This window comes from bacterium (genome assembly GCA_024742285.1).
GTDB lineage: Bacteria > Myxococcota_A > UBA9160 > UBA9160 > UBA4427 > UBA4427.
Map to the genome: position 1 here is coordinate 114,992 of JANSYR010000015.1, position 55,795 is coordinate 170,786.

The 55,795-nt window shown below is 68.8% G+C and carries 50 protein-coding genes (1 of these 50 only partly in view); 26 read left to right on the forward strand and 24 right to left on the reverse strand.

What is annotated here, in order from left to right; all coding sequences use genetic code 11:
* The 3 genes in view from NXI30_23295 to NXI30_23305 are tightly spaced (at most 24 nt apart) and all read left to right on the forward strand, a layout consistent with a single transcriptional unit that may run on beyond the window.
* A protein-coding gene (locus NXI30_23295; protein ID MCR9097159.1) for an amidohydrolase family protein crosses the window boundary here: on the forward strand, positions 1 to 825 show its end. The gene continues 948 nt to the left of window position 1, outside the view; only the last 825 of its 1,773 coding nucleotides appear in the window; the start codon falls outside the window, past its left edge; its stop codon occupies positions 823 to 825.
* A 22-nt stretch (positions 826 to 847) separates the two neighbouring features.
* Complete coding sequence (locus NXI30_23300) at positions 848 to 1,198, forward strand: hypothetical protein (GenBank protein MCR9097160.1); 351 nt, start codon at positions 848 to 850, stop codon at positions 1,196 to 1,198.
* Between the two features lie 24 nt (positions 1,199 to 1,222).
* Entirely contained in the window at positions 1,223 to 1,990 is a 768-nt protein-coding gene (locus tag NXI30_23305) for an enoyl-CoA hydratase/isomerase family protein (GenBank protein MCR9097161.1), read from the forward strand.
* A 30-nt stretch (positions 1,991 to 2,020) separates the two neighbouring features.
* Here NXI30_23305 and NXI30_23310 read toward each other — a convergent pair whose 3' ends face one another.
* Entirely contained in the window at positions 2,021 to 2,788 is a 768-nt protein-coding gene (locus NXI30_23310) for an SDR family oxidoreductase (protein MCR9097162.1), read from the reverse strand.
* Between the two features lie 70 nt (positions 2,789 to 2,858).
* Here NXI30_23310 and NXI30_23315 point away from each other — a divergent pair, with 70 nt between their 5' ends.
* Positions 2,859 to 3,878, forward strand: a complete 1,020-nt coding sequence (locus tag NXI30_23315; GenBank protein ID MCR9097163.1) for a cyclase family protein — start codon at positions 2,859 to 2,861, stop codon at positions 3,876 to 3,878.
* A gap of 26 nt (positions 3,879 to 3,904) precedes the next feature.
* Positions 3,905 to 4,351 (forward strand): nuclear transport factor 2 family protein, encoded by a 447-nt coding sequence (locus NXI30_23320; GenBank protein MCR9097164.1) that lies wholly within the window; start codon positions 3,905 to 3,907, stop codon positions 4,349 to 4,351.
* 85 nt (positions 4,352 to 4,436) lie between these two features.
* On the opposite strand, the gene NXI30_23325 is transcribed toward NXI30_23320, so the two are convergent.
* Positions 4,437 to 5,477, reverse strand: coding sequence for a lipid A deacylase LpxR family protein (locus tag NXI30_23325; protein MCR9097165.1), 1,041 nt, complete (start codon positions 5,475 to 5,477; stop codon positions 4,437 to 4,439).
* 193 nt (positions 5,478 to 5,670) lie between these two features.
* On the opposite strand from NXI30_23325, the gene NXI30_23330 reads away from it, so the two are divergent.
* The 5 genes from NXI30_23330 (at position 5,671) to NXI30_23350 (ending at position 11,890) form a co-directional block, all read left to right on the forward strand.
* Positions 5,671 to 6,684 carry a DUF2889 domain-containing protein gene (locus tag NXI30_23330; GenBank protein MCR9097166.1) on the forward strand — a complete coding sequence of 338 codons (1,014 nt, stop codon included), beginning with the start codon at positions 5,671 to 5,673 and terminating at the stop codon, positions 6,682 to 6,684.
* A 5-nt stretch (positions 6,685 to 6,689) separates the two neighbouring features.
* Positions 6,690 to 7,895, forward strand: a complete 1,206-nt coding sequence (locus NXI30_23335) for an aminotransferase class III-fold pyridoxal phosphate-dependent enzyme (protein ID MCR9097167.1) — start codon at positions 6,690 to 6,692, stop codon at positions 7,893 to 7,895.
* A gap of 76 nt (positions 7,896 to 7,971) precedes the next feature.
* Entirely contained in the window at positions 7,972 to 8,769 is a 798-nt protein-coding gene (locus NXI30_23340) for an enoyl-CoA hydratase-related protein (protein MCR9097168.1), read from the forward strand.
* Positions 8,770 to 8,771: 2 nt separating this feature from the next.
* On the forward strand, positions 8,772 to 9,872 hold the full coding sequence (locus NXI30_23345) for a hypothetical protein (GenBank protein MCR9097169.1): 1,101 nt from the start codon (positions 8,772 to 8,774) through the stop codon (positions 9,870 to 9,872).
* 116 nt (positions 9,873 to 9,988) lie between these two features.
* Complete coding sequence (locus NXI30_23350) at positions 9,989 to 11,890, forward strand: DUF3604 domain-containing protein (protein ID MCR9097170.1); 1,902 nt, start codon at positions 9,989 to 9,991, stop codon at positions 11,888 to 11,890.
* Between the two features lie 25 nt (positions 11,891 to 11,915).
* Here NXI30_23350 and NXI30_23355 read toward each other — a convergent pair whose 3' ends face one another.
* The 5 genes from NXI30_23355 to NXI30_23375 form a co-directional block, all read right to left on the reverse strand.
* Positions 11,916 to 14,903, reverse strand: a complete 2,988-nt coding sequence (locus NXI30_23355) for an alpha/beta fold hydrolase (GenBank protein ID MCR9097171.1) — start codon at positions 14,901 to 14,903, stop codon at positions 11,916 to 11,918.
* A gap of 28 nt (positions 14,904 to 14,931) precedes the next feature.
* Positions 14,932 to 16,716, reverse strand: coding sequence for a long-chain-acyl-CoA synthetase (locus NXI30_23360; GenBank protein ID MCR9097172.1), 1,785 nt, complete (start codon positions 16,714 to 16,716; stop codon positions 14,932 to 14,934).
* A gap of 103 nt (positions 16,717 to 16,819) precedes the next feature.
* Positions 16,820 to 17,629 carry an NAD(P)-dependent oxidoreductase gene (locus NXI30_23365; GenBank protein MCR9097173.1) on the reverse strand — a complete coding sequence of 270 codons (810 nt, stop codon included), beginning with the start codon at positions 17,627 to 17,629 and terminating at the stop codon, positions 16,820 to 16,822.
* Between the two features lie 35 nt (positions 17,630 to 17,664).
* On the reverse strand, positions 17,665 to 18,663 hold the full coding sequence (locus NXI30_23370) for an aldo/keto reductase (GenBank protein MCR9097174.1): 999 nt from the start codon (positions 18,661 to 18,663) through the stop codon (positions 17,665 to 17,667).
* 32 nt (positions 18,664 to 18,695) lie between these two features.
* Positions 18,696 to 19,196 carry an SRPBCC family protein gene (locus tag NXI30_23375; protein MCR9097175.1) on the reverse strand — a complete coding sequence of 167 codons (501 nt, stop codon included), beginning with the start codon at positions 19,194 to 19,196 and terminating at the stop codon, positions 18,696 to 18,698.
* 105 nt (positions 19,197 to 19,301) lie between these two features.
* Between NXI30_23375 and NXI30_23380 the strand changes: the two genes are divergently transcribed.
* Both NXI30_23380 and NXI30_23385 read left to right on the forward strand, forming a co-directional pair.
* Entirely contained in the window at positions 19,302 to 20,003 is a 702-nt protein-coding gene (locus NXI30_23380) for a TetR family transcriptional regulator (GenBank protein ID MCR9097176.1), read from the forward strand.
* Between the two features lie 35 nt (positions 20,004 to 20,038).
* Positions 20,039 to 20,881 (forward strand): TauD/TfdA family dioxygenase, encoded by an 843-nt coding sequence (locus NXI30_23385; protein MCR9097177.1) that lies wholly within the window; start codon positions 20,039 to 20,041, stop codon positions 20,879 to 20,881.
* Here the strand turns inward: NXI30_23385 and NXI30_23390 are convergent.
* The 3 genes from NXI30_23390 to NXI30_23400 form a co-directional block, all read right to left on the reverse strand.
* Positions 20,878 to 21,261: a hypothetical protein gene (locus NXI30_23390; protein ID MCR9097178.1), complete on the reverse strand. Its 384-nt coding sequence runs from the start codon at positions 21,259 to 21,261 to the stop codon at positions 20,878 to 20,880. The two genes, NXI30_23385 and NXI30_23390, sit on opposite strands and share 4 nt — an antisense overlap.
* Positions 21,262 to 21,324: 63 nt before the next feature.
* Positions 21,325 to 21,813 carry a glycine/betaine/sarcosine/D-proline family reductase selenoprotein B gene (locus NXI30_23395; protein MCR9097179.1) on the reverse strand — a complete coding sequence of 163 codons (489 nt, stop codon included), beginning with the start codon at positions 21,811 to 21,813 and terminating at the stop codon, positions 21,325 to 21,327.
* Positions 21,814 to 21,857: 44 nt separating this feature from the next.
* A complete protein-coding gene (locus NXI30_23400) occupies positions 21,858 to 22,616 on the reverse strand; it encodes a DUF2470 domain-containing protein (GenBank protein MCR9097180.1) in 759 nt (252 codons plus the stop codon).
* Positions 22,617 to 22,730: 114 nt separating this feature from the next.
* Between NXI30_23400 and NXI30_23405 the strand changes: the two genes are divergently transcribed.
* Positions 22,731 to 24,173 carry an MFS transporter gene (locus NXI30_23405; protein MCR9097181.1) on the forward strand — a complete coding sequence of 481 codons (1,443 nt, stop codon included), beginning with the start codon at positions 22,731 to 22,733 and terminating at the stop codon, positions 24,171 to 24,173.
* 35 nt (positions 24,174 to 24,208) lie between these two features.
* Here the strand turns inward: NXI30_23405 and NXI30_23410 are convergent, their stop codons facing one another.
* The 3 genes from NXI30_23410 to NXI30_23420 form a co-directional block, all read right to left on the reverse strand.
* Complete coding sequence (locus NXI30_23410) at positions 24,209 to 24,676, reverse strand: hypothetical protein (GenBank protein ID MCR9097182.1); 468 nt, start codon at positions 24,674 to 24,676, stop codon at positions 24,209 to 24,211.
* A 68-nt stretch (positions 24,677 to 24,744) separates the two neighbouring features.
* Positions 24,745 to 25,296 carry a nuclear transport factor 2 family protein gene (locus tag NXI30_23415; GenBank protein ID MCR9097183.1) on the reverse strand — a complete coding sequence of 184 codons (552 nt, stop codon included), beginning with the start codon at positions 25,294 to 25,296 and terminating at the stop codon, positions 24,745 to 24,747.
* Between the two features lie 59 nt (positions 25,297 to 25,355).
* The gene (locus NXI30_23420; GenBank protein MCR9097184.1) at positions 25,356 to 27,239 is read right to left on the reverse strand and encodes an NAD(P)/FAD-dependent oxidoreductase; all 1,884 of its coding nucleotides are present in this window, start codon (positions 27,237 to 27,239) and stop codon (positions 25,356 to 25,358) included.
* A gap of 114 nt (positions 27,240 to 27,353) precedes the next feature.
* On the opposite strand from NXI30_23420, the gene NXI30_23425 reads away from it, so the two are divergent.
* Entirely contained in the window at positions 27,354 to 28,223 is an 870-nt protein-coding gene (locus tag NXI30_23425; GenBank protein ID MCR9097185.1) for a helix-turn-helix domain-containing protein, read from the forward strand.
* A gap of 86 nt (positions 28,224 to 28,309) precedes the next feature.
* On the opposite strand, the gene NXI30_23430 is transcribed toward NXI30_23425, so the two are convergent.
* A complete protein-coding gene (locus tag NXI30_23430) occupies positions 28,310 to 29,344 on the reverse strand; it encodes an alpha/beta hydrolase (protein ID MCR9097186.1) in 1,035 nt (344 codons plus the stop codon).
* On the reverse strand, positions 29,341 to 30,429 hold the full coding sequence (locus NXI30_23435; GenBank protein ID MCR9097187.1) for a Zn-dependent alcohol dehydrogenase: 1,089 nt from the start codon (positions 30,427 to 30,429) through the stop codon (positions 29,341 to 29,343). The genes NXI30_23430 and NXI30_23435 overlap by 4 nt, the downstream gene beginning before the upstream one ends.
* A 75-nt stretch (positions 30,430 to 30,504) precedes the next feature.
* Here NXI30_23435 and NXI30_23440 point away from each other — a divergent pair, with 75 nt between their 5' ends.
* Both NXI30_23440 and NXI30_23445 read left to right on the forward strand, forming a co-directional pair.
* Positions 30,505 to 31,194 (forward strand): TetR/AcrR family transcriptional regulator, encoded by a 690-nt coding sequence (locus NXI30_23440; protein ID MCR9097188.1) that lies wholly within the window; start codon positions 30,505 to 30,507, stop codon positions 31,192 to 31,194.
* Positions 31,191 to 32,999, forward strand: coding sequence for an NAD(P)/FAD-dependent oxidoreductase (locus NXI30_23445; GenBank protein ID MCR9097189.1), 1,809 nt, complete (start codon positions 31,191 to 31,193; stop codon positions 32,997 to 32,999). The genes NXI30_23440 and NXI30_23445 overlap by 4 nt, the downstream gene beginning before the upstream one ends.
* 111 nt (positions 33,000 to 33,110) lie before the next feature.
* On the opposite strand, the gene NXI30_23450 is transcribed toward NXI30_23445, so the two are convergent.
* From NXI30_23450 to NXI30_23470, 5 genes are all read right to left on the reverse strand, one after another.
* Positions 33,111 to 34,607 carry an amidohydrolase gene (locus NXI30_23450; protein MCR9097190.1) on the reverse strand — a complete coding sequence of 499 codons (1,497 nt, stop codon included), beginning with the start codon at positions 34,605 to 34,607 and terminating at the stop codon, positions 33,111 to 33,113.
* A gap of 10 nt (positions 34,608 to 34,617) precedes the next feature.
* Positions 34,618 to 35,013: a nuclear transport factor 2 family protein gene (locus tag NXI30_23455; protein ID MCR9097191.1), complete on the reverse strand. Its 396-nt coding sequence runs from the start codon at positions 35,011 to 35,013 to the stop codon at positions 34,618 to 34,620.
* Complete coding sequence (locus tag NXI30_23460; GenBank protein ID MCR9097192.1) at positions 35,010 to 37,544, reverse strand: CoA transferase; 2,535 nt, start codon at positions 37,542 to 37,544, stop codon at positions 35,010 to 35,012. Before NXI30_23460 ends, NXI30_23455 begins: the two co-directional genes overlap by 4 nt.
* A gap of 1 nt (position 37,545) precedes the next feature.
* Positions 37,546 to 38,340 (reverse strand): glucose 1-dehydrogenase, encoded by a 795-nt coding sequence (locus NXI30_23465; GenBank protein MCR9097193.1) that lies wholly within the window; start codon positions 38,338 to 38,340, stop codon positions 37,546 to 37,548.
* A 156-nt stretch (positions 38,341 to 38,496) separates the two neighbouring features.
* Complete coding sequence (locus tag NXI30_23470; protein ID MCR9097194.1) at positions 38,497 to 39,417, reverse strand: LysR family transcriptional regulator; 921 nt, start codon at positions 39,415 to 39,417, stop codon at positions 38,497 to 38,499.
* A 121-nt stretch (positions 39,418 to 39,538) separates the two neighbouring features.
* Here NXI30_23470 and NXI30_23475 point away from each other — a divergent pair, with 121 nt between their 5' ends.
* The 3 genes from NXI30_23475 (at position 39,539) to NXI30_23485 (ending at position 42,821) form a co-directional block, all read left to right on the forward strand.
* Positions 39,539 to 40,633 carry an alcohol dehydrogenase catalytic domain-containing protein gene (locus tag NXI30_23475; protein MCR9097195.1) on the forward strand — a complete coding sequence of 365 codons (1,095 nt, stop codon included), beginning with the start codon at positions 39,539 to 39,541 and terminating at the stop codon, positions 40,631 to 40,633.
* Between the two features lies 1 nt (position 40,634).
* The gene (locus tag NXI30_23480) at positions 40,635 to 41,489 is read left to right on the forward strand and encodes an amidohydrolase family protein (protein MCR9097196.1); all 855 of its coding nucleotides are present in this window, start codon (positions 40,635 to 40,637) and stop codon (positions 41,487 to 41,489) included.
* Positions 41,490 to 41,573: 84 nt separating this feature from the next.
* Complete coding sequence (locus NXI30_23485) at positions 41,574 to 42,821, forward strand: amidohydrolase (GenBank protein MCR9097197.1); 1,248 nt, start codon at positions 41,574 to 41,576, stop codon at positions 42,819 to 42,821.
* Positions 42,822 to 42,845: 24 nt separating this feature from the next.
* Here the strand turns inward: NXI30_23485 and NXI30_23490 are convergent, their stop codons facing one another.
* Positions 42,846 to 43,703, reverse strand: coding sequence for an alpha/beta hydrolase (locus NXI30_23490; GenBank protein MCR9097198.1), 858 nt, complete (start codon positions 43,701 to 43,703; stop codon positions 42,846 to 42,848).
* Positions 43,704 to 43,895: 192 nt separating this feature from the next.
* On the opposite strand from NXI30_23490, the gene NXI30_23495 reads away from it, so the two are divergent.
* The 3 genes from NXI30_23495 to NXI30_23505 are packed head-to-tail and all read left to right on the forward strand — an operon-like array spanning position 43,896 to position 47,425.
* A complete protein-coding gene (locus NXI30_23495; GenBank protein MCR9097199.1) occupies positions 43,896 to 44,408 on the forward strand; it encodes a MarR family transcriptional regulator in 513 nt (170 codons plus the stop codon).
* Between the two features lie 19 nt (positions 44,409 to 44,427).
* Positions 44,428 to 46,155 carry an amidohydrolase family protein gene (locus tag NXI30_23500; protein MCR9097200.1) on the forward strand — a complete coding sequence of 576 codons (1,728 nt, stop codon included), beginning with the start codon at positions 44,428 to 44,430 and terminating at the stop codon, positions 46,153 to 46,155.
* A gap of 46 nt (positions 46,156 to 46,201) precedes the next feature.
* Positions 46,202 to 47,425 carry an amidohydrolase gene (locus NXI30_23505; GenBank protein MCR9097201.1) on the forward strand — a complete coding sequence of 408 codons (1,224 nt, stop codon included), beginning with the start codon at positions 46,202 to 46,204 and terminating at the stop codon, positions 47,423 to 47,425.
* A 38-nt stretch (positions 47,426 to 47,463) separates the two neighbouring features.
* Here the strand turns inward: NXI30_23505 and NXI30_23510 are convergent, their stop codons facing one another.
* From NXI30_23510 to NXI30_23520, 3 genes are all read right to left on the reverse strand, one after another.
* Complete coding sequence (locus tag NXI30_23510) at positions 47,464 to 47,955, reverse strand: nuclear transport factor 2 family protein (GenBank protein ID MCR9097202.1); 492 nt, start codon at positions 47,953 to 47,955, stop codon at positions 47,464 to 47,466.
* 25 nt (positions 47,956 to 47,980) lie between these two features.
* Complete coding sequence (locus NXI30_23515) at positions 47,981 to 50,182, reverse strand: molybdopterin-dependent oxidoreductase (GenBank protein ID MCR9097203.1); 2,202 nt, start codon at positions 50,180 to 50,182, stop codon at positions 47,981 to 47,983.
* A gap of 152 nt (positions 50,183 to 50,334) precedes the next feature.
* Positions 50,335 to 51,153 carry a TauD/TfdA family dioxygenase gene (locus tag NXI30_23520; GenBank protein MCR9097204.1) on the reverse strand — a complete coding sequence of 273 codons (819 nt, stop codon included), beginning with the start codon at positions 51,151 to 51,153 and terminating at the stop codon, positions 50,335 to 50,337.
* Between the two features lie 131 nt (positions 51,154 to 51,284).
* Between NXI30_23520 and ttcA the strand changes: the two genes are divergently transcribed.
* The 4 genes from ttcA (at position 51,285) to NXI30_23540 (ending at position 55,568) form a co-directional block, all read left to right on the forward strand.
* The gene (gene ttcA / locus NXI30_23525) at positions 51,285 to 52,040 is read left to right on the forward strand and encodes a tRNA 2-thiocytidine(32) synthetase TtcA (GenBank protein MCR9097205.1); all 756 of its coding nucleotides are present in this window, start codon (positions 51,285 to 51,287) and stop codon (positions 52,038 to 52,040) included.
* Between the two features lie 228 nt (positions 52,041 to 52,268).
* Positions 52,269 to 52,736 (forward strand): putative lipoprotein, encoded by a 468-nt coding sequence (locus NXI30_23530; protein ID MCR9097206.1) that lies wholly within the window; start codon positions 52,269 to 52,271, stop codon positions 52,734 to 52,736.
* Positions 52,733 to 54,580 (forward strand): hypothetical protein, encoded by a 1,848-nt coding sequence (locus NXI30_23535; protein MCR9097207.1) that lies wholly within the window; start codon positions 52,733 to 52,735, stop codon positions 54,578 to 54,580. The genes NXI30_23530 and NXI30_23535 overlap by 4 nt, the downstream gene beginning before the upstream one ends.
* Before the next feature lie 106 nt (positions 54,581 to 54,686).
* Positions 54,687 to 55,568: an alpha/beta hydrolase gene (locus NXI30_23540; GenBank protein MCR9097208.1), complete on the forward strand. Its 882-nt coding sequence runs from the start codon at positions 54,687 to 54,689 to the stop codon at positions 55,566 to 55,568.
* Positions 55,569 to 55,795 lie beyond the last annotated feature (227 nt).

Sequence of the window (55,795 nt, forward strand, 5' to 3'; positions counted from 1 at the left end):
ACCGGCCTCCAGACCTACCACATGTTCCAGCGCCGACCGTCCTACGCCGCGATCGCCGACCTGCCGCTCGCGGAGCGCGTCGCCGAGATGAGGAAGCCCGAGGTCAAGCAGGCGATCCTCTCCGAGGAGGACGTGAAGCCCTCGGACGGCCAGGCCGGCTCGATGGCGAACATGACGACGATGCTCGGTCGCGTCGCGGCCGCGCTCTTTCCGGTGACGATGCCGGCGGACTACGAGCCCGACCCGACGACGATCTTCGGGGCGCAGGCGGCGGCCGCGGGGGTCTCGATCGAAGAGTTCGTCTACGACTACCTCCTCGAGGAAGACGGCAAGGCCTTCGCCATCCTGATGGGGGCCAACTACCTGGCCTTCGACCACGAGGCGATCCGTGAGATGCTGACGGACCCGCACACGGTCACCGGCCTGTCCGACGCGGGCGCCCACGTGAACCTGATCTTCGACGGCGTCGCGCCGACGTACCAGCTGATCCACTGGGTCCGCGATCGCAAGCGCGGCGAGAAGCTGCCGATCGAGTGGATCGTCCAGAAGCAGACGAAGACCAACGCCGACCTCTACGGCTTCACGGACCGAGGCTCGCTCGAGATCGGCAAGCGCGCCGACCTCAACCTGATCGACCTCGACCACCTCGCCCTCGGCGAGCTCGAGGTCCACGCGGACCTGCCCGCCGGCGGCCAGCGCATCCTCCAGAAGGCGCACGGCTACCTCGCGACGTTCGTGAACGGCGTGAAGACCCGCGAGAACGACCGGGACACCGGCGCGCGTCCGGGCCGCCTGGTCCGCCCGACCGCGGTCAGCGCCTCGTAGGCCGTCGCCGCGAGCCGTCGCGATGCACGTGACCCGGATCTACACCGGCGACGACGGGGAATCGCACTTCGAGGACGTCGAAGTCCCGCTCCGGGACTTCGGCGACCTCGGGCGGATCTCCGAGATCGTCCCGGTCAGCGGACTCATGTTTCGCGAGGTCGACGCGGACTACGACTTCGACTTCCACACCGCACCGCGACGGCAATACGTCGTGAACCTCGACGCCGCCGTCGACATCGAGGTCGGCGACGGCACCCGCCGCCGGATCGGCGCGGGGGAGATCCTGCTGGCCGAGGACACCACCGGCCGCGGCCACCGCAGCATCGCCGTCGACGGCAAGCCCCGCCGCTGCCTCTTCATCGCCCTCGACTAGCCGCACGCCACAGGATTCCGCCCCATGAGCCAGATCGACCTCGGCACGCCCTTCCTCGAAGGGCGCCTCGACGACCGCATCCTCCACGTGCGGATCGCGCGCCCGGAGCGCCGCAACGCCATGACCCTCGACATGTATCGCGGGGTCCGGGACGCGACGATCCTCGCCGACGGCGATCCGGAGATCGACGCGGTCTGCCTCCGCGGAACCGACGGCTGGTTCTGCGCCGGGGGTGACATGTCGGGCCACCAGGAGGAGAGCGCGGCCCTGACCGAACGGGATCCGACCGTCAACTTCCCCTTCCGCCACATGGAGCTCTGCCGGAAGATCGTCGTGGCCGCGGTGAACGGCGCCTGCCATGCCGGCGGACTCAACCTGCTCATGCACAGCGACGTCTCGCTCGCGATGGAGTCCGCCGTCTTCCGCGGCCCCGAGCTCCTCCGCGGCATCCCCGATCCCTACATGAGCGCGCGCCTCGCCGACTTCGTCGGTCTCGGCAAGGCCAAGTACATGATGTTCACGGCGGCCCTCGTCGAGGCGCGCGAGGCCGAGTCGATGGGCCTCCTCGGAAAGGTCGTCCCCGACGACGACTTCGAGGACGCCCTCGAGGAGATGCTCGAGCAGATCCGCCTCACGGCGCCCCAGGCACGCTCGATGATCAAGGCGGATCTGAACGACCCGCTCCGACGCCACGACCACAACCTGTTCAAGCGGTCCATGATGAACCCGGAGATGGTCGAGGGGATGCGCGCTTTCGTCGAGAAGCGGAAGCCGGACTGGCCGCGGGACTAGACGACCGAACGCCCGGTTTCGGGCCTGCGTCTACGCCCGCTGCCCGCTCGCCGAGACGCATTCGCCCGTGAGATAGCTGGCGCCGTCCGACGCCAGGAAGACGACCACCCCCGCGATCTCACGCGGATCCGCCGGACGGCCCTGGGGTTGGAGCGCCGCCATCGCCTCGAGGTGCTCCGGCGGCGCCGCCTTCTCGAGAAAGGCGTGCATCGCGAGCGTCGGCATCACCGCATTCACGCGCACCCCCCGCTCCGCCGCTTCCAGCGCGGCGCAGCGCGTGAGCGCGTGCACGCCGGCCTTGGCCGCGGCGTAGGCCGATTGCCCGCGCTCGGCGCGGTGGCCCGTCACGCTCCCGACGTTCACGATCGCGCCGCCCGAGGAGAGCCTCGGGAGGACGGCCCGCACGCAGCGGAAGCAGCCGGTGAGAGAGACGTCGATCACACGCAGCCAGTCCTCGTCACGCATCTCGACCAGATCGCTCGTGAATCCGAGCCCCGCGTTGTGGACCGCCACGTCGATCCCGCCCAGCCGGGCCTCGCTCTCCTGATACAGGGCCTCGACCGCCTCGGTGCTCGTCACGTCGCAGGCCACGCCCGCGACGTCCCCGCCCTCGGCGCGCAGCGTCTCGACCGCCTCGCCGAGTCGGCGCTCGTGGCGGTCCGAGATCACGAGGGAAGCCCCCTCCTCGACGAAGCGGCGGGCGATCGCGAAGCCGATCCCGGTCCCCGCCGCGGCGGTGATCACCGCTCGTCGCCCCTCGAGTAGCTGCCGTCCCATCGGCTCAATCATCTCGGGCATGCCACGAATGTCAAGCGCGAGCGCGCCGCACGCGCGATGATCCGCGGTCCCGCGCGAGGAGCCCGAGACGATGAGCAAGATCACGATCGACGACGAGATGTACGACATCGAAGCGGTCGCCGACGGCGCCTGGGTGCCCGGCCCCTACGGCCCGGACGACCAGCTCGGGACCTACAACGAGGTCACGCCGGAGAAGCGCGCCGCCGCCTGGTCGCTCCTCGCCGGCGCCGCGCGCCTCCAGACGATCAACCTCGGGGACGTGCTCTTCAACGGCTACCCCGGCTTCGGCGACCGCGACTACCAGCAGCAGCTCGTGATCGCCGGCTATGCCCCGCCCGAAGGCTACGCCGGGATCGCGAACATCACCGAGCCGATGGGGAGCACCCGCCTCTCCTTCCACGAGGAGCGCGTCCAGACGACGTACAACATCGCGAGCAAGGTGAACGGTCTCCTCCACTGCGGCGTCGGCGATCTCTTCTACAACGGGTTCCGGGGTCGCGATATCGCCCGCGACCACGGCACGAGCGATCTCGACGTCGTGAGCTGGGGCGTCCCGCTCGTGACCCGCGGGTTCCTGATCGACGTCGTGGGACTCAAGGCCGAGCGGGGCGAGGACGTCTTCTCGTCCGAGGGTCGACCGGTCCTCGAGCCCAACTACCGCGTGACCCTCGAGGATCTCGAAGCCGCCGTCCGTCGGCAGGAGCTGCCCGCCTTCGAGGCCGGCGATGCGATCATGCTCCGGACGGGCTGGAACAACCTCGTGCGTCCCGATCCCGAGAAGTTCCTCTCCGGCTCACCGGGGCCCTGGCTGCGGGAGACCCGCTGGCTGGCCAGCCATCGACCGGCCCTGCTCGGCATCGACTCCTGGGTCTGGGGCACCGTCGATCCCGACGCGACGAAAGGCTTCTACAATGCCTGTCACCAGGAGCTGAACATGCGCTTCGGCATCCGGTTCGGCGAGGGCTTCCAGTTCGAGGAGCTCGCCGACGCCGGGGTCGACCGCTTCGTCCTGAGCCACACGCCCCTGCGCGCCGAAGGCGCGACCTCTTCGTCCGTCCCGGCGCTCGCGATCGCGGCGCTCGGCGACTGAACCCGGCCCGAAAGGAATCCCGACCGATGTCCGACCCCGAACTTTCCGCCCGCAACAAGGCCACCGTCCTGAAGATGTGGAAGGCCCTGAGCGACTTCGACTTCGACACGCTCAAGAGCTGTCTCCATCCCGACGTCCACTACGAGGACGTCCCGACCGAGGACGCCGGAGCGAACGGCCCGGAGAACGTCGTCGCCCGACTCTCGGTCGCCTGGGATCACATCGATCGGCAGATCCAGACGACCCACCGGATCGCCGCGGACGGCGACGTCGTCTTCCTCGATCACACCGAAGAGTGGATCTTCAAGACCGGCGAGACCGTCGTCCACCGCTTCGCCACCATGCACGAGCTGAAAGACGGCAAGATCATCCAGTGGAGCGACTTCTGGGACGTGAACAACTTCGTCGGGCAGTTCCCCGCGTCGTTCCTGAAGGTGATGGCCGAGAAGCAGGGCTCGGATTTCACGAGCTAGTCCGTGTCGAGCAGGCCGCGGGGAGAAGGCCGCGAAGGTCCGGTGCGATCGGCGTCCGCAGCCGAACGCTCATGAATCATCCGGGCTAGAGACGGACGCTGGCCGACACGGCGCCGAAGGCCTGTGTCCTGCGCTGGGAGTCGAACTCGCGGCTCCGGACGATCCCCGAGAAGCCGAGCTGATACCGGCCGCAGCGGAGCACGAGACCGCCGTGCGCCTCCGCCACGAGGACCCGCCGGTCGACGCTCTGACTGCTCCGGGTGGTGTTGCCGTCCAGGAAGATGTTGTGTGCCACCACGCGGACGTGTCCGCCGGCGAACAGGTAGCCCCCGAAGCGCCCGGGTGTCGCGCGAAGTCCGGTGCCCGTGCCGCTCGGGTGGATCCGAGGCGGTCCGTAGTCTCCGACGATGTCGGTCCCCAGCCGCGCCGTCGCCCCGACGGCCGCCTGCGTGAGCACGTTGCCCGCGGAGAGCGACACCGAGGGCAGCACGTCGGCGCGGATCCGTCCGCGGGCGACCGGTGCATCGAGACGCCAGATCCGATCCCACGTGAGGATGACCCCGGGCTCGTTCTTCAGCTGATTGTTCCAGCCCCGCGGCTCCGTCGTGTCGACCAGCTCGTGCACCTTCTTCTGGGCCCACTCGCCCTGCGCCGCGGGCCCCACGACGCCGGCGTGGATCGAGACCGAATCCACGTGTCGTTCCTGCTCGGCGATGAGTGACACCCCGCCGTAGAGCCAACCCGCGTACGGGTGCTGATCCGGCAGCGGCGTCGATACGCTGATGTCCTCCGGCGTGAAGAGGCTGTGCCCGAGAAAGAGGCCGAAGCGCGTCTCCGGGGCCGGCTCCTCCGAGGCGAAGAGGCGGAAGAAACGACGGGGGAGCGCGTCCTCCGCCTGGACCGGAGACACGTACGAGAGCATCAGTCCGTTGGTGTAGTTGAGGTCCGTGCCCATGAAGACGTCGTTCTCGAAGACGAACGCGATCGAACCGCGGTCGACGGAGTCGGCGTGCACCCGCTGCGGCGCGAAGAAGACGCCCGCACAGAGCAGGACGAGCGTGACGCCGACGCGCCACCGGGCGCGATTGGCCCCTTCGTGCCTCGGCCGGCAGACGAACGCAGGCATCGGAGAGCTCCGCACGGAACGGCCGCACCGACGGACCTCGGGGGCGTTCGGGGTAGGACGAGCGGGCGGCAGCATACCCGCCACTCCGAATGGATGCCACGCACGACGAGCGAGCGTTTCCGGCCGCGATCGATAGAATCGATTCGTTCCTTCCCCTGGCGAAACGAGGACTCCATTGCTCGGCCCCGGACTGATGATCGACGACGAACAGGCGGTGGACGGCCCCGCCGGCCCCATCCCGCTCCGCCCCGCCCGCTCGATCCGGCGGACCTCGACGATGGACATGCTCTGGCCGGACGGCCCTGGCGGCCCGCTCGAGCTTCGCGGACGCGCGCGCGACGCCGCGACCGACGACCCGGGCGCGCCGCCCCGAACGCTTCGCAGCGCCACCCTGGACGCGATCCTCCGCGAGCGCATGATCGAAGAGATCGACACCACCCCCGACTTCGAGGGCATCCAGAATCTCGTCGGACAGCGTGGCGGCGGGCATCTTCGCGGCGCTCTCGCGACCCTGGTGCCGGAGGTCCGCTCCTCCGGCTCGCCGCTCTACCTGCTCCTCGACGACATCTCCGGGACGAGCCTGATCGGCGGCGTCGCCTTCGTTCGGCAGGCGCCCTACCGCGAGAGGGTCGCCCAGAGCGGGGAGCGGCGCGGACCCCGTCCCGAAGACATGGAAGGCGTCTGCATCGGCTTCGCCCCCGGCTCGAGCGCGCTCACCGAGGTGGTCGACCACGTCGGTCCGCCCCGCATGCGCCCGATCGGGGACCTCGTCCATCCCGAGGACCCCCACGGCTGGCACGACCTTCCGGAGATGCCCGCGATCGGGACGCGCCGCGCGCGCTTCATCGACGTCCGGCTCGAAGACGACCGCATCGAGATCTCCGCCGGCTTCCAGGACTCGACCGGCGATCCGGATCACGGCCGGGTCGGGATCCACGAGTACCGGCTCCACGCGACCGCCGACCTTTCGACCGGGCGCCTCGATGGACTCGAGGCGACGCCGCATATCCTTCCCTTCCGGGAGTGCCCGTCGGCGGTCCAGACGTCGCTCGCGATCCAGGGCGCGCCCCTCGCCGATCTCCGCGACGTCGTGCTCGAACGCCTCGCGAAGACCCGAGGCTGCACCCACCTGAACGATGCGCTGCGATCCCTCGCCGAGGTCCCGGTCCTGATCGAGGCGCTCTCGGAGGGCGCAACGACGGGATGAATCCCATGAAGCGATCCCAGGCCCTTCTCGACCGTGCGCGCCGGGTCGTTCCGAACGGCGTCTACGGCCACTACGGCTACTCGGTCACTCCCGAGTCGCCGGTCTTCTTCGAGACGGCGCATGGCGCGCGCTTCACCGACGTGGACGGGAACGAGTACGTCGACTGGATGTGCGCCTATGGGCCGATGATCCTCGGGTACGACCATCCGGAGATCGAAGCGGCCGCGGCGGCGCAACGCGCGAAGGGCAACACGGTCAGCCTCGCTGCCCCCGTCATGGTCGAGCTCGCCGAGCGGCTCGTCGACCGGATTCGAGGCGTCGACTGGGCGCTCTTCGGGAAGAACGGGGCCGACGCGACCGCCCTCGCCGTCATGATCGCGCGCGAGAAGACGGGGCGACGCTTCGTGATCAAGATCGACGGCGGCTACCACGGCGCCGTCCCCTGGATGCAGGCACCCGGCTCGCCGGGCACGATCGCCGAGGATCAGGCATTCGTGATCAGCGTGCCGTGGAACGATGCGGAGGCCGTCCAGCGCGCGATCGACGCCTATCCGGACGACGTCGCCTGCTTCATCTCTTCGCCCTATCACCACCCGGTGCTCGAGGACAACGTCCTCCCGGCCGAAGGCTACTGGCCTGCGATCGAGCGGATCTGCCGCGCCGCCGGCGTCGCCCTCGTCGTCGACGACGTGCGCGCCGGCTTCCGGATCGACCTCGCCGGCTCCCACGCGGCCTACGGTTTCCAGCCCGACCTCGTGTGCTTCGGCAAGGCGCTCGCGAACGGTCACCCGATCTCCGCGTTGACCGGCACCGACGACTTTCGTGACGCCGCCCAGGCCACGTACTACACGGGGACCCAGTTCTTCAACGCCGCCCCGATGGCCGCCGCCCTCGCGACCCTCGACGCGCTCGACGTGACCGACGCGGCGAACCGGATCACCGCGCTCGGGACCCGACTGGGCGAAGGGCTCCGATCGGTCGCGGACGCCCACGACTACGACCTGGTCGTGAGCGGCATCCCCGGCATGCCCTACTTCTCGAATCGCGGCGAAGGCGGAGGCAAGCGCCATCAGCGCTGGGTCGCCGAGTGCGTGAAGCGCGGCGCCTATCTCCTCAGCTATCACAACAACTTCGTGTCGGCGGCGCACACGGAAGAGGACATCGACCGGACCTGCGAAATCGCCGACGACGCCTTCGCGGCTCTGGACTGAGTCGCCGACCCCGAGTCTCGCTCGTGGAGTTCTGCGTCCCCTACCATGGCTCCGAAACCCAGCCCGGGGAGCGAACATGAGCAGCCAAGCCGAATCCAGGACCGACGTCCTCTACGAAGTCAGCGAGCGCGTCGCCACGATCACCTTCAACTGCCCGGAACGCCAGAACACGATCTCCGGCCCGATGCTCGACGCGCTCGCGGTGCGCCTCGTCGAGGCCGACGAGGATCCCGACGTCCGAGCCGTGATCATCACGGGCAGCGGCCGCTTCTTCTGCGCCGGACTCGACCTCCGAACCGGACTCGTCGGCAGTGGCGACGGAGGGACCGTCACCGACCTCGACCTCCGCAACACGCCGCCGACCGTCCTCCACGCCATGGACACGCCGACCATCGCCGCTCTGAACGGATCCGCCGCCGGCTACGGCATGGACATGGCGCTCGGCTGCGACATCCGCGTGATGGCGCGCTCCGCGAAGCTCGCGGCGGCCTTCACCGCGCGAGGAATCGTCCCCGAATCCGGCGGCACCTGGATCCTGCCCCGCCTGATCGGCTGGGCGAAGGCCAGCGAGCTGATCTTCACGGGCAAGACGCTGACCGCCGAGCAGTGCCTCGAAGAGCAGCTCTGCAACCACGTCGTCGACGACGAGGACTGTCTCAAGACGGCGCGGGAGATCGCCCTGGAGATCGCCAGTCGCGCACCGCTGGCCGTGCAGGCCTCGAAGCGGATGATGCGCATGGGCCTCAACGAGACCTTCCCCGACCACGTCCACCACGTCTTCCTCCAGCTGCTCCCGCTCATGCGCTCGAAGGACTTCAAGGAAGGCATGAAGGCGTTCATGGAGAAACGACCCGCGGAGTTCCAGGGAAAGTAGCCGTGCGCCTCCCCCGGAAGACCGCGTCGCCGACGCGCGTCCTCGTCTCAGCGATCGTCGCGCTCGGGGTCGGGGTCGCCGCCTGTACCCCGAACGAGCCGCATCGCGCGGCGCCGCCCGACCCTCTCTTTCGCGTCGAACGTCTCGGGCCGATCCTCACCCCCGAGTCGCATCCCGAGGCGGGGAAGAACATCCAGGGCCCGTCCCTGGTGCGCCTCCCCGACTGGGTCGACGACGCGCTCGGTCGCTACTACCTCTACTTCGCCGACCACAAGGGCGACTCGATCCGCCTCGCCTACGCGGACGCATTGACGGGTCCCTGGCAGATCCATGCGCCCGGCGCCCTCGAGATCGAGGACTCCCACTTCGCCGTCGAGCCGCCGGAGGTCGGCTGGCTCACGCTGCAAGGGGCGCGCTTCATCGCCTGGGCCCGGGGCATCGAGGTCACCTACTCGATGGAGCGCGAGCTGGCGATGCCCCACATCGCTTCGCCCGACGTTCACGTCGATCACGCGAACCGACGCTTCGTGATGTACTTCCACGGCCTCGACGACTTCGCCTCCCAATCGACGCGCGCCGCAGTCTCGACGAATGGAGTCGACTTCGAGGCCCGTCCCGAGATCCTCGGCAGGACGTACCTCCGCGCCTTCGAGCACGACGACACGACCTACGCCCTCGCGATGCCGGGACAGCTCTACCGCGCGGCCGACCCCCTCTCGGGGTTCGAAGAGGGCCCGCGGCTCTTCGAGCCCGACATGCGACATGCCGCCCTGCTCAGGCGCGACGATCGACTGCACGTGTTCTGGAGTCGGGTCGGCGACGCGCCGGAGGTGATCCTCCGATCGACGATCGACCTCGCCGACTCCTGGGAGACGTGGGAGAACACCGGAGAATTCGAGGTCCTTCGCCCCGCGTTCGACTGGGAAGGCGCCGACGCCCCGATCGAGCCGTCGATCCGGAGCGTCGCCGACGGGCACGTGAACCAGCTCCGCGACCCGGCGATCTTCGAGGAGGACGGACGCGTCTGGCTCCTGTACGCGATCGCCGGCGAGAGCGGGATCGCCCTCGCCGAGCTGCATCTACGGGAAGCAGAAGGCGACTAGCAGGTCGCCCCCGTGCCTCGCGGCGACGGGATCGACCGCCGACCGGGTCATCCGCCCCCCGGCGACGAAGCCGCGGCCAGCGATTACGCTGGAGGGGATCTCAAGGAGGCCTTCCGATGCAACGCCCGCTCCCGATCGCCCTCGTCGCTCTCCCCTTCGTCTTCGCGGCCTTCGTCTTCGCCTCGCCCGCGCTCGCGGCGGCGGGCGAGACGCAGTGCCGCGATCACGACTCCCAGAGGAACGTGTACTGGGGAGATCTGCACGTCCATACCGCCATCTCGATGGACGCGAACGTCTTCGGCACGCGTCTACGTCCGGCGGACGCCTATCGATTCGCCCGAGGCGAGGAAGTCGCCCTCGGACTGAACGCCGACCGGCCCGTCCGGATCGAGCGTCCCCTCGACTTCGCCGCGATCACCGACCATGCCTCGAACATGGGCGGCGTCTCCCTCTGCCAGACCCCGGGCTCGCCCGCCTACGACTCGCCGAACTGCGTCGACTACCGCGAGCCGATCGCGATCGCCGGCAGCGCGATCGCGGACGTCGTGAAGCGCATGCGAGCGAAGGTCTCGCGCGGACTCGACACCCCGGCGGTCTGCGGCGAGGACGGCGCGCTCTGCCTGCAGGGCGCGCGCACGGCCTGGCAGGAGACCCGGCAGGCCGCTGCCGACGCCAACGACACCTCGCCCGCCTGCGAGTTCACGAGCTTCGTCGCCTACGAGTACACCGCCACCCCCGACATGACGAAGATCCACCGCAACGTGATCTTCCGAAACGCGACGGTCCCGGAGCTGCCGATCAGCTTCGACGCCCAGCCGAGCGCGATCGGTCTGTGGCGCGACCTCGAGGCGCAGTGCACGAAGGCGGGCACCGGTTGCGACGTCCTCGCGATTCCGCACAACCCGAACCTCTCGAACGGGCACATGTTCGGCCTCGAGTACGAAGGTCTCTCGGATCCCGAGGAACAGGCGGAGGTCGCGCGCCTGCGAGCGGCCATGGAGCCGATCGTCGAGATGAGCCAGATGAAGGGCGACTCCGAGTGCCGAAACGGAATGTGGAACGTGCTCGGCGCGACCGACGAGCTCTGTGACTTCGAGAAGATGCGGCCGCCGTCGACGCCGGACTGCGAGGACGGGACCGGCAAGGGAGCCCTGGCCGGCCAGGGCTGCGTCTCGCGGCGCGACTTCGTCCGATACGCGCTGGTCGAAGGGCTCCAGGAGGAGGAGCGACTCGGCGTGAACCCCTTCAAGTTCGGCTTCATCGCGGCGACCGACGGACACGATGCCGTGCCGGGCCCCGTCGAGGAGTGGCGCCAGGACCTGATCCTGGGAGCCGTCAGCCCGCAGGCCGGCCGGAGCCTGGGCGGGCTCGCCGCGGTCTGGGCGGAGGAGAACAGCCGGGAAGCCCTCTTCGAAGCCATGCGCCGCCGCGAGACCTACGGCACGAGCGGGCCGCGGATGAGCGTGCGCTTCTTCGGGGGCTTCGACCTCGAGGAAGATCTCTGCGGCGATTCGGAGCTCGTCGCGAAGGGCTACGCGACCGGCGTTCCGATGGGCGGCGAGCTCGGCAGCGCGCCTCGGAAGTGGTTCAGCCGCAAGAGCGAATCGCCGCGCTTCGTCGTAAGCGCCCTCGCGGATACGGGGACCGAGGCCCATCCCGGCGGCCTCCTCCAGCGCGTCCAGATCATCAAGGGCTGGGCGGACGACGAGGGCCGCGTCCACCAGAGGGTCGTGGACGTCGCCGGGGGCGACAACGACGCGGGGGTCGATCTCGCGAGCTGTACGCCGCGCGGCGCGGGCGCGCGGGCCCTCTGCGGAGAATGGACCGACCCCGACTTCGATCCGGATCGCGCGGCGGTCTACTACGCGCGGGTCGTCGAGAACCCGAGCTGCCGCCAGGCGGGCTGGGCGTGCGTCGAGGGACCGGACCGGCCGGCCTGGTGCGATGCACCGACGACGGCCAGGGTCACTCAGGAGCGAGCCTGGACGTCGCCGATCTGGGTGGACGGAAGGCGTTAGGCGCAGGCGGCGCGCCGCGAGCGGCTCACCCGCTCAGCTCGTCGAGCGATCTCAGCTCTACGAAGGGTGAGTCCGCGGACGGCCGCCACCAGGTCGTCTCGCCAGGACGGTCGAGTCCCAGGCCCTGCTCTCGGAGCGTCTGTTTCCGAATGCGATGTCCCGCGGTCATCGGCAGCGACTGGACGAAGCGGAGGAAACGGGGCATCTGCGCCGTCCGGAAGACGCGATCGATGACCTCCCCGACCGCGGCGGGCTCGAGCTTCTCGCTCGGGCGGAGCTCGATCGAAACGACGATCTCCTCGCCGTCCCCCTCTGCGTTCGGAACCCCGTAGGCCGCCGCAAGGTCGATCTCGGGCAGGCGTTCACAGAGCAGGTCCTCGATCTCCCGCGTCGCCACGCGACCACCGCGGGTCTTCACGACGTCCGCGCGACGATCAACGAGCCAGTGGTCGCCGTCGCGGTCGACCCGCACGAGATCCCGGGAGTCGAGCCAGGCATCGTTCGCCTCGAAGACACTGCGAATCGGGCGCAGGTCGAGCTCACCGCGCTCGGGCTCGACACGCTCGAGCAGGATCCCCACGCGCCCGCTCCGGCACTCCGTCGCCAGACCCGACGCGTCGACCTCGATCCGGTCGAGCTCGGCGTCCCAGGGCGCGACCGCGACCTCTCCCGCACCCGGCAGCGGCCGACCGATCGAACCGATCTTCTTTCCGGTCAGATTCACGAGGACGGCGTTGCCTTCGGAAGGCGCGAAGAACTCGACCACCCCGATCGAGGGGAATCGTTCGTTCACCCGCTGCCAGACCGACTTCGGCATGCCGCTTCCGGCGACCAGACGGATCGCGTGGTTCCGCTCGTAGGCATCCTCCGGCGCATTCACGACCGACCGGAGCATCGCCCCCGTGTAGAACACGACGTTCACGCCGTAGCGCCGCACGTCGCGCCAGAAGTCTCCGGGCGCGATCACCGGACCGAACTCGCTCGCCATCGCGAGCCTCGCGCCGCTCGTGAGCGCCCCGCCCAGGCAGACGAGGATCCCCGTCGGGTGGTGCATCGGCGTCCGGCAATAGACCGTGTCCTGGGGCGTGAGCGCGCACGCGGAGGACGTGCCGTAGGCCGAAGTCGCCCAGCGGCGATTGGTGACCCGCGTCGCGCACAGGCGACCGCCCTCGCCGGAGATCAGGATCGCCGCGAGCTCGCCGGCGAGGCCGGGGTTCGGTTCGTACCAGTCGGGCAGCGACACCCTCTCCGGATCGATCGCTTCCATGTCGACGAGGCCGTCGGCGAGGGTCCGGGCCTCGCCGCCGCCGCCCAGCACGAACACGTCGCGTCCGAAGGACGCGCGGGCCCCCTCGGCGGTCTCGGGGTCCGAAAGGAGATGGTCGACGCGCGCCACGCCGAGCTGATCGGCGAGGGGCAGGTCCGGACGCAGCAATACGGCGATCGCCCCCATGCGGGAGAGCGCCACCACGGACGCGACCGCGCTCGGTCGCGTCTGCATGAGTACGCCCACGTGATCCCCGTGCCGGACGCCGAGCGACGCGAATCCGCGGACGACGTTGTCGATCCGCTCGTTCGCCGCGGCGTAGGAGTAGGCCCGACCGTCGAAGAGGAAGAACGTGTCGTCGGGGGCGCTCTTCGCGCGCTCTTCGAGGGCGCGGCCGGGGCTCACCCGCGAACCGGAGCGGATCTGCGCGAGCTCGTTGAGGCGGCCCGCCTGGGGACGCACGATGTTGGCCAGGCGTTCGAGCTGCCCCAGGCGAAGACCGAAGCCGCGGGCCGCGCCGGTCAGCACCCCCGCCCCGAGCTCGAAGGAGAGCGCCCCTGCATCTCGCAACCGCTCGAGGGAGCTGCGATTCCGCGATGCCTCGACCCGCTCTTCGATCCGCTCCGCCGTGTCGGGCAGCGGTCCTTCGTCGCGGCGCCAGGCGAGCCACTCCTCGACCGCGGGCCACACGACCGTCGACGAGGTCGACCCCACGACCAGGCCGAAGTGCCCCGCGTCGACCCCGACCTCGTAGCAGTCGGCCCGGGGAGCGGCAGCGTGGATCGCGCGGACGGTGTCCGGAGGCGCAATCGCGTCGGTCGCGCCGGTGAACGCCAGGATCGGACAGGTGATGTCCGCGAGCGTCACCGTCCGATCGTCGATCACGAGCCCGCCCTGGAGCATCCGGTTCTGGGCGACGAGCTGCCGGAGCAGATCCGCGAGCGCGGGTCCCGGGAACGCGGTCCACCCCTCCGTCTCCATGAAACGTCGAACGCCCTCCCGCTCCTCGAGGGCTTCCCGATCAGACAGCGTGGCCAGGAACTGGATGCGCTGGCGAAGGGTCTTGACCGGGTCCATCAGCTGAAAGCCGAGCCGCGTCGCCCAGCTCGGTACGCCATCCGGCATCACGGCGTCCTGGATTTCGCTCAGCTGCTCGAGGACCTTGATCACGAGCTCGGTCGGAAGATTGGACGGCAGGCCCCCGTGGAGATCCACACCACTCCCGAAGGTCACGATCGACCCGAGGTCGGCCGACTGGCGATAGGCCGCGGCCTGATAGGCGAACATGCCGCCCTGGGAGTAGCCCATCAGATGAACCGGACGCGCCGTCTGTCGATGGACCTCGTCGACCGCCGCGGACACGGCGACGACGTGATCCGTCAGCGTGCGCTCGAGCCCGCCCTCTTCCTCTTCCGGCGAACCGAAGTCGACGACGAAGGGATCGGCGCCCATCCGCGCGAGGGTCGTGACGGAGCTCGCGTCGGGGGCGATGTCCCAGAGATCGGCGCTCAGCATGAGCGGCGGGATCAAGAGGGCCGGATCGCCCTGGCTCGGGGCCGCCCTGTCGGCCGGGCGGTAGTGGCGCAGCCGATGGTGCGGCCCGCGATCGACGACCTCGTAGGGCGTCTCCCGGCGCTCCGAGAACCGGCCCTTGCGCGCGAGCTCGACGCCGTTGCGCAGGGCCTCGGCGATCCCGCCCCGCCCGGTCGAGGGGCGTCCCGAATTGCGTTCGCTGTTCGCCGCCATGGACGCGGTCTCCTCGAGAGGGACGGATCTAGAGACGCACGTCCCCTGTGAGAATACGATCGTGGAGGGCGGCGTCGAGCGGAACGTAGCCCCCTGACGTCGCGTCCAGGAAGTAGAGCGCATCGGCGACCCGGGAAGGATCGAAGCCCTCCGCCACCGAGTCGACCTTGCGGTGCTTGAAGGTCCCGGTGATCTCGATCTCGGGGAGCATGCGCAGGAAGAGCGGGCGCGCGTAGGCGGGCAGCGCGCGCGCCGTTTCGGCATGGAAGTCGTCGAGGTCGAAATCGTCGTCGACGACGAGCGAGGCCATCCCGGCCCGCCCGTCGGTCCCCGCGACGTCGACGCCGTAGACGTTCGCCTCCTTCACCCCCCGGACGCCGGAGATCACCTCGGCGACCTCGCCGGTCGACACGTTCTCGCCCTTCCACCGGAACGTGTCGCCGATCCGGTCGACGAAGTAGAAGTAGTCCTCGGCATCCCGCCTCAGGAGATCGCCGGTCCGGAAGTAGGCGTCTCCCTTCTCGAACACGTCGCGCAGGATCTTCTTCTCGCTGGCGGCCGCGTCGGAGTAGCCCTCGAAGCGGACGGTCTCGGTGATCCGCCCGATGGCTTCACCGGGCTCCCCGACCCCGCAGTCGAGACAGAAGCCGTCGGGGCCACGAACGACGTCCTCCTTCTCGACGTCGAAGCGCACGAGATGGACGCCTGCCGCGCGCTGCATCCAGCCGGGCATGCGGCCGATCGAGCCGACCTTGCCGTCGAGATTCACGAAGCTGACGTTCCCCTCGGTCGCGCCGTAGAACTCGTAGACCTGCGGGATCGCGAAGCGCCGCTGGAACTCCGGCCAGACCTCGGGACGGAGGCCGTTGCCGATGCAGTAACGAAGCCGGTGCTTCCGCTCGTCCGGATGCCGGGGACTGTTCACCAGGTATCGACAGAGCTCCCCGATGTACTGGAAGGCGGTCACCCGGTATCGGACCGCGTCGGCCCAGAACCGGGTCGCCGAGAATTTCCGCGCGAGGACGGCGGTCGCGCCGACGAGGAGCGTCGCCCCCATCGCCATGCCACCGCCGGCGGAGTGATAGAGCGGCAGGACGATGTACATGCGATCCGAGGCCGCAAGCCCTGGGAAGACCGCCCCGCCCGCGGCCATCAGCAGAAAGCGGCCATGGCTGAAGTTCGCGGCCTTGGGCAGCCCCGTCGTGCCGCTCGTGTAGATGTAGAAGAGGTTGTCCTGGGTCCGAACGGTGGGCCGCGACTCCGGCGGAAGCGCGTCGCCGGCGCGACGTGCCAGGTCGTCGTCGAGGTCACGCGCCGTCGTCTCGTGCGCCCCGCTCGTCCAGACTTCGAGCGGCGCCTCGAGCTCGTCCGAGGCCCCTTCGAACTGGCGAGCCAGCGCGCCATCCAGGATCAGATGCTCCGCGCGGGAGATCGCGAGCGAGTGGGCCAGCGGGCGGCCGGTCAGGTTCGTGTTGATCAGCGCCGTCACGACCCCGAGCTTCGCCAGACCGAGCCAGCAGGCGACGAACTCCGGCCGGTTCTCCATCAGCAGCGCGACCACGTCTCCCTGCCCGAGTCCCTGTTCGAGGGCCCAGCGTGCGACCCGGTTCGCCTCGGCGTCGAGGTCGCGATACGAAAGCGTCCGGTCCTCGAAGACGAGGGCGGCGTGGGAGGGGCGCCGGCGCGCGTGGTCCTCGACCGCGTCCACGATCGTCGAGCCGCCCCGCGCCCGCGCCCGTGCGACGAGCGGGAGGAAGCGGGCGAAGGTCTTCGCGAGGGTCAGGTCACTCTTGATCGTGGTACGTAGGCGCATGGTCGATCCTCGTTCGAGGCCGGTGAGAACCAGCACCACAAGATCGGGCCCCTCGAGGTCGAAGTCGAGTCCCTGGGGGCGAACCGCGCGTCGGATCGCGCGGTCAGCCCTCCGGCTCGAGCAGCGTCTCCTCGAAGCACGTCGTCAGTATCGGCATTCGCGCCTCGGTCGACTCGCCCGCCGCGAGCGCGATCCCCAGGTCCTTCCGCGGCATCGCCATCCGGACCGTCGACGTCTTCGGAAGCGGCATCGATTCGGAGACGAAGCTGCGCCCCGTCGACTGGTTCAGGATCTGCTTGAAGACCTCGAAGTCCATCCCGTTGGCGGTCACCATCTCGCGTACCTCGAGCAGGATCCCGAGCGTCCCGATCACCATCGCGTTGTTCCCGACCTTCACGATCTGCCCCATCCCCACGTCGCCGCAGTGCAGGACCGTCCCCATCGTCTCGAGCGCCTCGCGGGAGTACTCGATCGCCTCGGCGGCGCCCCCGATCATGAGTGAGAGCGTCCCTGCCTCTGCGCCGGACGGAAGACCGCTCACGGGGCAGTCAAGCACGCGGATCCCACGCTCCGCCGCCTCGTCCCGGAGCGCACGGCAATAGCCGGGCGAGACCGTGCTCATCACGATCACGACCGAGCCGGGCCGCATCGTCGAGAGCGCGCCGGTGTCTCCGCGCAGGACGAAGTCACTCTGGGCCTCGTCGAAGACGATCGATATCAGGATGTCTGCGTCGGCGCCGACGGCGGCCGGGCTCTCCCGCTCATCGAGTCCTTCCGCGCCGAGTCGTTCGAACGCGTCTCGGCTCCGGTTCGCACAGCTCGCCACGGCGAATCCCCCGCGCAGGAGATGCCGTGCCATCGGCTCGCCCATGGCGCCGAGGCCGATGAATCCGACCTGTCTTGCCTTCTCCATCTTCTCCTCCCTGGCGGCGAGCCGCGACGATCCGCTCACGTTCTGTTCACGTAGAAATCGGACGATCTGAGCCAGCCCATCCGGTCCCCGTAGCGATCGCCATGGACGCGGTCGGGCGCGAAGAGCGAGTCGAGTGCGTCTACGACGTCGGTAGAAAGATCGAGGGAATCCGCCGCCACGTTCTCCTCCAGGTACGCGACTCTCTTCGTCCCCGGAATCGGGACGATCGAATCGCCCTTGGCGAGCAGCCACGCGATCGCGACCTGCCCCGGCTTCGCCGAGAGCGAGTCGGCGACCTCCTCGAGGCCTCGGACCAGTTCCAGGTTCCGCTCGAACTCCTCCCCCTGGAACCGGGGCATGACGCCGCGGATGTCGCCCTTCTCGAACGTCGCATCCTCGCCGACGGCGCCGGTCAGGATCGCCCGGCCGATCGGAGAGAAAGGCATGAAGCCCACGCCGAGCGCCTCGCAGGCCGCCAGCACGCCCGCTTCCGGATCGCGTGTCCAGAGCGAGTATTCCGACTGCACCGCCGCGATCGGGTGGACCGCGTGCGCCCGCCGGAGGGTCTCCCCCGAGACCTCGCAGAGGCCGAGGTGGCGAACCTTGCCTGCCTCGACGAGACGCGCCATTCCGCCCACGGTGTCTTCGATCGGAACGTCGGGATCCGGCCGGTGCAAGAAGTAGAGATCGATGTAGTCCGCGCCCAGTCGCTCGAGCGATTCCTCACAGCGATCCGCCACGCGATCCGGATGTCCGTCGAGGACGGGCGCCTTTCCGTCGGCGAAGAGGAAGCCGAACTTGGTCGAGATCGTGACGCGATCACGGATCGGCGCGAAGACGCGCCCCAGCAACCGCTCGTTCGACCCACCGCCGTAGCCGTTCGCCGTATCGAAGAGCGTGACGCCGAGGTCCACGGCTCGAAGCAGGGTCTCCTCGCCGGCCTTCTCGTCGCCGGGGCCGTAGATGCCGGACATCGACATGCACCCGAGTCCGATCGCGCCGACCTGGAGCGCGCCCAGCGTTCGTTTTTCCACGTGCCGTCCTTTCTGGATTCGTCTTCGCGCGTTCAGTCGGAACGCGCGGCCGGATTCGCGACCCGCTCTCGCAAGGCCTCCAGTCCCCGCTCGTAGGCCTGTTGGAAGAAGTCCGAATCGAAGAAGAAAACGCCCACGCCGGCGTAGTCCTCGTGCTGGGTCACCTGCGTTCCGCCCTCGACCGGCTCGAGGATCCAGTGGTGGTCGAAGGTCAGGATCCCGGGGTACCCCCCGTACTGATTGAGCTCGCGCTCCGGATCGAGCTTCACGATCTCGGCGTCGACGGGCGTCGCCGTCCCGTCCGAAGTCATCATCTGGTAGGACATCGTCGCCCCCTCGCGAAACGTCCCCGCGACCTCGACGAGCACCGGGTTCCAGGCGCCGTACTCGTCCCCGGCCATCAACACCGACCACACCTCCGCCGACGAGGCCGGCACGAAGAGCTCCGCGTGCACCGACTTGCAGCCCGAGAGACCGACCGCCGCCAGCGCGAGGCCTGCCCATCTCGTCATCCAGGCGGTCTTGCTCGCCATGCATCCCTCCTCGGCGTCCGTTGCCTGTCGACCAGTAGAAAACTATCGGTCTCTTATTAAGTGACCACTGGTCTCTTGTCAAGCAGACCGCTACGCTTCCGACCAATGGCCCCTGAAACCGCAAAGAGCCGGCCCGACGCCGCCTGGCAGCGCGCCCGCCGCCCCGAGCAGAAGGCCGAGCGACGCCGCGCGATCCTCGACGCGACCGTCGCGCTGCTCGACGAGGCCGGCGTGGAGGGCGCCACCCTCTCCGAGATCGCCCGACGCGCTGGGCTCTCGAAGGCCAACTGCTACCGCTACTTCGAGAGCCGCGAGGCGATTCTCCTCGAGCTGACCCTCGCCGAGAGTCGGGCCTGGATGGACGCGATCGAGGCCGGGCTGGTCCCCCTCGCCGACTCGGGCGATGTCGCCGCGGTCACGGGGGTCTTCGCGGATGCGACTGTGGCGCGCCCCCGCCTCTGCACGCTCTACGGCGCCATCTACTCCGTCATGGAGCGCAACGTCCGTCCGGACGGCGTGGCGGAGTTCAAGCAGCGGTTCCACGAGCGGGTCTTCGGTTCGGGCAACGCGATCGTCCGCGCCCTCCCCGACCTGACGGCCGGTGACGCCGAGCAGTTCGTCCTCTTCCTGGGCTTCTTCATCGCGGGCGCCTGGCCGAGCGCCACGCCGGCCCCCGGCGTCCCCGAGGCCCTTGCGCGACGGGTTCCCGGGTACCGACCCCGAGACTTCGAGACGATGCTCCGCGCGCACACGCGCATCGTGCTTCAGGGCCTGCTCGCCGAGCACGCCGCCCCCACGACGCGATAGCCTCCCGCCGAGCCCACACTCGGAGCGCCCCGCCCATGGAAGTCACTCCCCTCGAAGGCGCCTTCGGCGTCGAGCTCCGCGGCATCGATCTCTCGCGGGCGACGCGCCCCGAGGACGCCGCCCTGCTCCGCAAGCTGCTCCTCGAACACCGCCTCGTCGTCGCGCGCGACCAGGATCTGGACCCGCCCTCGCTCCGCGATCTCGGCGCGTCCCTCGGCCCCCTCGACCGCCATCCCTTCATCGAAGCCGTGCCCGGCCATCCCGAGGTGATCGCCGTCGTGAAGGAGCCGGACGAGAAGCACAACTTCGGCGGCGGGTGGCACTCGGAGGTCAGCTTCTACGAGGAGCCCGCGATGGCGACGATGCTCTACGCGGTCGAGGTCCCGGAGGTCGGCGGCGACACGCTGCTCGCCGATGCAGTCCTCGCCTACGAAGCGCTTCCCGACGTGACGAAGGCGCGGATCCGGGACCTCGAGGCCGAGCACTCCGCCGAACACATCTACGGCCCGGGCGGCTTCTACCAGGGTCGGTCCGAGGGCAAGTCCGAAGGCACGAAGACCAAGGACGTCGCGCAGGCGACCGGTCGCGTCCGCCATCCGATCGTCCGGACGCATCCCGAGACCGGCGAGAAGATCCTCTACGTGAACGGCGGCTTCGTCGTCGGGATCGCCGGCCTCCCGACCGAGGAGTCGATCGCGCTCCGCGCCGAGCTCGTCGAGCACTCGACCCGGGACGAGTTCGTGACGCGCCTGAAGTGGAACCCGGGCACCCTCGCCTTCTGGGACAACCGCTCGACCCAGCACTACGCCCTCAACGACTACGCCGGCCATCGGCGCGAGATGTTGCGCGTCGTCGTCGCAGGGGATCGTCCCGTCTAGGGACGCGCGGACTCGGGAACGAAGCAGGTCGGGCAGTTCGCTTCGACCGCTTCACGGTCCGCCTCGAGCTGGTACTGGGGAACGTCGGTTCGTTCGGCGCGGTCGTCCTCCGCCTGCGCCCCGCCCGATCCGCCCTCCGCCGGCTTCGGGCGCATCACGCCGTCCTTCCAGTCGTCGGTCGCCGCCCAGCGGAGATCGAGAGTGCGCACCTCGCCCGGCGCTTCCGCTTGCGCGAGAAGCTCGATGGCGGCGCGGACGATCGCCTCCTGGGAAGCGGGATCGTTCGGCTTGCCCGCGGTCCGACCGAGGGGGTAGTCGGTGAAGACGGCGCGCGGCGGGAAGACGCTCTCCGTGATCGAGCGCGCACTCGACAGCGACACCGTCGGGATTCCCCGCGCTTCGACCTCCCTCGCGATCAGTCCCACGGACTGATGGCAGACCGGTCAGACGGGGACCATCAATGCGACGTCGACCTCGTCGTTCTCGAGATGGTCGGCGATCGCCGGCGCGAGGACGTCGCGCACCTTGCGCGCGGAGTAGATGCCGCCCATGAAGGTGTACGCATGCGGACCGAGCGATCCGATCTCTCCGGCCTCGACCAGACGGCGAAGCGGCGCCAGGGGCAGGACGACGTTCGGGTCCTCGCGCGCGTCGGTCAGGTCGTAGGCGAAGTGGGTGATCCGAAGCGAATCGCTCGACGTGTCCGTCGCGATCGCGCGAAAGCTCAGGTCGTCCTTGAAGTGGAACGCCGGCTGCCCGACGGCGTAGATCCCGCCCGAAGCGACGAGCCCGACCCGCCACTCGCGCGCAGGCCGATCGGGCTTGACGAACGCCGGCGGCGCGTCGCTCTCGACCCAGGCGTAGGGCGGATAGCCGAGCGCCGCGTACTGCTCGCGCGTGCGCGCGATGTAGTCGATCGGGTCCTGGCGCATACGCACACGATAGCGGGCACCACCTCGGCGCCCGCACACGCCGTTCAGGCCGTGGCGGCGCGCGCCTCCCGGGTCAGGCGGACCATCTCCTTGCGGACGTCGAGGGCGGTCTCGCAGCGCTTCGCATAGGGCACGTAGGCCGTCTCCGCGCCCCACCGCATGTGGAAGCCTTCGGGATCGCTCGCCAGCATCATGGGCTCGCGCTCGTCGTCACGGCCCGTGGGCTCGCCTCCGCGGATCTGCTTCCACATCAGCGCCATCGCGTCGCGGTGGTCCTCGTTCATGTGCTGCACGATTCCGGGCTCCCCCGCCTGCCACTCTGCGGGGGGCAGACAGAACTCGTCGCGCTCGACCCAGTGGATCGCGCCGAAACCGCCGATGTAGCGGACGCGGACGGGGTCGATCGCCCAGTAGTCGAAGTCGTGGACGCCGGAGTGGCCGCGACTCTCCGGGAAGAAGCGCGCGTAGCGCTCGCGGGCGGCCTCGAGCTCCGCCCCTTCGAGCCGACGCGCGTCCCCCAGTACGCTCACGCGACCGAACGCCTGCGGATCTCCGTCGCCCCCGGAAAGGTCGGCCTCCACGACCGTCAGGCTCGCCCGCGAGTCCTTCTCGAAGTTCTTCGTGTGCTGGGCGATCCGGCTGACGTAGACCACGCAGCGGCCCTCGGGCGTCAGCACGAAGGGCACGACCGAGCCGAGCGGATAGCCGTCGACGGCGACCGACCGGGTCGCAAGAACACCGGCGGCCGCGCTCCGCATCAAGACGCGGCAGGCGACGGCCGCCGCGGCAGAATCCGAGCTCAATGGAGATCTCCTTGTCCGGGCCTCCCGACCATCGCACAGCCCTCGCCACCGATCGACCGATTCCCGTCCGGCACCTTCCCACCCGCGACCGCGCCCGGTAGGGTGGCTCGGACCATGGTTCTCCCGCCGCCCTCCGACAAGCAGATCCCCACCCGTGTGAAGACCGCCTGGGGCGTCGGCGCGATCGCCGACGGCTGCAAGAACGCCGGCTTCGACGTCTTCCTCGGGCTCTACTACGTGACGGTGCTCGGGCTTCCCGGGACGATGTCGGGCCTGGCGCTCCTCATCGCGCTCCTCGTCGATGCGCTGAGCGACCCGCTCGTCGGCTCGATCTCGGACGACTTCCGGTCGAGATGGGGACGGCGCCATCCCTTCATGATCTGCGCGGCCCTGCCGATGGCGCTCTGCTTCTTCCTGCTCTTCTCGCCGCCCGCCGGACTCGGCGAGGAGGCGCTCTTCGCCTGGCTGCTCGCCTTCTCGATCGGCACACGGTTGAGTCTGACCCTCTACAAGGTGCCCGCCGACGCGCTCGGGCCCGAGATGACCGATCACTACGACGAACGCACGACGCTGACCGCCTTCCGATGGGCGATGGGACTCGGCGGCGGCATCGCCCTCCAGGTCATCGGCTGGCTCTTCTTCTTCGAAGATCGGACGGCGGTCGCGGAGGGACGCCTCGACCTCGACAACTTTCCCGCCTTCGGGACCTTCGTCGCCGTCGTCGTGGCGACCTCGATCGGGATCGGCACGTTCGGGACCCGCTCGGTCATCCCGAGACTACGCCCGCCGGAGACGACGGCTCGCTTCAGCGCGCGGCGCTTCCTCGACGGCCTGCGCGCCGCCTTCCAGAGCCACTCGCTCCGGATCCTGCTCGGCGCCGCCGTGATCTCACAGACCGCCGTCGGCGTGACCGAGGTCCTGAGCGTCTACATGTCCACGTGGTTCTGGGGCTTCGACTCCGACCAGATGGCGATCCTCGCCGGAGTGACGGTCGTCCCCGTGGTGATCGGCGTTCTCGTCGCGCGTCGCCTCACGCTCCTGATCGGCGACAAGCGCATGACCTTCATCCGACTGATCCTCGTCCTGATCGTCTGGGCGCCGCTCGCAGTCCTGGCCCGCGTCTTCGGCCTCGCTCCAGAGAACGGAACGACCGCGATCCTCGTCTTCGTGATCGGACACACCGCCGTCATCATGCTTCTCGCCGTCCAGATCGCGATCCTGAGCAGCTCGATGCTGATGGACGTAGCCGACGAGGTCGCCCTGGTCTCGGGCGAGCGGCACGAGGGCGTGGTGATGTCGGCCCTCAGCTTCGCCGGCAAGTGCACGTCGGGCCTCGGCAACTTCGTCGGCCTCTCGGCCCTGCAGTGGATCGGCTTCCCCTCCGGAGACGCCGCCGCGATCGAGGCCGTGCCAGAGGAGACGATCCTTTCGCTGGGCCTGCTCGCCGGCCCCGGGCTGATCGTCTTCTACGTTGCGACCGCCGTCCTCGTCACGCGCTTGCGTCTCACGCGAGAGCGCTACGACGAGATCCGGGAAGAGCTCGCACGCCGCCGCTGAGCGAATCGCCGGCTCTCTCGGGCCCTCCCGCGGTCCTATCCGCGATCGAGCCGATAGATCGAGGCGACCTCCGGCGCGTCCTGCATCGACGGCAGGCCGGCGACGATGTCCGGATAGTTCGGCTCGTACTTGGCCGCGTACGCCGTCAGGATCGCCTCGCCGCCCTCCTCGACCAGCCTCGCTTCGATGGCGTAGGTCGCGTCCCCGATCCGGACCTCGACGGGCGCGCCGTCGCCGATCCGCCTCGTCCAGCCGCTCTCCTTCATGCCGACGACGTAGAGCTCGCCGGCGACGTCGATCACCCAGATGATCACGACGCGCGGAATCGCGCCGGGGGCCTTCAGACGGATCTCGTCGACCCCGGACGTGTCCGGCCAGGTCGCCGGCGGCGGCGTGTCGGTTCCGCCGATGAAGACGCCGGGGAGCGGGCCGATCGGGGCCGAGAGCAGGACGACGAGCCCGACGGCGACGACCGCGAGCGAGACGATCTGGACGATGCGCATGGAGGCTTCTCCTTTCGAGGGGGGCGCGGAAGGCTCCGCACCCAGCCCCGAAGGATGGCAGATGCGCCCTACTTCGACTCGTGTCCCGGCCGCGGGTACGGCGCCGGACCGATGAAGGGCCGCGGGAAGACCCCCGTATGCCACTGCTTGGCGGTCTCGCGGCGGATGATCTTCCAGTCGTCGCCGACCCGGACGAGATCGTCCTGGTAGCGGAGCCCCAGCACGAGGTGCTCGAGCGGGCTGTCGGGGGCCTCCATGTGGTACCCGACCACCCAGCTCTCGACGAAGCCCTTGTCACCGTCGATCTCCACGTACTGGTTCCCGACGAAGTGCATCGAGGCGTCCCAGGCGTGGAGAGCGTCGATCATCCCCTCCAGGTACTCGTCGAGCTTGCCGGACTCCGCCGTGCCGACGCACTCGCAGTCCGGATGAAAAACCGTCCGGACGAGATCGATGTCGATCGAATCGACGCCGTAGGCATAGCGGCGATAGAGGTTCTTGATGACCTCTCGATCGCGCAGCCAGCGGACCGTCGCCTCGTGATCGTCGATCGGGGGCGCAGAGCACTCCCGGAACTTCATGACCCGTCGCTTCTCGTTTCGGATGTCTTTCTCGGTCATCGTGCTCTCTCCGTTCTCGGGTACGCGGATCGATTCGCTTCTTCCCGCGGCCTCGGCTCTCAGGAACCGAACACGAGATCGTCGCGGTTCGGCTTCTTCATCATGGCGTAGAGCTCGGCGGTCTCATAGGGGGTATTCACGACGAGGCGCCCCGAACCGTCCACGTAGTAGTTTCGTTCGACGGAGTTCGTGTCCTTGATGAAGGCGAGCTCCGCCCCCACTGCGTCGACGTCGGCGTTGTACTTCTCGTACGCGGCCTGCCGGACCCCGACCGTCGCGTGCCCCTCCTCGAACATCGTGTGGAGACATTGCGCCAGGTAGGCCGCCCAGATCTGGAACCACGACGGAAGCGAGATCCCGCCGGAGACCGGCTGGGAGTTCGGTCCGTACATCATGAAGAAGTTCGGGAACTGCGGGACCATCATCCCCAGGTAGGCCTGCGGGCTCTTCGCTCCCCAGTACTCGCGCAGCTTCGTCCCGCCCTCGCCCTCGTACTGCGCGGGCCAGAGGAACTGATCGACCTCGAAGCCCGTCGCGAAGACGATGAAGTCGAGGTCGTGGTGCTTCCCGTCGGCGGTCTCGATCCCCGTCGGCGTGACGCGTTCGATCCCGGACGCGACCAGGGCGACGTCGTCGCGGGTCAGCGTCTTGTACCAATCATTGTCGACGACCGGGCGACGGACCATCGGGGCGTATTCCGGGATCAGGTGCTCGCGCAGGTCCGGACGATCGCCGATCTGCTCGTCGATGTAGCCGATCATGAACTCCCGGAGCTCTTCACTCTTCTGCGTGATGTGACCGCCCTGCTTCTCCCATTCGGGATCGGGGATCAGGAAGTCCTCGTGCCAGGTCATCAGGCCGATGATCGACGTGTAGCGGCTCCAGTTCCAGTAGCCGGGCAGGTTCTCGAGCAGCCAACGCACTTCCGCCTCGACCGCACGTCCGTAGTTCGGACGCGGAGCGATCCACTGGGGCGTGCGCTGGAACACGGTCGTGTGTTCGGCGTCCTCGGCGACCCGTGAGAGGAGCTGGACGCCCGTCGACCCGTTACCGATCACGGCGACGCGCTTCCCGCGCACGTCGTGCTCGCTCGTCCACTGCGTGGGATGGAGGATCGTGCCCTGGAAGGCGTCGATCCCGGGAATGTCGGGAAGCTTCGGCTTGGAGAAGACCCCGGCCGCGCTCACGACGAGGTTGGCCTCGCGCTCGACGCGCTCGCCGTCGGCCCCGCGGAAGGCGAGCTGCCATCGATGGGTGTCCTCGTCGAAGCGGGCCTGCTCGAGGTCACGACCGAGCTCGATGTTCGGCTGGACGCCGTACTTCTCGGCGATGAACTCGAGATAGGCGCGCACGTCCTCGCCTCGCGCGAAGTACTCGCGCCAGGGATACTCGTCGTCGAAGCTGAACTCGTAGGTGATGCTCAGCGTGTCGACGCGGATGTCGGGATACTTGTGGACGCTCCACGTCCCGCCGAGCTCGTCGCGGCGGTCGTAGAGGCGATAGGGAACGCCGAGGCGCTCGAGCTGGACCGCCGTCGCGATCCCCGCCGGCCCGGCGCCGATGATCGCGACCTCGAAGCCGTCGGGAGCCGGCGCAGCACCCTCCGGTCGGGTGAACTGGAACGGGTACGGCGTGAAGGCGAGGAACTTCTTGCGGACCTCGAAGTGCTCGTCCCGGGTCGGGACGCCGAGCACGAGATCCATCAGCGAACGCAGCTCCGTATCCGACGGGACGCGGCGCTCGAAAGGACCTTCGCGGGTCTCGAGCAGGTGCGCGGCGCGGTCTTCGAGGCGCTTGCGATCGGCGTCGTCGAGGGTCGCGACCGGACCGAAGGCGGCGAGCTCCGGGTCGCCGGTGGCCTGATAGAGCGCCACGCGCAAGGCGGCGAGGTCCGAGGCCTCGACGGCCCGGCGGATGAAGGCGGCGTCAACGTTCGCGTCCATGGTCTCCGTCCTCCGCGGCGGGGAATCGCCGTTCTCGACGACTCTGGCGAACGTGCGGGCCCTCGATCTATTGCAATGGCGATTTTCTCGTTGCAATCGTAATATCCGGAGATCGTGTCCAGACGTGCGCTCTCTGCAACCCGCGCCGCCGATCTGCTCAACTTCCTGGCGGCCCACCCCGACGAGCCCCTCTCCTATTCGGAGCTGTCGAGCCGGCTCGGGATCAACCCCGCCTCGACCCACAACCTGCTGATGGCGCTGACGGAATGCGGCTACCTGAGCCGGGACCCGAAGACGCGCACCTTCTCCCTGGGTGCCGCGCTCGTCGCGATCGGCGATGCCGCCCTACGCGAGAATCCGATCGTCGACGAGGCCCGGGTCGAGATGGGCAAGCTGGCGAAGACCCTCGACATGGGCGCGGTGGCGCTCGTCCGCGCGGGCTCGGACGCGCTCTGCATCGCCCGCGCCGGTCCGCGACGCGCGCGGATCGATCCGCCGGAGGTCGGCCAGCGGATCCCGATCATGGCGCCCCTCGTCTCCGTCTTCGCGGCCTGGGGCTCCGAGGAGGCAGTCGACCAATGGCTCCAACGCGGGAGTCCGGCGCCCGCGGACCAGGCACGGGCGAGAGAGAGCCTCGAGCGCGTCCGCGCGCGGGGCTACAGCGTCGCCCTCGAGGTTCCGAGTCGACGTCGCCTCGGCGGCTTGATTGCCGACCTCGCGGAACAGCCCCACTCCGAGCGGCTGCGCGAACGCCTCCATGAGACGATCGGCGAACTCGGCCGCTCCTCCTTCCAGCTGAGCGAGTCCGATGGTCAGCCCCACAGCATCAGCACCATCACGGCGCCGGTCTTCGACCGCCACGGCGAGGTCTGCGTGGCCATCAGCCTGCAGGTCTTCGCGCGCGCCCTCGACGCGGACGGGATCGCCGCGGTCGGCGGCCCGCTCGTCGAAACGACCCGCGCCTTGTCCCACGGAGAGCCCTGAAGCCGACGCGAGTCGGACGTCGCGCGGAGCGCTCTGAAGCCGACGCGAGTCAGGCGTCGCGCAGCGAAGACCCGGATCCGACGCGGTCAGGCGTCCCGCGCGAACTGGGCCAGGCTGGCCGCGGTTTCCCGGCTGATGTCGGGGCAGGCCATCTGGAAGAGCTCGGTCGCGTGGATCGTCCCCATCACCTGTCGACAGCGCGCGGACACCCCCGCGCGCAGGAGCGTGCGATAGAACTCGATCCCCTCGTCGCGGAGCGGATCGCACTCGTTCACGCTGATCACCGTCGGGGGCAATCCGCGGACGTCGTCCTCGCTCGCGAAGGCGGGCCAGGCCAACGGGTTCTCGCACTCGAGCTCCTCGATCCCGTAGGCCATCGCCGGACGGTTGTTGTGCAGATCGATCAACAGCCCGTTGTTCTCGACCGACGACGGGAACCGGTCCTGGGGCCAGCGGCCGGCGATGTAGGGACAGAGGGCATAGAGGCCGCGGATCAGCCCGAGCTCTCCGGAGCGAGCCAGGCGCATCCCGGTCGCGAGCGTGAGGTTCCCGCCCCCGCTCTCGCCGGCGACGACGAGGTGGCTCGGATCGATCCCGAGCTTCGCGGCGTTCGCTGCGACCCAGCGGACGGAGGAAACGCAATCGTCGAGGCCCGCCGGAAACGGCGCGACCTCGGGCGCCGAGGAGGCGACGAGACAGTTGCGGAAGTCGACCATCGCGACGGCGATGCCCTGGGCCGCCATCGTCCGGCCCCATGCGCGATAGATCCCGTCGAAGCAGGACTGGGTCTGCATCCCGCCGCCGTGGAAGTAGACCACGCCGGGTCGCGCGGGCGCTTCTGCCGGACGGATCAGCAGGATCTTGATGGTGTTGCCGTCCGGGTCGGACACGAAGGAATGCTCCTCGGTCACGAGCCCCTTCGACGGCGCGATCTCCTCGGAGTCGATCGCGTCCATCCCGACCTTCACCGCCTCGGCCGCCGCCAGCGCCTCCGGCGTGTTCGCCTCGGCGACCAGCGCCTCCCGGCTCTCCGCGTCGGGCCGCGGCTGCGTCGGAAAGGCGCCCATCGCCGCCTTCAATCGGGGATCGATTCGCGGATCCGCTTCCATCTTCGTCGTCACGATCCACCTCCCTGTTGCACACCGAAGTCGAGGACACCGCGCGCGAGCCGCCCGGCTTCCATGTCGTCGATCACGGTCTGGATCCGGTCCATGGGATAGATCTCCGTGATCAGCTCGTCGAGCAGCAGCCGCCCCGAGAGATAGAGCTCGGCATAGCGCGGAATGTCTCGCTGGGGACGGCTGGCGCCGTAGCGACAGCCGAGAATCGACTTGTCGAGGAAGATCTCTTCGGGGAGGTACTCGATCGCGGTCCCGGCCCGTGTCACGCCGAGGATCACGAGGCTGCCCGACCAATCGAGATAGCGGATCGCCTCCTCGAGAGCCGGCTTGCTCCCGACGCACTCGAAGACCCAGTCGGCACCGCCGCGGGTCACGTCCTTCACCGCCTCCGCGACCCGCCCCTCGCTCGCGTCCACGAAATGCGTCGCGCCGAACTGCCGGGCGATCGCCTCCTTGGCCGGGTTGGCGTCGATGGCGACGATCGGGTCGGCGCCGACGAGTCGAAGGGCCTGGATCGAGTTGAGTCCGATCCCGCCGACGCCGACCACGGCCGCGCTCTCGCCGGCTTCGACGCGGGCCCGATTGAGCACGGCACCGGCGCCGGTCAGGACGCCACAGCCGATCAGGCAGGCCGACGAGAAGGGCACTTCCTTGGGGATCGGTACCGCCTGCGTCGCCTTCACGACGGTGACCTCCGCGAAGGAAGAGACGTTGGCGAAGGCGTAGTGCGGGATGCCGTCGAGGGTGAACGGCGTGGGGCGGTGGCCGAAGGTGGAGCGACACATCGTGGGCCGTCCGCGATCACAGTGGGCGCAGGTCCCACAGCTCCCGAGGGTCGAGAGGACGACGTGGTCGCCGGGGACGAGGTTCGTCACCCCGGGCCCGACCTCCTCGACGAGACCCGCTCCTTCGTGTCCGAGCACGACGGGCATCTCGAAGGGGATGGTTCCGCTCATCACGCTGAGATCGCTCCGGCAGACGCCGGAATTGACGATCCGGACGGTCACCTCGCCCGCCCCCGGCGCGCGGACCTCGAGCCCGTCGCGGACGCGAAGCGCCTCTCCGTCGAAAACGATTCCCTTCATCCGACCTTCCTTTCCCGCTCCTCCGATCTCTCGGGAGCGTGTTTACTATCTATACTCTAAGAGTATACTTCGACTATGACCCCGTCATCGGCCCACGAGCAATATCCGCCCCGCGACACGGCAGCCTACCGCCGGATCCTGGAGGCCGCCGAGACCTGCTTCGGGACCCTCGGCTTCCAGAAGACCACGGTCGTCGAGATCGCCGCCGCCGCCCAGGTCTCCAAGCCCCTCGTCTACCGCTACTTCGAGTCGAAGGAGCATCTCTACGAGGTCGTGATCAGCCGACTCGTCGAGAGCTGGAACGAGGAGCTCGTGGCCGAGCTCTCCGCCGCGAACGGAAGCGACGCGAACGGATCCGAGACCGGGGTCGCCGAGGCGCTCCGCCGCATGCACCGCGTCTCCCTCGAGTTCGCCCGGCGGCACGCGCTCCTGCGCGGGCTGCTGGCCAAGGAGAGCCGACTCCTTCTCGCTTCCTACAGCGACATCGTCGAGCGGACCAACGCGACGCTCAAATCGCAGATCGCGGACTGCCTGGCGCTCGGCGTCGCTTCGGGCCAGGTCCGCCTCGACCTGCCCGTCGACGCGATGGCCGACGCGATCACCGAGATCCACCTCGCCTACGTCGAACGGATCGTGTCCGGAACCGAGACGCCGGACGCCCAGCGACTCGCCCTCGACGCGTTCGAGGCCCTGCTCTTCGGCGTCTGCCTGATGCCGGACGAGGCCCGACCTCTTCTCACCCAACGACGGAAACGATCGAAATGAACCCTGCCGATCCCGCCCTGAACGACCTGCCCGACCTCGAGGTCGTGCGCGAGAAGTACCGCCAGGAGCGCGACAAGCGCCTGAAGACCGAAGGCTCGTCGCAGTTCCAGGAGCTGATGAGCGAAGGGACCCACAGTGACATCGACCCGAATGTCGAGCCGGGCTTCACCCGGGACCCCGTCGACGAGGAACCCACCGTCCTGATCGTCGGCGGCGGCTTCGGCGGGATGCTCATGAGCGTCCGCCTTCAGGAAGCCGGGATCCACGACTTCCGGATCATCGAGGCGGGCGGCGACTTCGGCGGGACCTGGTACTGGAACCGCTATCCGGGGGTGCAGTGCGACGTCGAGTCCTACGTCTACATGCCGCTCCTCGAAGAGCTCGGTTATGTCCCGACCGAGAAGTACGCCCACGGCCCCGAGATCTTCGCCCACGCCCAGGCGATCGGACGCCACTACGACCTCTACGACCACGCCCTCTTCCAGACCCAGGTGCGCGGCCTCGAGTGGGACGAGAGCGCCGCCCGCTGGATCGTCTCGACGAACCGGGACGATCGGATCCGCGCCCGGTTCGTCTGCATGGCCAACGGCCCCTACTCGAAGCCCAAGCTCCCGGGGATCCCCGGCGCCGGCGACTTCGAGGGCCACACCTTCCACACGAGCCGCTGGGACTACGAATACACGGGCGGAGACACGACCGGTGGACTCACGAAACTCGCCGACAAGCGCGTCGGCGTGATCGGCACGGGGGCGACCGCGATCCAGGCCGTGCCCCACCTCGGGCGCGATGCGGGCCAGGTCCATGTCTTCCAACGGACGCCTTCCACCGTCGACGTCCGCGACAACGCACCGACGGATCCGGGCTTCGCGGACACGCTCGAACCGGGTTGGCAGCGGGAGCGGATGGACAACTTCCACATCCTGATGGACGGCGCGCCCCAGGAGGAGGACCTCGTCGGAGACCGCTGGACCGAGCTCACCAATGGCCTCTACGAAATCCTCGGCAACCACCCCGATCCCGAGTCGCTCTCGCCCGAGGAGATCGCGGAGATCGCGGAGCGCGTCGACCTCCGGAAGATGGAGCGCATCCGGGGGCGGATCGACGAGGTCGTGAAGGACGCGACGACCGCCGAGGCGCTCAAGCCGTGGTACCGCTATCTCTGCAAGCGGCCGTGCTTCCACGACGACTACCTGCCGACCTTCAATCGCCCGAACGTCACCCTCGTCGACACCCAGGGCAAAGGGATCGAGCGGATCACGAAGCAAGGCGTCGTCGCCAACGGCGAGGAATACGCGCTCGACTGTCTGATCTTCGCGACGGGCTTCGACGTCAGCCAGAACTACACGCGCCGCGCGGGCTACGAGGTGATCGGTCGCGAGGGACTGAAGCTCAGCCAGAAGTGGGCCGACCGGACGTCGACCTATCAGAGCTTCTTCACGCGGGGCTTCCCGAACTGCTTCTTCATGATGGGGTTCCAGAGCGGGCTCACGCCGAACATCCCCCACACCATCGAGGAGCAGGCCCAGCACCTCGCCTACGTCATCCACGAGGCCCTCGACCGAGGCGCCACCACCGTCGAGACGACGCAGACCGCCGAGGACGCCTGGTGCGCCGAGATCGACAAGGGGAACGACTTCCAGACGATGCAGGCGAGCTGCACCCCGGGCTACTTCAACGACGAGGGCAAGGTGGGCGAGACCGAGGGCTGGCTGGCCGGGTTCTATCCCGAAGGCTTCGAGGCGTTCTTCGTCGTGCTCCGGGAATGGCGCGCGAAGGGAGCGCTCGAGGGACTCGAGGTATCCTGATTCCGAGGATCGCCGGAGCGCGGTCGTCGCGTGCCAGCGAAACGCCGCCTGCCGCGCCGATCGCGACCAGACGCGCTGCTCGCGGTCCAAGCCGAGGAACGACCCGGTCGATCAGTCGACCACGTAGCCGTAGGTCGTATTGCTTCGACCGATGCCCTTCGCATGGTACTCACGCTTCATGTCCTCGATCCGGTCGGCGGCAACCTGCTCGCGGGTCGCGTCGGGATCGAGACCGTAGAGTCGCGCACCGTTCGCGCCGAAGATCGCGTTCTTGACTTCGCCATCGGCCGCGCCGAGCGGCGAGAACCCGAATCGCTCCTGCAGGTCTTCCGGGATCTCCAGCCGACGCAGCGCCTCGATCTGCCACTGGGGGGAGCCGTACCAGACGGAGTCCGTCCCCCAGACGACGTGATCGGCGCCCATCCCCTTGATGAGCGTGCCCATCATCGCCGCGCAGAATCGCGGGTTCGTCACGCACGAGTTGGCGAAGGCGGAGCCGATCTCGCCGTAGACGTTGCTGACCCCGTACTCCTCCGGAATCCGGGCGAGGTCACTCACCCAGGCGATCCGTCCGTCCCGCTCGAACTCGGCCATCTCGATATCCGGCGCCGCGAGATACGGACGAAGGCCGGCGTGATAGATCACGAACTCGATCTGCGGCCAGTCCTGGGCGGCCTTGCCCACGTCATCGACCCGCGCGTATTTCCAGATCCCCTCGAGCGACGTCAGGTAGTCCCGCGGAAGCAACCCCTTGTGGATGCAGATCCGGTTGATTCCCGAAGCGACCACCTTCTCGTAGAACGGGTACATCAGCTTCTCGTCGTCGAGCCGATACGGGAGATTCTTCGGATGGAAGGGGTTTCCGACCGTGTAGCCCTTCCAGGCATCCGGGGAGAGGGTCTCGATCGCCTGGTCGACCTCGTCCAGCCAACCGTCTTGCCCGGGCACGAACACGGCGTGGGAGAGCATCCGTCGTGACCCGGCGAGCCGATTCACGAGATCACGGGTCGCCGCCATCTGCTCGTTCGAAATCAGCAATCCACGGACGTCGCCCGTCGTCGGCGCGCTGCTCACGAGACAGACCTTCGTATCGCTGTCGAGGAAGACCTCCTTGATGAAGTTGTCGAAGCGGTAGCGATCGAGATCGAGACCGACCTCGTCGAGCATCGCCGGATTCCAGTGCTCCGCCGCATATCGGCCGTAGTCGAGCATGAACTCCGCCTCGAAGTCCTCGTGGACGAAGTGGACCTGGTCGTCGAAGACGAACTGTGAGGACAGTGCGCGGCGACGCGCTTCCGCCTTCTCCGGCTCGCTTGCCTCGGCTTCGTCGACGACGAAGAGCGAACCGAAGACCCCGTTCATCGCGACGAAGGCGGCCGCCATTCCGCAGCTGCTCCGAAGGAACGCCCGCCGGTCGAGTCCGAGCCGCTTCGCGTCTCGCTCGACGGCCGCCTCGAGACGCGCCTCGACCTCTCGCTGGGCCGGCGTCTGCGGGAGCGGGTCGTACTCCCCGTTCGAGATCGAACGCGTCGGGACGGGCCAGTCTCCGTCGAGCGTATTGGACGCGCGAAAGCGCTTGCGTTGGCGGGGTGTGAAGAAGTCGACCATGAAGAACGCCTCAGTAGAACTGGAAGACGCGGCGGCAGAACCGCCACCGGCCTCCTCGCTTCAGGAACTCGTCCTCGTAGCAACCGATCGAGGATTCGGCCTGCCCATCGCGCTGCTGGCGGATTTCGAAGACCGACCGCGTGCGCGCCCTTTCACCCTCGAGTGAATCGAGCAGGTGGTTATGGAGGAAGGGCTTCGGCTCGACGGGGAGAGAGGCCGCGTAGAGCGCGCGAAGCCCATCCCACCCCGCGTAGCGCTCGCCCAGGACTTCGACGACGGCGTCCTCTTCGAAGAGCGCGAGGACACCCTCCACGTCGGCCGCGGCGATCCGATGGCAATAGGTCACCAGGAGGTCGAGGATCGCATTCCGATCCTCGATCTTCCCGAGTCGATCGTCGTCGCTCATGTCGTCTCCTTCGAGAGCGGTACGTGAAAGTAGGCGTCGTCCGAGCCCATCGCGGGCAGGAAGTCGTGGGCGACACGAAGCGCATACAGGCGCTCGATGTCGGCCTCGTCGTAGCCGACCTCGCGGAGGATCTCCCGGGTATGCGCGCCGACACGCGGAGTCGGCGCCAGCCGTCGGTAGGAATGCTGCTCGCCGATCTGCACCCACGCGGGCGCAGGAAGCACGACGGGGAGTCCGCTCGGGTGGTCCGGCCATCGCAGAATCTCGAGCGCACCGTCCGCCTCTTCGTCCGCCGGATCGTTCGGGACATCGCGCGGTGCGGGGTCGTGACAGAGCTGATCGAGCGAGACCACGAGATGGGCGCCGATCTCCTCTTTCCCCAGAAGCTCCAGCCACGCCGCCGCTTCACGCTGCGCGAAGGCCTTCTCGAGGTCCGACGGAGGCGCGTCCGGCGTCCCGCAGACGACGCGGGCGAGCTGCTCTCTCCGCTCCGGATCCGTCGCAACGAAGATCCAGTCGTCGAGGCAGGCGTACATGCGATGCCACCAGGCAGGCCCGCGGGCCTCCCTTCCCTGACCGTCATGCGACCCGAGTGCGCCCGCCCCGCCGAGCATGTTCGGCAGCTGATAGTGATGCGCGCCGCGTGCGAGGGACGAACGCCCGACGCCCCCGCCGCCCGTCCTCGCCCGTTGGTGAAGCGCGAGCATCGCGGCGAACGCGGTTCCGAGGCCGCCCATCAGATCCGCGAAGATCTCCGTCATGCCGCGCGGCGCGTCCGGCGAACCGGCGAACGCGTCGAACCCACTCGCCAGATTGGGCATCGGATCGTACCCGGGCACGCGGTCCCAGAAGCTCGCGAAGGCCCCGCCGAACGCGGAGTTCTGCGCGACGACGACCTCGGGATGAAGAGTCTGAAGCTGCGCCGGACTCATCCCGAGGCGCTCGGCGACGTCGTCGAGTCGATTGTGGACGACCACGTCCGCCCAACGAACCAGGCGGGCGAAGGCCTCCCGGCCTGGAGCACTCGTCAGGTCGAGGATCGCGCTGCGCTTTCCCTGATTCACCTCGAGCGTCCACTCGAGATGCATCGGCAGGTTGAAGCTCTTCGGGGGCTCGACCCGGATCACGTCGGCGCCGAGCTGCGCCAGCGTGTACGCCGCGTTGGGGCCCGCGACGACGTTGCAGAGGTCGAGCACCCGGAGATTCGCGAGAAGGTCGCCCTTGTTTCGCTCGCCCCCGGACGCCGGCGCCGATTCCCGCTCCGCAAAGCACCCATCGACGTCGGAGAGAGGGACGGACTCCGGCTCGCGCGCCGCGATCGTGCGTCGTTCGCCGGTGGAGGTCTCCACGTCCGAGACCGGCCCGGGAACGACGAGCGCTTGCTCCCCCTCCCCCATCCGAGTGAGGAGCCCGGCCTCGAAGAGCGACTCCGTCGACAGCCATTGGTCGCGGGACCGCAGATAGGTCACGGGGATTCCGGCGGTGGCGAAGCGCTCCACCCAGACGTCCGCCGCTTCCTCGGCGATCACCGACTGTACCCGCTCGATCACCCGGAGCGTCCGCTCTCGCGTGAGCGTCCAGGCGCTCGCGAGATTGCGATCGGCGGCAAAGGCGAAGCGCTCCCAAGGGCTCTCGATCACGAACCCGTCCGCGAGAAGCTCCCCCTCGAGTCCCAGGATCGCAAAGAAGCGTCGAGTCATCTCGGGCTTGATCGGCATCACCATGAGCCGGCGATCGTCCGCGGTCCGGTAGTGATGGGTCGTGTAGATCGGCGGTGCCAGCTCGTCGAACCCGGCGATCTTCCGCGCTCGCTCCGCGGCGTCGTCGGTCGGGAGCAAGCGGAGTCGTTCGAGCATCGGCGGGAGCTCTGCCGCCGGTGTTCCCGCGGCGCGCAGCCGCGCCCCGTCGTAGACGAAGCTCCGCGTACACGTCGAGATCCCCGCATTCACGAGGGGGACCTCGATCCGCGTCCCCCCCGCGCCGGCGTCCCGGGCGCGCAACGCCGCCAGCACAGCGATCGCGCCGTGCATGCTCGCGAAGCCCGAACAGATGGGAGCGGGGACGTAGAGCGGCGAGAATCCGAGCCGCTGGCGGAGGCCCGTGGTGTAGAGCGCGGAGGCGGCCGCGACGACCCCCTCCCACCCGGGGATGCCGCGCCGCGCCGGGTCCGCCGAGGGGAATCCCGGCAGAGACAGCCCGATCGAAGCGGGGTTCTCGGCCACGAGGCTCGCGTGGTCCAGCCCGTGTCGCGCCATCACGCCGGGCCGGTAGCTCTCGATCACGACATCCGCGCGAAGGGCCAGCGATCGCGCACGGCTCCGCCCCGCCTCGGTAGAGAGATCGAGCTCGACGATCTTCTTGTTCCGATTGAGCGAGCGATGCACGTCGGCGGGCAGCTCGGGCGAGCCCGGTCGCATCACACGCACGACGTCCGCCCCCTGGTCCGCGAGCAACATCGCCGCGAGCGGTGCGGCGTAGTAGTGCCCGAGGTCGAGGACCTGGACGTCCTGCAGCGGTCCTTCGCGGGTCACCTCAGGCATCGTCGCCCTGCGAGCCGAGCCCGGCGTTGCGAAAGAGCGGCTTGCCGGCGAGCGAACCGCCGTCGACGACGAACTCCGCTCCGGTGCTGTAGCTGCTCGCATCGGAGGCCAGGAACGCCACCATGCGCGCCACCTCTTCGACCGATCCGATCCGGGCGATGGGCAGATCGGAGACCACGCTGCTCTGCGCCGACGGCCCGAGCCGATCCCACGAGACCATCGGCGTATCGATCACGCCCGGATGCACGGAGTTCACGCGAATACCGTGGGGACCGAACTCGAGGGCCGCAGTCTTCGTCATCCCGCGAACCGCCCACTTGGTCGCGGAATACGGAATCGCGCGATCGACGCCTCGCATCCCGGCCGTCGACGAGATGTTCACGATCGAGCCACCGCCCGCGGCACGCATCGACTCGAAGACCGCACGCATTCCCAGAAAAACCCCGATCAGGTTCACGTCGATCACCTTCCGCATCAGCGCCTCGTCCGTCGTCGCGAGATCGGATCCGGCGGGAGCGATCCCCGCGTTGTTCACGAGAACGTCCACGGGGCCGAACTCCGCTTCCGCGAAGTCGACCACGCGCGACCAGTCCTCGCTCGCCACCACGTCGAGACGCGCGAAGCGTGCCGCCGACCCGATCGATCGGACGACGGCCTGCCCCTCGTCTTCGAGGAGATCGGCGACGACGACGCGCGCGCCCAGCTCTGCGAAGAGGCGCGCCTCGGCCGCCCCCTGCCCACGCGCCGCGCCACTGATCAGCGCGGTCTTTCCTTCCAGGTCGATCACGGCAAAGCTCCTCCCGACCGAGCGGTCACGAGGCGAGCCTTACACAGTGCATGCGGATCGCCAATATCATGCACTGCATCGATTGAGGGCATTCGCCGTCCGCATGCCCTGGATGGCGGCCGGATGCGAACGGACGAGCCGCGAAGCGTGAACGCGTCAGTCGGCGCCGAGCGCGCCGACCACGCCGAAGATCTGTTCGCGCAGCCACGCGATCGCGGGCGAGCGTCGATTTCGCTCGTGTTGAATCAGATAGACCGGCACCGGATCGAGATCGATCGGCGGTGCGTGCCGCACCAGATCCCCGGACGTGTCGCCGAGGTCGATCAACATCTCCGGCAGCGTCGCGACGAGGTCGGTGCAAGCCACCAGTGCAGGCGCCGCCGCCGGCTCGGGGACCGTCAGCACACGACGTCGTTCCAGAGAATAGGTGGCGAGCGCCTGATCGATCACGATGTCCGCCAGGTTCGGATGCGCCACGGCGACGTGGCCGACCTCGACGAAGCGCTTCAACGTCAGGCGCTTGCCGATCGACGGATGACCGCGCCGCGAGACCGTCACGTAGTCCGCCGCGAGCAGGAAATGGCTGTGAAGGTCGCGCGCTTCACTCGGATCGTGCGAGCTGATCGCGAGATCGGCGTCGCTCCTCTGGAAGTCCGACGCCATGCTCTCGCGCCGCACGCCTGGCAGGACGGCGACCCGCGCCCGCGGTGCCGCCGCCTGGAGCCGCTCGATCAGGGGCGGGAGCAGGGTCCGCTGGGCCGACTCGTCGAGGGCGAGCCGGAAGACCTCTTCCGAGTGCTGGGGATCGAAGCCCGGGTCCCCCAGGAAGACCGTCTGCGTATCCGCGAGGATCCGTTGCACGACCGGCAGAAGCGCTTCGGCACGTGCCGTCGGCACCATGCCCCGCGGACTCCGCAATAGAATCGGGTCGTCGAGCAGCTCACGCAGACGTCCCAGCGCGTGACTGGTGGCGGATTGCGAGAGCCCCACGCGCCGCGCCGCGGCCGTCACGCCCTGCTCCTGGAGCAGCGCCGACAGCACCACGAGCAGATTCAGGTCGATGCCTGCGAGTCGCACGAATCTCCTTCCGGGCACGATCTCGTTCATGCACGACATCGATTACCCATGTCTATGAAATGCAGTGTACAGATCTTGGGGTTTGGGCAATCCTGAGGTCCACGCGATCCAGGAGTCATCGATGCTGCCGAGCACGTCCTTCGCCATGGTCCAGACTGCACGCCGCACCCTCGAGGGCCGGGAAATTCCGATCCCGGCGGTGCGCGACGACGACGCGATCCTCGAAGTCGAGGCCTGCGGAATCTGTGGCAGCGACTACGAACAATTCGAGGGCGAGCTCCCGGCCCCGCTGCCGGTGATCCCCGGCCACGAACCGCTCGGCCGGATCGCCGCGATCGGGGACGCGGCCGCAGAGCGCTGGCAGGTCGACGTCGGCGACCGGGTCGCCGTCGAGACGCTGCTCGCGTGTCAGGCCTGCGCCGAGTGCCTGGCAGGGCGTTATCAGCGCTGCCCGCGGCTGCGCGTCTACTCGTTGATCTCGCTCGACGACTCGCCGGGGCTCTGGGGCGCCTACGCGCAGTACATGTACCTGGCGCCGACCTCGATCCTCCACCGCGTCGACCCGGCGCTCCCGACGTCGATCGCCGCGCTCTTCAATCCGCTGGCGGCGGGATTCCGCTGGTCGGTCGAGGTCCCCGAAACCCGACCCGGAGACTCCGTCCTGATCATGGGCCCCGGTCAGCGTGGGCTCGCCAGTGTGGTGGCCTGCAAGCAGGCCGGCGCCGGCCCGATCCTCGTCAGCGGGCTCGCCGCCGACGCCGCGAAGCTCGAGGTCGCACGCGGATTCGGCGCCGACGTGACGATCGACGTGGAGAACGAGGACCTGCACGAACGCGTCCGCGAAGCCACCGGAGGACGGGGACCAGACGTCGTCGTCGACGTGTCTCCCTACGCGACGCAGCCCATCCTCGACGCCATCTCGCTCGTTCGCCGTGGTGGCACGATCGTGCTCGCGGGAATCAAGGGCACGAACCAGGTGAACGGGCTCGCGAGCGACCAGATCGTCGGCAAGGAGATCACGATCAAGGGCGCCACGGGTTCGACCTCGAGCGGCTATCGGTCAGCGATCGAAACCATCGAGTCGCGAAGGATGGAGCTCGCTCCGATGCACACCCACGACTTCGCCCTCGAGGACGCCGAGCGAGCGATCCGAACGCTGGCCCGTGAAATCCCGGGCGAGGAGTCGATCCACTCGTGCCTTCTTCCGGAGCACTGAGATGACGCTCCCCGTGATCGATCCGTGGGTGAACGTCAGCATGGGAGACCACGCCGACGTGCCCTTCCTTCAGGCCGTCAAGCGCGACTATTTCAAGGCCGGCGACGACTTCTTTCGCAACATCGAGTCCGACGAGCTCGTCGCGGAGATGGATCGACTCGGCGTCGAGAAGGCGCTCGTCACCGTCGACGCGAGCGCGCCGGACGACCGGGTGCTCGCGTTCGCCGACGCCGAGCCGAGAAGATTCTTCCTCGCCGCCGTCCCCGATCTGACCCGTGGCATGCGCGGCCTCTGGGACCTGGAAGCGCTGGCCGAAGCGCACCCGGTGGCGCTCGCACGGGTCGCGCCCTTCCAGCTGGGCATACCGCCGGACGACCCCCTCTATCTGCCGCTCTACGTGAAGTGCATCGAGCTCGACCTCCCGGTCGGCCTCAATACCGGGATCTGTGGCCCTCCCATGCCCAGCGAATGCCAGCATCCCCGCCACCTCGACGTGCTCTGCCACCGTTTCCCGGAGCTGACGCTGATCATGCAGCACGGGGCCGACCCGTGGTGGGACTACGCGATCCGACTGATGATCAAGTATCGCAACCTCTTCCTGATGACCTCCGCGTGGTCGCCGCGCAGGCTCCCGGAGTCGCTCCTTCATTTCCTCCGCACGCGGGGGCAGGACCGGATCCTCTTCGCGTCGGACCACCCCGTGCTGACGATGGACCGCTGCGTGACGGAGGCTCGGGCGCTCGACCTCCCTCCGTCCGTCCTCGAGGCGTTCCTTCACGGCAACGCCGAACGCGTGCTCTTCCGGTCGCGGAGCCCGCGCTACCGCCCGCTGGCGTTCGACGACCGGACCGGGTGAAGTCGAGCGACACCCCTTCCTCTGCTTCCCCATCACAAGAAGGCGGTGCCCACCCTCGTGCGCTCGCCGATCAGGAGACGCCTCTTGCCCGAGAACACCCGGACGACCGACCCCATCGTCACGATCACCGCCGACACCCACGCCGGCGCCTCGATCGAAGCCTACCGGAGCTACCTCGACCCCAGCGACCGGGCAGCCTTCGACGAATGGAGGGGAAGCTATCGGAACCCGTCGCGCGAACACGTCGGGAGCAAGAAGACCAAGAACTGGGACTCCGCGGAACGAATGGCCGATCTCGAGCAGGACGGGGTCGTCGGGGAAGTGATCTTCCCGAACACCGTCCCCCCCTTCTACGACCGCGCCTTCCACGTCGCCCCTCCACCGTCCGACGAGTCCTTCCGGCAGAAGCTCGCCGGCACCCGAGCGCATAACCGCTGGCTCGCCGAATTCTGTCAGGAGGCGCCGGAGCGCCGCGCGGGCATCGGCCTGATCCATCTGAACGATCTCGACGAAGCGATCGCCGACGTCGAGTGGATCGCCCGCAACGGCCTGCGCGGAGGCGTCCTCCTCCCCCTGCCCTCCCCCGCCGACACGCATCTCCGTTCACTGATCGATCCCGCCTACGATCGCCTCTGGGCGGCGATCCAGGACCACGACCTCGTGATCAACCAGCACTCCGGCCAGGGAAGCCCGAGCTATCCGCGCGCGCAGGGCGCGAACGCCTTGTGGGCCTTCGAGATGACCTTCTACGTCCAACGCGGATTCACCCAGCTGATCATGGGCGGGGTATTCGAGCGGTTTCCGCGCCTGCGATACATCCTGACCGAGTCGGGCTGCGCCTGGGCGCCCGCGCTGATGCACCAGCTCGATGCGCTGCATCGGCAATGGCGCGACGGGGCCATCGGCGAGATCGATACGTCGCGGGACGCCGCCCTGCCCCATCCGCCGAGCTTCTACGCGCGGCGCAACTGCTGGTACGGAGCCAGCTTTCCGTCCCCCGACGACATCGCCGGTCGCGACGAGGTCGGGCTCGATCGGATTCTCTGGGGCAGCGACTACCCGCACCACGAGGGCTGCTATCCCCACTCGCGCGAGAACATGCGCTTCGCGATGTCGGATCTCTCCGAGCGGGAGATGCGGATGCTCCTCGGGCAGAACGCCGCCGCTCTCTACGGCTTCGACCTGGACGCGCTCCGCCCGGCGGCCGAGCGGGCGGGCATCACGCCCGAGCTCGTTTCACGACCGCTCGAGACGATCCCGGCAGACTCGACCTGCCTGACCTTCCTTCGCGCGCGGGAAGCGAACGCAGTCGACGCGCAGGCGTCGGCCTAGCGCGAAGCGTCCTCGGGCTCGCCGCTACCTCACGCGATCGAGGAACGCCTCGATCGCGGCGAGGCACTCGGGCTCGTCGAGCAGCGGCACGTGCCCCCGGTTCGGGACCTCGAGCACCTCGAGGTCGGGTTTCTCGGCCCGCATCCGCTCGACGATGTCCCTGGACAGGATGTCCGACAGGACGCCCCAGAGAACGGTGATCGGCTTGTCGCCGATTGCGGCGAAGAGCCGCCACGGATCGCCATCGGCCGGCGGAAGCTCGCGTACGGCCCGTCCGATCTCCACGTCGATGTCCAATCGGGGAATCCCCTTCGCATCCTCGCGATAGGTGCGCCGCGCGAGCTTCATGAAGTCGTCGTCCCCGAGCCCCGGCAACGCGTCGCCGTAGGTCTCGCGTGTCTGTTCGCGCGCCTCTTCCCAGCTCGTGACCGGTGCGGCGCGTCCGGTATACGACCGCACGCGCTCGAGACCGGCCGGATGGATCTCGGGTCCGACGTCGTTCAGGATCAGGCCCGCCACCCGATGGGGTCGCTGCGCTGCCATCACCATCCCGCACACGCCGCCCAGGGACGTACCGAGGACGATCACCGTCTCGACGCCGAGCGCGTCGAGCAGCGCCTGGACGTCGGCCACGTAGGTCCCGGGGTGATAGTTGCGCCAGTCGGGATCCGGATCGGAGTGACCCCGGCCGCGGAAGTCGATCGTGAGGACACGGCGTCGGGACGAGAGTCGCTCGGCGATCTCGTCGAAGTCGCGACTGTTGCGCGTGAGCCCCGGCAGACAGAGGACGGGCGTGCCCTCGCCTTCGGGGCCGAAGTCCCGGTAGAAGAGCTTCAGCCCGTCGGCCGTCTCGAAGAAACGCGCGTTCGAAGCAGTCGTCATCGTCGGATCTCCTCGCTCGGTCGCCGGGGCGCGTCCAGACGCGCGCGCCGGAGCCTCGCTCGCCGCCCCATTGCGCCGCAACCCGGCTCGCGGACGGCCCCCGGGCTCCGCTGTGGCGACGGCAACTCCTTGGAATTCCAGAGTAAAAATATTTTCCTGGAAAGTTTCCGCGGAAAGCATTAGGTTGCCCCTATGGCCCACCAGCGCGCTGCCGAGTGGCTCGACCAGATCGCCGAGTACTGGCGGGAAGAACATCCCGATCGGGCGTTCTCGCGCGTGCGGACCCTGCTCTCCCTGGGGCGGCTCTCGTTCCAGATGCCCGCCTTCCAGAAGCGGATGCTCGCGCCCTTCCAGCTCTCGCCGAGCGACTACAGCATCCTGAGCGCCCTTCGCCGCGCCGGCGGCTCGCGGACCCTCGTCCCCGGCGATCTCTACAGCGCGCTGCAATGCACGCCAGGCGGCCTCACGAAGATGATCACGCGCCTCGAGCGCCAGGGACTCGTCGAGCGACGGACGGACGAGGCCGATGGGCGCCGCGCCCAGATCCGGCTGACGGCCAAGGGCGCGGCGGTCGAACGCAAAGCCGGTGCGGAGTACCTCGAGGGCGCCGATCGCCTGCTCTCGAACCTGACCGAGACCGAGATCGAGAAGATCAACGTGGCCCTCGCGCTCCTGCTCGAGAGCTTCGAGCGAGAAGACGGATGAGCTTCGCACGAGAGGACACATGAGCTTCGACCTGCTGATCACGAATGGACTCGTCATCGACGGAACCGGCTTGCCGCGCCGCCGCGCCGACGTCGCGATCCGCGACGGGCGGATCGTCGGGGTCGGTCACTTCGAAGCCGCCGACGCGGATCGCGTGCTCGACGCGAAAGGACGGGTCGTCGCCCCGGGCATCGTCGACCCCCATACCCACTACGACCCCCAGCTCACCTTCGAGCCCTACGGCACGTCGTCCTGCTTCCACGGCGTGACGACCGTGCTGACCGGCAACTGCGGCTTCTCGATCGCGCCCGCGAAGTCCGTGGACCGCGAGTTCATCACGCAGATCTTCGCGCGGGTCGAGGACATGGCGCCGGGCTCCCTCGCCGCGATCCCCTGGTCCTTCGAGTCCTTCCCGGAATTCATGGAGAGCCGGAAAGGCCACCTCGGCATCAACGCCGCCTTCTACGTCGGCCACTGCAACCTCCGCCGCTGGGTCATGGGAGAGGACTGCACGGAGCGCGAAGCGACGGACGACGAGATCGAAGCGATGCGCCTGCTCGTCCGCGAGGCGATGGACGCCGGGGCGGCCGGACTCTCCTCGACCCATGCGCCGACCCACCTCGACGCGGCCGATCGTCCCGTCCCGAGCCGGCTCGCCTCGAAGGCCGAGCTCGATGCGCTCGTCACCGAGGTGGGCCGCGCGAATCGCGGTTCGATCTCGTACCTGCCCTACAGCTCGATCGGCGGGCTCGACGAGGAGGACGGGAACTTCCTGATCGACCTCGCCCTCCACAGCCGACTGCCGATCATCATCCAGGGGCTCGGCGCGCGGAGCAAGGTCGATGCCCCGACGGCCACCTGGGACAACACGCGCGTCTACCTCGACAAGGCCCGGGCCGCCGGTGCCGGCGTCTACTCCATGCTGATGTCGCGCCCCTTCAATCGGCGGTTCAGCCTGAAGGAAGGGACGAGCCTCTTCGACGGTGTCCTCCCCTTCGCAAGGCTCTTCCAGGAAGCGGATACGGTCGCCGAGCGGAGCGCCTTGCTGAACGACCCGGCCTATCGCGACGAGATCCGCCACGCGGTCGAGAATCCCAACCGGGACCCGGAAAAGGGCTCGACGCTCCCCCCGCCCCATCTCGACATGGTCTACGTCTACGACGCGAAGTCGCCGGTCAACCAGAAGCGCATGGGTCGGTCGATGGCGGACCTGGCCGCCGAGCGCGGGATCGCGCCGATGGACATGGTGGTCGAGATCGCCCTCGAAGAAGACCTCGGCGTCGAGTTCATCTGGCGGACCGAGAACGACGAGTGGCGCCAGGGCACCCTCGTCGCCTCCCAGCACCCGCACATGATCATCGGCACTTCCGACGGTGGGGCCCACCTCGGCCGCGACGACGGCTCCGAGTGGAGCTCGTATTTCTTCCGCTACTGGGTCCGCGAATGGGGCGCCTGGGAGCTCGAAGAGGCCGTGCGGCAGATGACCCAGCAGCCGGCGGCCCTGCTCGGCCTGACCGATCGTGGGATGCTGATCCCGGGCTACGCCGCCGACATCATGATCTTCGATCCGGAGGAGATCGGTCCCGGCTCGAAGGAATTCGTGAACGACTTCCCGAACGGCGAAGGCCGATGGTGCAGCAAGCCCGAAGGGGTCTACGCCACGATCGTGAACGGCGTGCCCATCGTCCTCGACGGAGACCTGGTCCCCGACTGCGGCCTCCCGGGCCAGATCGTCCGTCCCGGCTGACTCCGGCCGCCTCCCCACTCACCCCGAATCCCAGATGGAGAAGAGCATGAGCGACGTCACTCCGCAGGAACACGAACTCCCGAACATCATCTCGGTCGACGACCACGTGATGGAGCCCAAGACCCTCTGGCAGGAACAGCTTCCGCCGAGCCTGCGCGACAAGGGTCCCCGCGTCTCGCGCGAGAAGGTGAAGCTCGCGTTCACGGGGGGCCACTACGGCTTCGAGCGGAACGCCCCGGACGGCGACTGGTGCGACGTCTGGCTCTTCGAGGACCTCGCGACGCCGACCGGTCTGCTCCACGGGCCGGCGGGCATCCCCAGGAAGGAGCAGCGCAACGTCCCCGCCGTCTACGAGGATCTCCGCCCGGGCACCTACGATCAGGCCGCGCGGCTCGAGGACATGACCCTCAACCACGTCGATGCCGCGATCAACTACCCGAACATCTTCCCGCGCTTCGCGGGCCAGGGCTTCGCGGAGCGCAAGGACAAGGACCTCGCCCTCGCCTGCCTGCAGATCTACAACGACTGGATGATCGACGATTGGTGCGCCGGCCCGGGAAAGGGTCGGCTCATCCCGCTCACGCTGGTCACGCTCTGGGATCCGCAGCTCGCGGCCGAGGAGGTGCGGCGCTGCGCCGCGAAGGGCAGCCATGCCATCGCGTTCAGCGAGAACCCTTCGAAGCTCGGCTTCCCGACCCTCTATTCGGGTGATTGGGACGTGCTCTGGCAGGCTTGTGAGGAGACGGACACGACGGTGTCCATGCACATCGGCTCGTCGTCCTCGATGCCGACCACGTCACCGGACGCCCCTCTGGCCACGAGCATGTCGCTCTACGCGCACAACGCGCAGGCTTCTCTCGCGGATTGGATCTTCTCCAAGACGCTCACCCGCTTCCCGAAGCTCAAGATCGCCTACGCCGAGAGTCAGGCCGGCTGGATGCCCTTTCAGCTCGAGCGCATGGACGCGGTCTGGAAGGACGGCGTCGGCGGCGTCGAGTTCCCCGTCGCGCCGAGCGAGCAGGTCAAGGGACGGGTCTGGTCCTGCGTCTTCGACGACCTGACGGGGCTCAAGAACCGCCACGAGATGGGCACGGAGATGATCGTCTTCGAGACGGACTACCCGCACTCGGACGGGACGTTCCCCCACTCGCGGAAGATCGCCCACGAGCTCTTCTCCCAGGCAGGGATGAACGCCGAGGAGTGCCGGATGGTTCTCCGCACGAACGCCATCACCTGCTACGGGCTCGAGCGGTATGGGATCACCGAATAGCGGGAACGCGCTCTTCCGATTGGGCGCCGGGCGGCGCCCTACTCCATCGCCGGCGTCATCTGCGGCGGTTCGTTCCCGACGTATTTGACGAGCTCTTCCTTGTAGACGTAGTCGAGCTTGAGTCGCCGGATGCGCCAGCGGCCGTCCGCGCAGCGCAGGAACTCCATCTGGTAGTGACCCCATCCGCGCAGGGTGATCGCGGGCTCGATCCGGACCCAGTCATGCAGCTTGAAGAGCCCGCGTGCGAGGTCTTCGCCCATGAGCTCGACCCGCGGATTGTGGCCCGCATGACTCACGCTGTAGTGGTCGCCGCTCTCGTTCGCCCGGAGCCACTCGACGAGGGCGGCGCGCCCGTTGTGCCGCCAGTCCGGGCGCCCGTAGTCCGCTTCCACGTCCTCGGTGAAGCAATCCTCGAGGGCGTCCCACTGCTTGAAGTCGAGCGCGTACCAGTAGTCGTGCATCGCCTGCTCGACGGCGCGTACGTCCTCGAGGGCCCGCACCCGCGCGCGCAGCTCTTCCAGCTCGCTCATGTCTCGTCCTCCGCTCGATGCCGGGTCAGGCCGGCTCGCTCGCCGTGACCGGCTCCGCGGCACGCACGCGGACCGGCACGTTGCTCATGCGCGGCTGCCCCGTATACCGGTCCATGTCCTCGTCGACCCGGAGCAGCCGACCGGTGTTCGTGCCCCAATCGCGGACGTTCTTGTCCTGAGCGCCCGGCAATCCGCCGAACGAGTGGACCATCGAGACGATGCCGGTCCGGAGCGTGTCGTCGGGCTCGATGATCCCGAGGATCGACCCCGACTTCGAGGCGATCTCGACGAGGTCGCCCTTCGCGAGGCCCTCTCGTTCGAGGTCCTCGGGGTGCATGAACGCCGGGTTGTAGGCCCAGCGCGTCCGCAACCCGTCGAGATCCTGCCCGTTGGAGTTGAACGTGTGGATCATCCGCCGGCAGAGCAGGCGGTACGGGTAGTCGCCGCCGAGCTCCGCCCGTTCCTCCCGGACCCCATCGAGATCCGCCAGCATTTCCGCGTTGCCCACGTCGAGGCGTCCGGTCCAGCCCGGCTCGGCCGGCGCCACGCGAATCGAATCGTCGGGGAACATCGCGCCGTGCGGATGGCGCCTCACCTCCTCGAGCGGCACCCGGGCGTTCTTCGTGAGGATCTCGAAGAGCGCCTCGGTCGAGGGACGCTTCTCCATGTCGAGGGCGACGCGCTCCGCCGGATCGCCCGGCGCGCCGGTCGCGGTCGCCGGACCGACCTGGAGTGGGAGCCCCATCCGCCGGGCGAGGTCGTAGAAGAAGGTCCACTCCTCCACGACCTCCGACCCTGCCGGCGGATCGACCACCGGCGGCGTGTACTGGGCGTGGGCCGCAGCATGACCGAAGCCCGAGCCGTAGAACGTGAGCTGGTCCTGCACGAGAGTCATCCCGTGCATCTCGAGAGGGACCTTCGGCGCGATCACGTAGTCCGCGAGGCTCGCGGTCGCCGAGAGCTTGATGTCGATGTGGACCAGGAGATCGAGCTGCTCGAGGGCGCGCACGTTGAGCACCTGGTCCGGAATCGCCGAAGCCGGATTTCCGCCGACCCCGATCAGGGCGCGGACCTGCCCCTCGCCGTCGAGCAGGATCTCCTCCGCGAGCGCCGAAGCCTGGAGACCGCCGTCACAGTTCGCGAGACCCCGCACGCGAAGCGACTCGCCGTAGCCGTAGCCCTGCCGCGGCGGCGAGGCCTGGGCGATCGCCGGGAAGGTCGGCGTGAGCGTGCCCGGGTTGGGAACCGGATCACCGGCCCGACTCCACTGGCCGCAGACGGTGTTCAGCGCGAGCAGGAGATACTCGAAGAGCGTGCCCCGGCCGTTGAAGTTCGGCCCCGTGCCCGCCGTCGCGACGCCCCTGCCCCCCGCGAAGAGCCGCGCCGCCCGGACGATGTCTTCGGCGTCGACGTCGGCGCGTTCGGCCACCCGCGCGGGGTCGAAGGGGGCCACCGCCGCGCGAAGCGCGTCCAGCCCGTCGACGTGGTCGCGGACGAACGCCGCGTCGTGAAGGGCCTCGCCGAGGATCACGTGGAGCATCGCGGCGAGCAGCGGGACGTCCTCGCCCGGTCGACACTGGAGATGGAGATCCGCCCGGAGCGCACTCTCCGTACGACGCGGGTCGATCACGATGAAGCGCGTGCCGCGACCGACCGCGTCGGTGAGCTCCCGGCCGGGGTTCGCGAGCGGCAGACCGCCGGCCATCGTGAGGACCGGGTTCGTCCCGATCAGGAGCACGACCTCCCGATCGGCGAAGGGCGGCGGCGGCGCCATCCAGGTCCCGTGCATCGCCTGGGCGACCGCCTTGCCCGGCTGGTCGATCGTGTTCGACGAGAAGTGCATCGCCGAGCCGATCGATTCCATGAACGCGTTGGCCAGCGGCATCGTCGCGGGATTCGCGATGCTGTAGGTCCCGCTGTACATCGCGATCGAGCGCGGCCCGCGAGTCACGAGCAGATCGCTCAAGCGCTCGGCGATGTCGTCGACCGCCTCCTGGTAGGGCACGGGTCGATGGCTCCCGTCCGGCATGCGCTTGTGCGTCTGGAGGAGTCGGTCCGGGTGCCCCCATTGATCGGGAAGCTGCCGCCCCTTGATGCAGCAGAAGCCGCGATAGGCGGGGTTCTCGCGGTCGCCGCGGACGCGGACCGGGCGCCCGTCCTCGACGTCGACCAGGACGGAACAACCGCTGTGGCAAAAACGGCAGTAGGAAGGAACGGTCTCGCGCATCACCTCACTCCTCGCCTTCTGGACCACGACGCCACGGCTCGCAGCGCACCGATCCGATTCGGCACCTCAACGATAGCGGGATCGCTGACGCGGGAATCAGGGCAAGGGACACGAGCGGCGGAGGGGCGCATCGAGCCGGCACGCGCCGCACTTCAGAAGGGCTTGTCCCCTGCGAGCGTCACGCGGTGCATCACGCGCCGCTCGCGATAGTCCGCGACGGCGAGATGCTGGGCCGAGCGGTTGTCCCAGAAGGCGATCGCGTTCGGCGTCCACCGGAACCGACACTGGAACTCCGGCGCACGAATGTGGTCACACAGAAAGGGCAGGAGGAGCGCGTTCTCACGCTCGGTCAGCCCGACGATCCGCGTCGTGGAGTTCAGATTCACATAGAGCGCCTTGCGGCCGGTCCGAGGATGGGTCCGGACGACCGGATGCTCGACCGGCGGACTCTTCTCGAGCATCGCCGCCACGTCTGCGTTCGTGTGGCCGCCGGCGTTCGCGCGCAGGAGCGTCGCGGTCAGGTCGTGGATCGCCGTCATGCCGTCGAGCATCTCGCGAAGCGCCGGAGACAGCGCGTCGTAGGCCGCGTACGCGCTCGCGAAGCAGGTGTCGCCGCCTCGCGACGGGAGCTGGACCGCCCGCAGGATCGAGCCCATCGGGGGCTCGGCCATGAACGAGTTGTCGCTGTGCCAGACGTCCGTCCCCTCGCCCCGCGCGTCGGTCTGGTCCAGCACCAGGAGCGCAGGGTCGCTCCCGTGCTCGGTCATGAAGGGCGGATGGCAGAGCTCGCCGAACTGACGTCCGAAGGCGATGTGCTGTTCGGGCGTGACGTCCTGGTCGCGGAAGAAGACGACGAGATGTTCGAGGAGCGCGTTCTCGATCTCACGGACCTCGTCCGGCGCGAGGGGAACCCGGAGATCCACCCCCGAGATCTCGGCCCCGACGGTCGGCGTCAACGCTTCGATGTGCATGGATGGCGATTCGCTCCCTGTCGCGGATGTTGGCGCGAGACGCCGGCGGAAACCATCCCCCCGCGCCCGGACCGGATTCGCCGCACACCGAACGCTACGCTCGCCCGACGCCACCCCACACGAAGGCCACGATGGACGCGCTCGCAGAGAAGATCCGGAAGACGATGGTCGGCACGATCGCCGAATACGGGCTCCTCGAAGAGGGAGACCGGGTCCTGGTCGCGGTGTCGGGGGGCAAGGACTCGACCATTCTGCTGCTCCAGCTCGAGGCGATCCGACGGCGCGCGCCCTTCGCCTTCGAGCTCGAGCCGGTCCTCCTCGATCAGAAGCAGCCCGGATTCGACGCGAAGCGCTACTCGGACTGGCTCGAAGCGCGCGGCTTCCGACTCCGGATCCTCGAGCAGGACACGTACTCCGTCGTCGTCTCCCGGACCGCGCCGGGCAAGAGCTATTGCGGCCTGTGCTCGAGGATGCGCCGCGGCGCGCTCTACACGTTCGCCGCCGAGAACGGCTTCACGAAGATCGCCCTCGGACACCATCGCGAGGACTTGAACGAGACGCTGCTCCTGAACCTGTTCTTCTCGGGCGTGCTCGGCAGCATGCCGGCGCGCCTTAGGTCCGACGACGGACGCAACGTCGTGATCCGCCCCATGGCCGAGGTCTCCGAGGCGGACCTCACCCGCTACGCGGAGGCGCTCGCGATTCCGGTGATCCCCTGCAACCTGTGTGGCAATCAGGAAAGCGCCCGTCGGCAGGAGATGAAGAGGCTCATTGCGGAGCTCGAATCACGCTATCCGGGCCTTCGCGGCAGCATGCTGACGGCGCAGAAGAACCTTCGGGCGAGCCAGCTCCTCGATCCCTCCTTCGACCCGGTCGTCGAGGACTGAGCCCGACGCCTGGCGGGACCGCACAGTCACCCCGACCGACGAGGAGGCCACCAAGACGGTTGCGTACGAAGTCGAGGACCCCGTCGCCCCGATCCCCCTCGATCGCCCGGAGGCGCGCACCGGAGCGGAAGGCGCGATGATCCGCGCCGGCGAACGGCCGCCGCCTTTTCGGGAAGGTGTACATCCGCCACACTCTCCCCGTTGGGAATCGACGATTCAGGGGGTGAAATGACCGATTCGAACCGACGACTGCGTCTCGTGCTGCTCGGCTGCCTGGCCGCCTCGCTCCTCACCTGGGGTGGCTGCGCGGCCTCCCAGAGCTCGGGGAGCGTTTCCGACTCCCTCGGAAGCTTCTCCGACTCTTCGGGGTCGTTCTCCGATTCGTCGACGAGCTCGAGCGGCGACGACGTCGCCTACCGGGGCGACGTGCGCGCCTTCACGGTCGCGCACGTGTCTTCGGGGGGAACGCCCGAGTCCCTGCGACGAGGTCTGTCCGACGTCGCGCTGGCTCGTGGGATCAGCGACTGGGAAGCCGTCCCCGCGACCTTCACGGCCGTCGGAGCGGGCCTCCAGCAGGCGGGCGTCCCGATGCATCGACTCCTCGCCTACCAGCAGAGCCTCGCAGTGCCGGGAACGGAAGCGCACGCGGCGATCGGACGCGGGTATCGCCTGAGCGAACTTCCCCAGGCTAGATGACCGGCTGGCGCCGAGGCCCCGTGCTCGCGCGCACGGGACTCGGCCTGCTTCTGGTCCTCTGGACGGCCGGCCCCGCCCTCGCTTCCGGTGCGCCCCCGCCTCCGTCGGAGCCCATCGAGTTCTGGGTGATCGAGCCGAACGAAGGCGACTCGGCGGGCGGGCATGCCGCGCTTCGAATCGGCGAGCGCGTCTTCCACGTCCAGCGTCGACCGGATGGTCTTCTCTCCGATTGGCGAACGCCGCGCGTGCACTTCGAACGGGTCTACCGGGGACTCGGCAATCGGGGCATCCGCGCGATCCCGCTCGCCCTCGACTCCACCGAGCGCGCTCGGCTCACACGCTCCCTCGAAAATCGATTCTTCGACCGGCGCCACCGCCTGACGCGACTCGACACGCTCGAACGCGAGCAGGCGTGGCTCGAGAACGCGCTCGAGCGCGAGGTCCTCTCGATCGAGGTGCCGGGCCTCGGCCTGATCGGCGACGCCAACGGCGGCTGCGAAGACCCGCGCTCGCGCCATCTAGCGCAGTTCAAGCGCACGCTCGCCGAGCGAAAGGGCGGGGGCTGGCTGGCGTCCCAGCTCGAACGGGCGGAGGACCGCGTCGACCACCGTGTCGCCGCGCTGGGGTCGGCGAGCGACGCCCCCGCCCTCCCCGAGCTCGTCGAGGCGGTGCGAACGCGTGAGGCGCTCGCGATGCTGCACGCGTGCAGGCGCCCCGCCCCCGAGCGAATGGTCGACGTTCCGGGGAGTGCGATCGTCGACGCGCCGAGTCGCGCGGGCCTGGGAAGGATCTCCAGGGCACTCGAAGCGCGGCTCTACGCGCTGCTCGAGAGTCCTCGGGACGACGTCGGTCTCGCGATCCTGCTGACCGCGGCCCGCTGGAGCGCGATCGAGGAGAGCCTGCGGACCGGCCGCCTGATCGCGATCGATCCGCTCGCCGACCCGCCCGAGCAGGGCGACGCCATCGATGGGGGGCTGCCCGAGGCGTGGCTCTCGCGTCTCGACGACGAGGCGCGAGAGCGACTGGCGCGTCACGTCGCGAACCTCGAGGAAGGGACCGCGCCGCTCGAGGCGCGGCTGGTCTCGGTCGAAGCGGCTCTCCACGACGTCCGGCGACTGAGAGAACGTACGCGGCCTGCTGACGACGGACGCTGGGTCGACGGCACGACGCCACCCGATCGTCGCTACGCCGCGGCGGTCATCCCCCTCCCCCGGCCAGAGACCATTGCGCTCGAAGTCCTGGCACGGCGGCGGGATCTCTTCCGCACGGTCGCTCGCGAAGCCAGAGGTCAGCTGGAGACCGATCTCCAGTACGCCCTCTTCTACAGGAACTGCGTCACCGAGCTCACGCGACTCCTCCAGAGGGATGCGCGGGACCCGGGATCGGGATGGGGATTCATTCCGGTCGCGGCCGGTCGCCGGGTCGAACGTCTGCTCGGCGATGTCCCGCCCCGCACGCTCCCGAGCGCACGCTTCGAGCAGCTCGCGGATCAGGGGCGCGGCGGATCGAGCGGCGCGAACGGCTGGCGCGAGTGGAGCCCGCTCACGAGCCGCACCTATCGCCCCCATCCGGTCGACTCGAGCTTTCTCTTCTTCACGCGCGAGCGTCGCTGGTCGCGGCCGCTCCTGGGCGCCGTCAACCTCGTCTTCGGAACCGGGACCGCGCTCGTCGGTCTGCTCGCTGCCCCGCTCGATCGGGGCGAGCGACTGCGTCGAGGCGCCCAGGGCGTCGTCATGAGCGTGCCCGAGCTCTTCTTCTTCAGCGTCCGGCAGGGGACGTATCCGATCGTGCCGCCCGGGTTCGACGAGAGCGATCGTCTGCCCGAAGCGCCGGCGCCGGATTGAGCGCGCTGCGAGTCTCGCCGGGACTCGCCGTTCGCGCCTCAGCAGATATCCTTCTGGAGCGCGACGCGCCCAGGCCCGAGGGACGCGACGCCGAGGTCCGATCATCGTGGCGAGTCAGGCCCACCAGACCGAATCGGTGCCCTACGCGGGCCGCGTGATCCCGCTGCCCGGACGCGGCGAGATCTTCTTCCGCGAGGCGCGAGGCCCCCGGAAGGCTCCGACGTTCTTCCTCCTCCACGGACTCGGCGCCACGGGGCTGCTCAACTGGCAGAGCGCCCTCGACGCGCTCGCTCGCGACTACCGCGTGATCGTCGTGGACCATCGGGGTCACGGCCGCGGGATCGCCTCCCGCGCCCCCTTCCGCCTCGCCGACTGCGCCGACGACGTCGCGGCTCTCGCCGACGCCCTGCAGGTCGATCGCTTCTTCGCCGCGGGCTACTCCATGGGCGGACCGATCGCGCAGCTGCTCTGGCACCGCCATCGCGAGCGCGTCGACGGGCTCGTCTTCTGCGCGACGGCCTGTCGATTCTCATCGGACGAGGGACGCCGCCTGAGCTTCCTCGCGAGCCCCTCGATGCGCCTGGTCGGACGGGTGGCCCCGCGAGAGGCGATCCGCCGGCGCGTGCTCGACTACGTGTCGAATCAGTTCGAAGACCCCGCGATCCGAAGCCGCATCCTCGAGGAAGTCTCGCAGAGCGATCCCATCGCGATCTGGCAGGCGGCCGCCGCGATCCTGCGCTTCGACTCGCGCGAGTGGATCGGCGAGATCGACGTCCCGAACGCCGTCGTGCTCACCGCGCGCGACAACATGGTCCCCCCGACCGCCCAGCGCGGCCTCGCGAATCGGCTGGCAGACAACGTGGTCTTCCCCGTCGACGGCGATCATGCCGCCTGCCGGACCGCCCCAGATCGCTTCGTGCCTGCCTTGACGCAGGCCTGCGCCTCGGTCGTCACGCGGTCTTGCACGCGGCGGCGGGACGGCGGATAGCGAGACATGGACCGTAGTCTGCACCCGGCACGCATCCTGCGATGTCGGGATGCATGTCGACTCCGCCCTTCCTGCGTCGCCCACCTCACTGCCCCAACCCCGACTGCGATTTCCATGCAGATCCAACCGGTTGGCGCTTTCAGAAGAATGGCTTCTACGAACGAGAGGCCCGGCCGCGCCGGATCCAGCGGTACCGCTGTACCCGTTGCGGCCGCTACTTCAGTTCA

Bases quoted from the DNA above. Each gene is read 5' to 3' on its own strand.
- NXI30_23380 (MCR9097176.1), top strand. From the start codon at position 19,302: ATGGCCCCTGAAACCGCAAAGAGCCGGCCCGACGCCGCCTGGCAGCGC.
- NXI30_23445 (MCR9097189.1), top strand. From the start codon at position 31,191: ATGAACCCTGCCGATCCCGCCCTGAACGACCTGCCCGACCTCGAGGTC.
- NXI30_23505 (MCR9097201.1), top strand. From the start codon at position 46,202: ATGAGCGACGTCACTCCGCAGGAACACGAACTCCCGAACATCATCTCG.
- NXI30_23300 (MCR9097160.1), top strand. From the start codon at position 848: ATGCACGTGACCCGGATCTACACCGGCGACGACGGGGAATCGCACTTC.
- NXI30_23420 (MCR9097184.1), bottom strand. From the start codon at position 27,239: ATGGACGCGAACGTTGACGCCGCCTTCATCCGCCGGGCCGTCGAGGCC.
- NXI30_23455 (MCR9097191.1), bottom strand. From the start codon at position 35,013: ATGAGCGACGACGATCGACTCGGGAAGATCGAGGATCGGAATGCGATC.
- NXI30_23335 (MCR9097167.1), top strand. From the start codon at position 6,690: ATGAAGCGATCCCAGGCCCTTCTCGACCGTGCGCGCCGGGTCGTTCCG.
- NXI30_23350 (MCR9097170.1), top strand. From the start codon at position 9,989: ATGCAACGCCCGCTCCCGATCGCCCTCGTCGCTCTCCCCTTCGTCTTC.
- NXI30_23360 (MCR9097172.1), bottom strand. From the start codon at position 16,716: ATGCGCCTACGTACCACGATCAAGAGTGACCTGACCCTCGCGAAGACC.
- NXI30_23480 (MCR9097196.1), top strand. From the start codon at position 40,635: ATGACGCTCCCCGTGATCGATCCGTGGGTGAACGTCAGCATGGGAGAC.
- NXI30_23320 (MCR9097164.1), top strand. From the start codon at position 3,905: ATGTCCGACCCCGAACTTTCCGCCCGCAACAAGGCCACCGTCCTGAAG.
- NXI30_23490 (MCR9097198.1), bottom strand. From the start codon at position 43,703: ATGACGACTGCTTCGAACGCGCGTTTCTTCGAGACGGCCGACGGGCTG.
- NXI30_23535 (MCR9097207.1), top strand. From the start codon at position 52,733: ATGACCGGCTGGCGCCGAGGCCCCGTGCTCGCGCGCACGGGACTCGGC.
- NXI30_23310 (MCR9097162.1), bottom strand. From the start codon at position 2,788: ATGCCCGAGATGATTGAGCCGATGGGACGGCAGCTACTCGAGGGGCGA.
- NXI30_23520 (MCR9097204.1), bottom strand. From the start codon at position 51,153: ATGCACATCGAAGCGTTGACGCCGACCGTCGGGGCCGAGATCTCGGGG.
- NXI30_23315 (MCR9097163.1), top strand. From the start codon at position 2,859: ATGAGCAAGATCACGATCGACGACGAGATGTACGACATCGAAGCGGTC.
- NXI30_23415 (MCR9097183.1), bottom strand. From the start codon at position 25,296: ATGACCGAGAAAGACATCCGAAACGAGAAGCGACGGGTCATGAAGTTC.
- NXI30_23515 (MCR9097203.1), bottom strand. From the start codon at position 50,182: ATGCGCGAGACCGTTCCTTCCTACTGCCGTTTTTGCCACAGCGGTTGT.
- NXI30_23410 (MCR9097182.1), bottom strand. From the start codon at position 24,676: ATGCGCATCGTCCAGATCGTCTCGCTCGCGGTCGTCGCCGTCGGGCTC.
- NXI30_23405 (MCR9097181.1), top strand. From the start codon at position 22,731: ATGGTTCTCCCGCCGCCCTCCGACAAGCAGATCCCCACCCGTGTGAAG.
- NXI30_23385 (MCR9097177.1), top strand. From the start codon at position 20,039: ATGGAAGTCACTCCCCTCGAAGGCGCCTTCGGCGTCGAGCTCCGCGGC.
- ttcA (MCR9097205.1), top strand. From the start codon at position 51,285: ATGGACGCGCTCGCAGAGAAGATCCGGAAGACGATGGTCGGCACGATC.
- NXI30_23450 (MCR9097190.1), bottom strand. From the start codon at position 34,607: ATGGTCGACTTCTTCACACCCCGCCAACGCAAGCGCTTTCGCGCGTCC.
- NXI30_23495 (MCR9097199.1), top strand. From the start codon at position 43,896: ATGGCCCACCAGCGCGCTGCCGAGTGGCTCGACCAGATCGCCGAGTAC.
- NXI30_23365 (MCR9097173.1), bottom strand. From the start codon at position 17,629: ATGGAGAAGGCAAGACAGGTCGGATTCATCGGCCTCGGCGCCATGGGC.
- NXI30_23510 (MCR9097202.1), bottom strand. From the start codon at position 47,955: ATGAGCGAGCTGGAAGAGCTGCGCGCGCGGGTGCGGGCCCTCGAGGAC.
- NXI30_23435 (MCR9097187.1), bottom strand. From the start codon at position 30,429: ATGAAGGGAATCGTTTTCGACGGAGAGGCGCTTCGCGTCCGCGACGGG.
- NXI30_23330 (MCR9097166.1), top strand. From the start codon at position 5,671: ATGATCGACGACGAACAGGCGGTGGACGGCCCCGCCGGCCCCATCCCG.
- NXI30_23325 (MCR9097165.1), bottom strand. From the start codon at position 5,477: ATGCCTGCGTTCGTCTGCCGGCCGAGGCACGAAGGGGCCAATCGCGCC.
- NXI30_23375 (MCR9097175.1), bottom strand. From the start codon at position 19,196: ATGGCGAGCAAGACCGCCTGGATGACGAGATGGGCAGGCCTCGCGCTG.
- NXI30_23355 (MCR9097171.1), bottom strand. From the start codon at position 14,903: ATGGCGGCGAACAGCGAACGCAATTCGGGACGCCCCTCGACCGGGCGG.
- NXI30_23395 (MCR9097179.1), bottom strand. From the start codon at position 21,813: ATGCGCCAGGACCCGATCGACTACATCGCGCGCACGCGCGAGCAGTAC.
- NXI30_23500 (MCR9097200.1), top strand. From the start codon at position 44,428: ATGAGCTTCGACCTGCTGATCACGAATGGACTCGTCATCGACGGAACC.
- NXI30_23305 (MCR9097161.1), top strand. From the start codon at position 1,223: ATGAGCCAGATCGACCTCGGCACGCCCTTCCTCGAAGGGCGCCTCGAC.
- NXI30_23475 (MCR9097195.1), top strand. From the start codon at position 39,539: ATGCTGCCGAGCACGTCCTTCGCCATGGTCCAGACTGCACGCCGCACC.
- NXI30_23440 (MCR9097188.1), top strand. From the start codon at position 30,505: ATGACCCCGTCATCGGCCCACGAGCAATATCCGCCCCGCGACACGGCA.
- NXI30_23530 (MCR9097206.1), top strand. From the start codon at position 52,269: ATGACCGATTCGAACCGACGACTGCGTCTCGTGCTGCTCGGCTGCCTG.
- NXI30_23340 (MCR9097168.1), top strand. From the start codon at position 7,972: ATGAGCAGCCAAGCCGAATCCAGGACCGACGTCCTCTACGAAGTCAGC.